The organism is Undibacterium sp., from assembly GCF_030683615.1.
Taxonomy (GTDB): domain Bacteria; phylum Pseudomonadota; class Gammaproteobacteria; order Burkholderiales; family Burkholderiaceae_D; genus Undibacterium; species Undibacterium umbellatum.
Genome location: NZ_JAUXQE010000021.1, coordinates 288358 through 346028 on the forward strand (window position 1 = coordinate 288358; position 57671 = coordinate 346028).

At 48.3% G+C, this 57671-nt stretch carries 56 protein-coding genes (2 of these 56 only partly in view); 29 read left to right on the forward strand and 27 right to left on the reverse strand.

What is annotated here, in order from left to right:
* From Q8K39_RS10845 to Q8K39_RS10875, 7 genes are all read left to right on the forward strand, one after another.
* Positions 1 to 463, forward strand: partial view of a glutathione binding-like protein gene (locus tag Q8K39_RS10845; RefSeq protein WP_305260075.1) — the 3' portion only. Its footprint begins 230 nt before the window's first position; the window shows 463 of its 693 coding nt (coding positions 231-693); its start codon lies off the left edge, out of view; it ends in the stop codon at positions 461 to 463.
* A 67-nt stretch (positions 464 to 530) separates the two neighbouring features.
* Positions 531 to 1757 carry a DUF2863 family protein gene (locus Q8K39_RS10850; RefSeq protein ID WP_305260076.1) on the forward strand — a complete coding sequence of 409 codons (1227 nt, stop codon included), beginning with the start codon at positions 531 to 533 and terminating at the stop codon, positions 1755 to 1757.
* A 32-nt stretch (positions 1758 to 1789) separates the two neighbouring features.
* A complete protein-coding gene (locus tag Q8K39_RS10855; RefSeq protein ID WP_305260077.1) occupies positions 1790 to 2320 on the forward strand; it encodes a GNAT family N-acetyltransferase in 531 nt (176 codons plus the stop codon).
* Positions 2321 to 2454: 134 nt separating this feature from the next.
* A complete protein-coding gene (locus Q8K39_RS10860; RefSeq protein WP_186951330.1) occupies positions 2455 to 3645 on the forward strand; it encodes an acyl-CoA dehydrogenase family protein in 1191 nt (396 codons plus the stop codon).
* Between the two features lie 10 nt (positions 3646 to 3655).
* Positions 3656 to 4795, forward strand: a complete 1140-nt coding sequence (locus tag Q8K39_RS10865; protein WP_305260079.1) for an acyl-CoA dehydrogenase family protein — start codon at positions 3656 to 3658, stop codon at positions 4793 to 4795.
* Between the two features lie 77 nt (positions 4796 to 4872).
* Positions 4873 to 5334: a MaoC family dehydratase gene (locus tag Q8K39_RS10870; RefSeq protein ID WP_305260080.1), complete on the forward strand. Its 462-nt coding sequence runs from the start codon at positions 4873 to 4875 to the stop codon at positions 5332 to 5334.
* Between the two features lie 16 nt (positions 5335 to 5350).
* Positions 5351 to 5803: a MaoC family dehydratase gene (locus Q8K39_RS10875; RefSeq protein ID WP_305260082.1), complete on the forward strand. Its 453-nt coding sequence runs from the start codon at positions 5351 to 5353 to the stop codon at positions 5801 to 5803.
* 136 nt (positions 5804 to 5939) lie between these two features.
* Here Q8K39_RS10875 and Q8K39_RS10880 read toward each other — a convergent pair whose 3' ends face one another.
* From Q8K39_RS10880 to Q8K39_RS10895, 4 genes are all read right to left on the reverse strand, one after another.
* Positions 5940 to 6500: an HNH endonuclease gene (locus Q8K39_RS10880; protein ID WP_186951326.1), complete on the reverse strand. Its 561-nt coding sequence runs from the start codon at positions 6498 to 6500 to the stop codon at positions 5940 to 5942.
* Between the two features lie 180 nt (positions 6501 to 6680).
* The gene (locus tag Q8K39_RS10885; protein ID WP_305260084.1) at positions 6681 to 6914 is read right to left on the reverse strand and encodes a hypothetical protein; all 234 of its coding nucleotides are present in this window, start codon (positions 6912 to 6914) and stop codon (positions 6681 to 6683) included.
* Positions 6915 to 7371: 457 nt separating this feature from the next.
* On the reverse strand, positions 7372 to 7635 hold the full coding sequence (locus Q8K39_RS10890) for a hypothetical protein (protein WP_305260086.1): 264 nt from the start codon (positions 7633 to 7635) through the stop codon (positions 7372 to 7374).
* A gap of 142 nt (positions 7636 to 7777) precedes the next feature.
* The gene (locus Q8K39_RS10895; RefSeq protein WP_305260088.1) at positions 7778 to 8731 is read right to left on the reverse strand and encodes a YafY family protein; all 954 of its coding nucleotides are present in this window, start codon (positions 8729 to 8731) and stop codon (positions 7778 to 7780) included.
* A 99-nt stretch (positions 8732 to 8830) separates the two neighbouring features.
* Here Q8K39_RS10895 and Q8K39_RS10900 point away from each other — a divergent pair, with 99 nt between their 5' ends.
* The 5 genes from Q8K39_RS10900 (at position 8831) to Q8K39_RS10920 (ending at position 12914) form a co-directional block, all read left to right on the forward strand.
* A complete protein-coding gene (locus tag Q8K39_RS10900; protein WP_186951322.1) occupies positions 8831 to 9328 on the forward strand; it encodes a DUF1579 domain-containing protein in 498 nt (165 codons plus the stop codon).
* A gap of 440 nt (positions 9329 to 9768) precedes the next feature.
* Positions 9769 to 10095 (forward strand): FeoA family protein, encoded by a 327-nt coding sequence (locus Q8K39_RS10905; RefSeq protein WP_305260091.1) that lies wholly within the window; start codon positions 9769 to 9771, stop codon positions 10093 to 10095.
* Positions 10095 to 11984 (forward strand): ferrous iron transporter B, encoded by a 1890-nt coding sequence (locus tag Q8K39_RS10910; protein WP_305260093.1) that lies wholly within the window; start codon positions 10095 to 10097, stop codon positions 11982 to 11984. The genes Q8K39_RS10905 and Q8K39_RS10910 overlap by 1 nt, the downstream gene beginning before the upstream one ends.
* 3 nt (positions 11985 to 11987) lie before the next feature.
* Positions 11988 to 12257 (forward strand): hypothetical protein, encoded by a 270-nt coding sequence (locus tag Q8K39_RS10915; RefSeq protein ID WP_305260094.1) that lies wholly within the window; start codon positions 11988 to 11990, stop codon positions 12255 to 12257.
* A gap of 111 nt (positions 12258 to 12368) precedes the next feature.
* Positions 12369 to 12914: a hypothetical protein gene (locus Q8K39_RS10920; RefSeq protein ID WP_305260095.1), complete on the forward strand. Its 546-nt coding sequence runs from the start codon at positions 12369 to 12371 to the stop codon at positions 12912 to 12914.
* 125 nt (positions 12915 to 13039) lie between these two features.
* Here the strand turns inward: Q8K39_RS10920 and Q8K39_RS10925 are convergent, their stop codons facing one another.
* The 14 genes from Q8K39_RS10925 to mltG all read right to left on the reverse strand — a co-directional run bounded on the left by Q8K39_RS10925 (position 13040) and on the right by mltG (position 28862).
* Complete coding sequence (locus tag Q8K39_RS10925; RefSeq protein WP_305260097.1) at positions 13040 to 14641, reverse strand: ABC-F family ATPase; 1602 nt, start codon at positions 14639 to 14641, stop codon at positions 13040 to 13042.
* A gap of 227 nt (positions 14642 to 14868) precedes the next feature.
* Complete coding sequence (locus Q8K39_RS10930) at positions 14869 to 16947, reverse strand: 3-hydroxyacyl-CoA dehydrogenase NAD-binding domain-containing protein (RefSeq protein ID WP_305260099.1); 2079 nt, start codon at positions 16945 to 16947, stop codon at positions 14869 to 14871.
* A 241-nt stretch (positions 16948 to 17188) separates the two neighbouring features.
* Complete coding sequence (locus Q8K39_RS10935; RefSeq protein ID WP_186951316.1) at positions 17189 to 17899, reverse strand: ABC transporter ATP-binding protein; 711 nt, start codon at positions 17897 to 17899, stop codon at positions 17189 to 17191.
* Positions 17896 to 18660, reverse strand: a complete 765-nt coding sequence (locus Q8K39_RS10940; RefSeq protein ID WP_305260101.1) for an ABC transporter ATP-binding protein — start codon at positions 18658 to 18660, stop codon at positions 17896 to 17898. The genes Q8K39_RS10935 and Q8K39_RS10940 overlap by 4 nt, the downstream gene beginning before the upstream one ends.
* Positions 18657 to 19943, reverse strand: coding sequence for a branched-chain amino acid ABC transporter permease (locus Q8K39_RS10945; RefSeq protein WP_305260103.1), 1287 nt, complete (start codon positions 19941 to 19943; stop codon positions 18657 to 18659). The genes Q8K39_RS10940 and Q8K39_RS10945 overlap by 4 nt, the downstream gene beginning before the upstream one ends.
* A gap of 4 nt (positions 19944 to 19947) precedes the next feature.
* Entirely contained in the window at positions 19948 to 20895 is a 948-nt protein-coding gene (locus tag Q8K39_RS10950; RefSeq protein ID WP_186951313.1) for a branched-chain amino acid ABC transporter permease, read from the reverse strand.
* A 92-nt stretch (positions 20896 to 20987) separates the two neighbouring features.
* A complete protein-coding gene (locus tag Q8K39_RS10955; protein ID WP_370868591.1) occupies positions 20988 to 22160 on the reverse strand; it encodes a branched-chain amino acid ABC transporter substrate-binding protein in 1173 nt (390 codons plus the stop codon).
* A 169-nt stretch (positions 22161 to 22329) separates the two neighbouring features.
* Positions 22330 to 23982 carry a 3-(methylthio)propionyl-CoA ligase gene (locus Q8K39_RS10960; RefSeq protein WP_305260107.1) on the reverse strand — a complete coding sequence of 551 codons (1653 nt, stop codon included), beginning with the start codon at positions 23980 to 23982 and terminating at the stop codon, positions 22330 to 22332.
* Positions 23983 to 24247: 265 nt separating this feature from the next.
* Positions 24248 to 25153, reverse strand: coding sequence for a 23S rRNA (adenine(2030)-N(6))-methyltransferase RlmJ (locus tag Q8K39_RS10965; protein WP_186951311.1), 906 nt, complete (start codon positions 25151 to 25153; stop codon positions 24248 to 24250).
* Between the two features lie 86 nt (positions 25154 to 25239).
* A complete protein-coding gene (locus tag Q8K39_RS10970) occupies positions 25240 to 25743 on the reverse strand; it encodes a GNAT family N-acetyltransferase (RefSeq protein ID WP_305260326.1) in 504 nt (167 codons plus the stop codon).
* Between the two features lie 5 nt (positions 25744 to 25748).
* Positions 25749 to 26099, reverse strand: coding sequence for a PilZ domain-containing protein (locus Q8K39_RS10975; protein WP_370868592.1), 351 nt, complete (start codon positions 26097 to 26099; stop codon positions 25749 to 25751).
* A gap of 59 nt (positions 26100 to 26158) precedes the next feature.
* Complete coding sequence (gene holB, locus Q8K39_RS10980) at positions 26159 to 27193, reverse strand: DNA polymerase III subunit delta' (protein ID WP_305260110.1); 1035 nt, start codon at positions 27191 to 27193, stop codon at positions 26159 to 26161.
* Positions 27190 to 27837: a dTMP kinase gene (gene tmk / locus Q8K39_RS10985; RefSeq protein WP_305260112.1), complete on the reverse strand. Its 648-nt coding sequence runs from the start codon at positions 27835 to 27837 to the stop codon at positions 27190 to 27192. Before tmk ends, holB begins: the two co-directional genes overlap by 4 nt.
* A gap of 38 nt (positions 27838 to 27875) precedes the next feature.
* Positions 27876 to 28862, reverse strand: coding sequence for an endolytic transglycosylase MltG (gene mltG / locus Q8K39_RS10990; RefSeq protein ID WP_186951306.1), 987 nt, complete (start codon positions 28860 to 28862; stop codon positions 27876 to 27878).
* A 140-nt stretch (positions 28863 to 29002) separates the two neighbouring features.
* Between mltG and Q8K39_RS10995 the strand changes: the two genes are divergently transcribed.
* The 3 genes from Q8K39_RS10995 to Q8K39_RS11005 are packed head-to-tail and all read left to right on the forward strand — an operon-like array spanning position 29003 to position 31086.
* Positions 29003 to 30043, forward strand: a complete 1041-nt coding sequence (locus Q8K39_RS10995) for a folate-binding protein YgfZ (protein WP_305260115.1) — start codon at positions 29003 to 29005, stop codon at positions 30041 to 30043.
* An 18-nt stretch (positions 30044 to 30061) separates the two neighbouring features.
* Positions 30062 to 30349: a DUF4936 family protein gene (locus Q8K39_RS11000; RefSeq protein ID WP_186951304.1), complete on the forward strand. Its 288-nt coding sequence runs from the start codon at positions 30062 to 30064 to the stop codon at positions 30347 to 30349.
* Positions 30340 to 31086 (forward strand): NRDE family protein, encoded by a 747-nt coding sequence (locus tag Q8K39_RS11005; RefSeq protein ID WP_186951303.1) that lies wholly within the window; start codon positions 30340 to 30342, stop codon positions 31084 to 31086. The genes Q8K39_RS11000 and Q8K39_RS11005 overlap by 10 nt, the downstream gene beginning before the upstream one ends.
* 34 nt (positions 31087 to 31120) lie before the next feature.
* Here the strand turns inward: Q8K39_RS11005 and Q8K39_RS11010 are convergent, their stop codons facing one another.
* The 3 genes from Q8K39_RS11010 to Q8K39_RS11020 form a co-directional block, all read right to left on the reverse strand.
* Positions 31121 to 32362: an MFS transporter gene (locus tag Q8K39_RS11010; RefSeq protein WP_186951302.1), complete on the reverse strand. Its 1242-nt coding sequence runs from the start codon at positions 32360 to 32362 to the stop codon at positions 31121 to 31123.
* 85 nt (positions 32363 to 32447) lie between these two features.
* On the reverse strand, positions 32448 to 33758 hold the full coding sequence (locus Q8K39_RS11015; protein ID WP_305260118.1) for a homoserine dehydrogenase: 1311 nt from the start codon (positions 33756 to 33758) through the stop codon (positions 32448 to 32450).
* Between the two features lie 28 nt (positions 33759 to 33786).
* Positions 33787 to 35016 (reverse strand): pyridoxal phosphate-dependent aminotransferase, encoded by a 1230-nt coding sequence (locus tag Q8K39_RS11020; RefSeq protein WP_305260120.1) that lies wholly within the window; start codon positions 35014 to 35016, stop codon positions 33787 to 33789.
* A 256-nt stretch (positions 35017 to 35272) separates the two neighbouring features.
* Here Q8K39_RS11020 and bla point away from each other — a divergent pair, with 256 nt between their 5' ends.
* The 11 genes from bla to Q8K39_RS11075 all read left to right on the forward strand — a co-directional run bounded on the left by bla (position 35273) and on the right by Q8K39_RS11075 (position 46215).
* The gene (bla, locus tag Q8K39_RS11025) at positions 35273 to 36172 is read left to right on the forward strand and encodes a class A beta-lactamase (protein WP_305260122.1); all 900 of its coding nucleotides are present in this window, start codon (positions 35273 to 35275) and stop codon (positions 36170 to 36172) included.
* 84 nt (positions 36173 to 36256) lie between these two features.
* Complete coding sequence (locus Q8K39_RS11030; protein ID WP_186951298.1) at positions 36257 to 36634, forward strand: Mth938-like domain-containing protein; 378 nt, start codon at positions 36257 to 36259, stop codon at positions 36632 to 36634.
* Positions 36631 to 38322 carry a glycosyltransferase family 39 protein gene (locus Q8K39_RS11035; RefSeq protein WP_305260123.1) on the forward strand — a complete coding sequence of 564 codons (1692 nt, stop codon included), beginning with the start codon at positions 36631 to 36633 and terminating at the stop codon, positions 38320 to 38322. Before Q8K39_RS11030 ends, Q8K39_RS11035 begins: the two co-directional genes overlap by 4 nt.
* Positions 38323 to 38328: 6 nt before the next feature.
* Complete coding sequence (locus tag Q8K39_RS11040) at positions 38329 to 38700, forward strand: EamA family transporter (RefSeq protein ID WP_186951296.1); 372 nt, start codon at positions 38329 to 38331, stop codon at positions 38698 to 38700.
* A gap of 65 nt (positions 38701 to 38765) precedes the next feature.
* On the forward strand, positions 38766 to 39893 hold the full coding sequence (locus Q8K39_RS11045; RefSeq protein ID WP_186951295.1) for a DegT/DnrJ/EryC1/StrS aminotransferase family protein: 1128 nt from the start codon (positions 38766 to 38768) through the stop codon (positions 39891 to 39893).
* 19 nt (positions 39894 to 39912) lie between these two features.
* Positions 39913 to 40878 (forward strand): glycosyltransferase, encoded by a 966-nt coding sequence (locus Q8K39_RS11050; RefSeq protein ID WP_186951294.1) that lies wholly within the window; start codon positions 39913 to 39915, stop codon positions 40876 to 40878.
* A gap of 10 nt (positions 40879 to 40888) precedes the next feature.
* Positions 40889 to 41815: a formyltransferase gene (locus Q8K39_RS11055; RefSeq protein ID WP_305260125.1), complete on the forward strand. Its 927-nt coding sequence runs from the start codon at positions 40889 to 40891 to the stop codon at positions 41813 to 41815.
* A gap of 61 nt (positions 41816 to 41876) precedes the next feature.
* Entirely contained in the window at positions 41877 to 42917 is a 1041-nt protein-coding gene (locus Q8K39_RS11060) for a bifunctional UDP-4-keto-pentose/UDP-xylose synthase (RefSeq protein WP_186951292.1), read from the forward strand.
* Between the two features lie 11 nt (positions 42918 to 42928).
* Positions 42929 to 43864 carry a polysaccharide deacetylase family protein gene (locus Q8K39_RS11065; RefSeq protein WP_186951291.1) on the forward strand — a complete coding sequence of 312 codons (936 nt, stop codon included), beginning with the start codon at positions 42929 to 42931 and terminating at the stop codon, positions 43862 to 43864.
* A gap of 36 nt (positions 43865 to 43900) precedes the next feature.
* The gene (locus tag Q8K39_RS11070; protein WP_305260128.1) at positions 43901 to 44383 is read left to right on the forward strand and encodes a peroxiredoxin; all 483 of its coding nucleotides are present in this window, start codon (positions 43901 to 43903) and stop codon (positions 44381 to 44383) included.
* Positions 44384 to 44499: 116 nt separating this feature from the next.
* Complete coding sequence (locus Q8K39_RS11075) at positions 44500 to 46215, forward strand: PhoH family protein (protein ID WP_186951289.1); 1716 nt, start codon at positions 44500 to 44502, stop codon at positions 46213 to 46215.
* 117 nt (positions 46216 to 46332) lie between these two features.
* Here the strand turns inward: Q8K39_RS11075 and Q8K39_RS11080 are convergent, their stop codons facing one another.
* The 5 genes from Q8K39_RS11080 to Q8K39_RS11100 all read right to left on the reverse strand — a co-directional run bounded on the left by Q8K39_RS11080 (position 46333) and on the right by Q8K39_RS11100 (position 52383).
* Complete coding sequence (locus Q8K39_RS11080; protein ID WP_305260131.1) at positions 46333 to 48219, reverse strand: MFS transporter; 1887 nt, start codon at positions 48217 to 48219, stop codon at positions 46333 to 46335.
* An 89-nt stretch (positions 48220 to 48308) separates the two neighbouring features.
* Positions 48309 to 48998, reverse strand: a complete 690-nt coding sequence (locus Q8K39_RS11085) for a polysaccharide deacetylase family protein (protein WP_305260133.1) — start codon at positions 48996 to 48998, stop codon at positions 48309 to 48311.
* Between the two features lie 44 nt (positions 48999 to 49042).
* The gene (locus Q8K39_RS11090) at positions 49043 to 50383 is read right to left on the reverse strand and encodes a hypothetical protein (protein WP_305260134.1); all 1341 of its coding nucleotides are present in this window, start codon (positions 50381 to 50383) and stop codon (positions 49043 to 49045) included.
* 37 nt (positions 50384 to 50420) lie between these two features.
* Positions 50421 to 51134, reverse strand: coding sequence for a lipoprotein-releasing ABC transporter ATP-binding protein LolD (lolD, locus tag Q8K39_RS11095; protein WP_305260135.1), 714 nt, complete (start codon positions 51132 to 51134; stop codon positions 50421 to 50423).
* Positions 51127 to 52383 carry a lipoprotein-releasing ABC transporter permease subunit gene (locus Q8K39_RS11100; protein ID WP_305260136.1) on the reverse strand — a complete coding sequence of 419 codons (1257 nt, stop codon included), beginning with the start codon at positions 52381 to 52383 and terminating at the stop codon, positions 51127 to 51129. Before Q8K39_RS11100 ends, lolD begins: the two co-directional genes overlap by 8 nt.
* A gap of 65 nt (positions 52384 to 52448) precedes the next feature.
* Between Q8K39_RS11100 and Q8K39_RS11105 the strand changes: the two genes are divergently transcribed.
* Together Q8K39_RS11105 and recJ are read left to right on the forward strand one after the other, a co-directional pair.
* Positions 52449 to 53444 (forward strand): hypothetical protein, encoded by a 996-nt coding sequence (locus Q8K39_RS11105; RefSeq protein ID WP_305260138.1) that lies wholly within the window; start codon positions 52449 to 52451, stop codon positions 53442 to 53444.
* On the forward strand, positions 53441 to 55129 hold the full coding sequence (recJ, locus tag Q8K39_RS11110) for a single-stranded-DNA-specific exonuclease RecJ (protein ID WP_305260140.1): 1689 nt from the start codon (positions 53441 to 53443) through the stop codon (positions 55127 to 55129). The genes Q8K39_RS11105 and recJ overlap by 4 nt, the downstream gene beginning before the upstream one ends.
* Here recJ and Q8K39_RS11115 read toward each other — a convergent pair.
* On the reverse strand, positions 55126 to 55854 hold the full coding sequence (locus tag Q8K39_RS11115; RefSeq protein WP_305260142.1) for an alpha/beta family hydrolase: 729 nt from the start codon (positions 55852 to 55854) through the stop codon (positions 55126 to 55128). The genes recJ and Q8K39_RS11115 overlap by 4 nt on opposite strands.
* A gap of 338 nt (positions 55855 to 56192) precedes the next feature.
* Between Q8K39_RS11115 and Q8K39_RS11120 the strand changes: the two genes are divergently transcribed.
* Positions 56193 to 57671: the 5' portion of an ABC transporter substrate-binding protein gene (locus Q8K39_RS11120; protein WP_305260144.1), read on the forward strand. 141 nt of this gene lie beyond the right edge of the window; only the first 1479 of its 1620 coding nucleotides appear in the window; the start codon lies at positions 56193 to 56195; the stop codon falls past the right edge of the window.

Genomic DNA, 57671 nt, shown 5'->3' on the forward strand with positions numbered 1-57671 from the left:
TCTTGCAGGCAAAACTGGCTTATTTCTTGGAAAAACCGACAGGGAAAAATATGAAGCACTGCAATGGCTGATGTTCCAGATGGGCAGTGTTGGCCCTATGCTGGGTCAGGCCCATCATTTCCGCATGTATGCTCCCGAAAAGATTGAATATGCCGTTGACCGCTATACCAACGAAACGAAACGCATCTACGGTGTTATTGATAAACAGTTGGAAAAAACCACTTATCTGGCAGGTGAGGAATATGGTATCGCTGACATCGCCACTTTCCCGTGGACACGCTCATTTACAAATCAAGGTGTAGACTGGGTAGAATTCCCTAACGCCAAGCGCTGGTTTGATGCCATCAGCCAACGTCCTGCTGTACAACGTGGCGTGCAAGTATTGGCAGACTTGCGCAAACCTCTCGACAATGACAAGGCAAGAGAAGTTTTGTTTGGAAAAACACAGTACGCAAAGAAATAAACTCATTCACCGGGGGTAAAGCCAATTACCGTTACAATGGGCTTCACCCCCTCAACACTATTTCAGTATGCGTCGCCCTATAAAAAGAAATCGCCTCAAACTCGCCGCTGAAAGCCAGCGCGTCGCTAATCTTGCGCTTGCTGTTGCACAATCGGCCAGCCGTGTGGAAGACCTGGACTGGCAAGCCAAACTGGACGCACTGGTAACGAAGAGCCTAAGACAACACCATCAGGATATGCTGGAGTCAGCAACTGAGCATCTGTTCCAGACGCATCCAAATGGCTATGAAGTACTGACCGAAACACTGGAGTCAGTCAGTACCTGCACCCAGTTTGAACATGATGGACAGTCTTATACCAGCTTGCTGATTGCTGCCCCCATACTGGCTTGGACGCGTTTTGAAATTGCCTCGGGCAGTGTACCTGCCGAAGCACTGAGTACATTGCACACGCAATTGAATGCCCATTTGCTGGCGGATGAAGCAAGGCTGCGCTTACTGCCGGGTTTGTACTCGATAGATCAATTACCGCGCAGCCATGTAGAAACCTATGCCTTGCTTGAACGTCATAGTCTGGCTTTGTTAAAAAATGCGCCCGCACCAACAGAAGCCGAGCGCGCACCTACTATTCCTTTTTTGGCTGATATACGTTATGTACTCGGAGTTCTGGTAGTCAAAAAAGATGCCCCACTCTTCCAGTGGCAAACCATAGATGCGCCCTACGATTGCGCACAAGCCAAAAGTGATGCCTTGTTGCAATGGCAGTTACAGACAGACGCGACCATTAAACGTTTGTTACCTGGATGTGGCATAGAAATTTTATTACCAGAAGCCTATTACACGGCCTGCCGTGAAGCAGATATCAAGATACGCCCTGCAACCATACGCTCTGCCATGTTCTATCTGGCCCAGACATTGGGCAAAGAAGCCGACCAGTTCACTGTCATCATTGCGTCTTTTGGCGAGCAGGAAAATCCAGGGCAAATCGACGAATACCGCATCAGCTTTTGCCTGCGCGACGCGCCTGAAGTTATCTATGGTGTAGTCTGGCCGCTGTACCAGGCAGAGGACCAGATCATAGCGGTCAATCTGGATGAAAACGAGCAGCTTGCAGGCGAAATCCCAGGCATTTTGCAAGAATGCGGTGTCACGGACATTATTCAACTGGAAGAAATTTTTGCCATGGAATTCTGCGATGACTGCGGCACACCACTATTTGCAGACAGGGATAGCGACCTGGTTCATACCGAAATGCCAGATGATGCGCCGACACCGGGTGCAACTCACTTTCACTAAGCGTCGAAATTTGTTTGGTTTGGTGGTGATAGATGACGACAACAGGCAGCCGAGCACATAACAGCGAACAAACCATCTCTGAAACAGACTCTGATTTTCACTTCAGAGATGGTTTGACTACTGACGCACTAGCCATTAGCCAATTGATCTCCCAGTTTGCTCCGGATTTTTGGGTCAATCCAGATGGGAGCGGTGCAGATTTATTTCTGCAATCAGTATCAGAATCTGCAGAATTTTCTTATCTCACTGATTCACGCTATCATTTCATTCTTGCATGGCACGGTGAAACGCTGGCTGGGTTCATCGCTATGCGCGACCTTCGTCATCTGTTTCACCTGTTCGTCAATCCATCATTTCAGAGGCAAAAACTGGCAAGCACCCTATGGCAGCACGCCCGTCAATATGCTGCCGCACAAGGGCATGCAGGCAGTTTCACTGTCAATTCTTCCTTGAATGCTATCCCTGTATATGAGCGCTTTGGTTTTCAGGCTAAAGACGAAGTAGTAGAAATGCATGGCATTGCCTTCTTGTCCATGCAAACGCCCATAGCCCATCATCTGTAACAAGTTTTTACTACTCAAACGCCACCTGCCAATTTTGCTTGGCACAATTGCGAAAATCCGTTGTACAATTGGTTTTGAACGGTCGTGCTTTTTTCTTTATTTGCCTGCTGCGACCATTATAAACAGGAGACAACATGGATTTGAACTATACGGCAGAAGACCTTGCCTTCCGGGACGAGGTACGCACCTACCTGGAAGCCAATCTTCCACAAGACCTGCAGCAAAAAGTATTGAATCATAAACGCCTGTCCAGAGAAGACTTTGTTCGCTGGCACAAGATATTGGCCAAACAGGGTTGGGTAGCCACAGGCTGGCCAGCAGAATATGGTGGCACAGGCTGGACAGCAACCCAGCGCCATATCTTTGAAGAAGAATGTGCCCGGGCTGGCACACCCGCAATCCTGCCCTTTGGCGTGAATATGGTGGCCCCCGTCATCATGGCCTTTGGCAACCAGACACAAAAAGACTATTACCTGCCGCGCATATTGAGCTGCGAAGACTGGTGGTGCCAGGGTTACTCAGAACCAGGTTCAGGCTCTGACCTTGCATCCCTGAAGACCCGCGCCGAGCGCGAAGGCGACCACTACATCGTCAACGGTCAGAAAACCTGGACCACCCTCGCCCAGCATGCAGACATGATTTTCTGTCTGGTGCGTACCGACACTGGTGTGCGCAAGCAAGAAGGCATTTCCTTCCTGCTGATAGACATGAAAACGCCGGGCATTACCGTACGCCCCATCATCATGCTGGATGAAGATCATGAAGTGAATGAAGTATTCTTCGACAATGTCAAAGTCCCAGTAGAGAATTTGATAGGTGAAGAAAACAAGGGCTGGACTTATGCCAAATACTTGCTTGGCCATGAGCGTACGAATATCGCTGCCGTTGGACGTGCCAAACGCGAATTGCAATTCCTTAAACGCATAGCTGCCAAACATCAAAAGAATGGCCTGCCACTGATTGACGATGCCGTTTATGCCAGCAAGGTTGCCAGTCTGGAAGTGGAATTGATGGCACTGGAAATCACTGTACTGCGCGTCATTTCGCAAGACAGTGGCCGTCCTGGCCCAGAAGCATCCCTGCTCAAGATCAAGGGGACAGAAATCCAGCAAAGGCTTACGGAGTTGATGGTGGAAGCAGTCGGCCCCTATGGACTGCCGTTTGATCCTGCCTTCCTCGAAGGTGAGACTGAACATAGCATAGTCGGCGACGATGATGCTGCACCGCTGGCACCGTATTACTTCAATTTCCGCAAGACTTCCATTTATGGTGGCTCTAACGAAATTCAGAAAAATATCATCACCCAGATGATCCTGGGTCTGTGAGGAGAGCAAAATGGATTTTAACTTAACACAAGAACAAACACAGTTTGCTGATGCCTTGCGTCGCTGGGTAGAAAAAGACTACGGCTTTGAACAGCGTAAGCAGATCATAGAATCGGCCGAAGGTGTATCTGCAAAAGCGTGGGCTGGCCTGACAGATCTGGGGGCACTAGCCCTACCCATTCCTGAAGAACAGGGTGGCTTTAATGGTTCGGCCATCGACATGCTGGTCATCATGCAGGAACTGGGCCGCGGTATTGTTATCGAACCCTACTTTGCCACTGTCATGGGTGCAGAGTTTTTGAAAAAATCCGGCAAACACGTGGATGTACTTGAGCAAATCGCTGGTGGCGAAGCCAAGCTGGCAAATGCACTGGGCGAAAGACAATCACGCTATGACCTGTTTGACATTGCCACCACTTCCAGTAAAACTGCCGACGGTTTTGCCATCAATGGCAGCAAGACTGTGGTGCTGCACGGTGCCCAGGCAGATAAACTGATCGTCTCAACACGTAGCAGTGGAGCGCAGCGCGATACAAATGGCATCAGCCTGTTTATCGTCGATGCCAATGCAGAAGGTATCAGCCGTCACGATTACCGTACCATCGATGGTTATCGTGCTGCTGATATTACGTTCAGCAATGTGCAAGTCAGCCAGGATGCACTGCTAAGTACAGTGGATGGCGGCTGGGAATTGCTGGATGCGGTGGCCGACTATGGCGTTACCCTGCTGTGCGCAGAATCCATAGGCATAATGGAAGCAATTACGGCAGCCACCCTTGATTATCTGAAAACCCGTCAGCAATTTGGCGTGCCTATCGGCAAGTTCCAGGTCTTGCAACATCGCATGGCAGAAATGTTCATGGAAATGGAACAAGCCCGTTCGATGGCGACACTGGCTGCAGTCAAGATAGCCTCTGATGATGTAGAAGAACGCCGCCGTACAGTATCTGCCGCCAAGGCCAGGGTAGGCCAGGCCGCCAAATACATAGGCCAGCAAGCCGTGCAATTGCATGGTGGCATGGGTGTCACCAATGAACTGCCGGTGGCGCACATGTTCAAGCGACTGACCACGATAGAGCTGACACTGGGTGACACCGATCATCACCTGGCCAGATTTGTGGCACAACCCGGCTTTAAAAGCGCAGCCTGATTGCTGTAGAAAAATCCCGACTGTGTTCGGGATTTTTTTTGCCTTTTAAAACAATAAGTAAACAACGAGGAAACACTATGAGCATCAAAACAGATCGCTGGTATTTCGAAGACTTTGTTCCCGGCACAGTCATAGAACTGGGACAGCGTATAGTAACGGAAGAAGAAATCATCAGCTTTGCAAAGCAATTCGACCCGCAATCTTTTCATGTCGATAAAGAAGTAGCAAGTCACTCCATCTTTGGCGGCGTGATCGCCAGCGGCTGGCATACCTGCGGCATGATCATGCGCATGGTGGTAGATGGATTCCTGGCCAATTCAAGCAGCATGGGCTCACCTGGCGTTGATGAGATTCGCTGGATACTGCCAGTGCGCCCTGGTGATATTCTGAGTGTTACAGCCGAGACCACGGGTAGCAAACCCTCGGCCTCAAAACCAGACCGGGGTGTCATCAATACCCTGTGGAAAGCTTATAACCAGGAAGGCAAGCTGGTTTGCACGATTGCTGGCATGGGAATGTTTGGCCGCCGTCCAGGTTAAAAAACGAGGAGACAAAATGAGAGAATTCAATAGCCTTGCAGAATTAAAAGACTTGATAGGTAAGGAAGTTGCCCACTCTGAATGGGTAGAAATCAGTCAAGAAAGGGTGAACACTTTTGCTGATGCCACAGGTGATCACCAGTGGATACATATTGATGTAGAAAGAGCCAAACTTGAATCCCCATTTGGCGGGCCGATTGCGCATGGTTTTTTGACTTTATCCTTGTTACCCATGCTGGTTGCTAATGCCATCAAACTCACTTACGTCAAAATGGGCGTGAACTATGGTCTCAACAAGGTTCGCTTCCCCTCCCCTGTTCCTGTTGGTAGCAAGCTGCGCGCAGGTTTGAAATTACTGGAAATCGAAGATATCAAGGATGGCGCCCAATTCACCTGGGAGGTCACGATAGAACGTGAGGGCCAAGATAAGCCAGTCTGTGTGGCAGAATCCATTTCACGTTGCTACTAAGCCTGGTCAAGCAAAGACTTGGGCAGGCAGTTACCACGAAATACATAAGTTGAAAGAATGCAGTCAAACTGCATTCTTCGAATTTAGACATGGAAGACATGAATCCATCAATACGGCAAGATCCATGCTTGGCTCACTACAGCAAGCGACTATGTCTGGGTAATTTTGCAGACAGATACTCTAACTGGTCAGCAATCACATTCCTGCCACTTAAAATGAAGTGCTCGAAACGGCAAGGTGCATAAGGTACATAGATCAAAGGCTTGAAGTCATGCACGAATTTGTCGCCTTTTGCATGATTACAATCTTTGCAGGCAGTCACACAATTTTCCCAGACATCTTTTCCACCGCGTGAGGTTGGCAAAATATGATCACGTGAGAGCTCCTGATAAGGGAAGGTCTCACCGCAATATGCACAGATATGCCTGTCCCTGGCATACAGCAGCCTGTTACCATCGCCCAAAGGGATGTGGTGACGGCTGTTTTTTGACATGCGTTCACTATTACGTATAGAGATAATAGGTTTGATGAAAATCCTGGATTGTTCACCATCCTTGTTATAGCCACCGCGCAGCATGAAGACCTGATCACCAATATCCCATGCCACTTTTTTAGCAGCGTAATGAGTCGCAGCGTCGTTCTGACTTATCCAGTCATACGGCACTCCAGCTATATCCAAAACCAATATTTGTTGCATACATCACCTGTTTGTATGGGATGTTTTTCCAATTTGGGAAGACGGACTGATAAAACTCGCTGCACATGACATCGACATGCGACTAAAAACTACGGCAATCTACTCTTCATTGTAGACAGGAATTGCTGATGCTGTAAGGCATGATTGTTTTAATTTTCACGACTAAACGTCTATCGCCGTTTAACGACGTTTTTTCCATGAATATTCAGGCCCAGCATCAGCAACACCTGCATGGCCGACTGAATCCGGGTTTTCACAAGACATGGTGATATGGCGAATAGCTGCACCCTGACGCTGCTCTGCACGCAAAGATTCGGTGAACTGCAATGCATCCACCATGCGGTCATTGGCAAACTCTCTGGCGCATGCCTGCTCTTGTCCATCATTTGAGATGGACCAATAAATCATAAACATAATTTTCTATTTTTCTTGTTTTTATAGGATGACAAATTACATACTTCGACCTGCCATGGATATTTTTCTCGATTAATGAGTTATCCATGTTCGAAAGTATAGGCCTCATCGCAAAATGAAGCGCACCAGCATGTTAAAAATGACCTGATCTCAAGTCATTTTTAACATGTTGCAAATATCACAAAATATTCACAGTATATCCCTTGCCGCGACATGCTACGAACATGCCTTGGCAAGGCCTATCAATACATCTTCCCGAACTGTTAAAGAATCCCGTGTTATCCGGCGTTTTCCGGCACGACCGCCAATCGGCGGGTTTTACTACTGGGTTTTTAAAAAGCACCTGTCAAAGCAGGAATTTTAAAAACCATAAAAGGCAAAAAGCCCGGAGCTTTAATGGCATCCGGGCTTTTCAGCTCTCGATTCAGTAAGCAGCTTCTTGTCTGCTTTTCTGATTTCAAGGGTTAGCACCCCGAATGTCCATCATGATCGTCATGTGAAATGCCAGCTCCCAGCCGCCATTCTGGTCGCAAAAGTCTGGAGCGACCTTACTGTTCATCAAGGGCGCAGAAATAGTCTCGGCAAAAAAACTATCCGCGGCGGCATCAGTCAGATCATCTACTTCATTTGTCTCCATCCCCTTGCCCAGCAAACGCCCTGCCTGCGCCGCGAGGCTAAAGCTTGTTTGATTCAGCGAATGATAAGTGTTCCGAGTATTCATATATTTGTTACTTTGAAATTTTTTTATTTTTCACCATGCTATGGTGGCATAGCTTTCTGCAAATAACAAGTCTTTATAAGAATAATTTCTTCATTTAAAGAGGAAATTATATTGTGCGTAGCGTTCATACTAGATTTTTTGACTAACAGCAAGTTAATAAATGATTCGCCAATTTCCTGATCTCTTCCTGCAATTGCGCAGGCTTTCGAATTTCGAAATCAAAAGGCAAGGAAGCCAGCTGTCTTGCAAACCAGCTTAAATCTTCTGACTGGTTGTATAGCAATACTCCTTCAACAGCATGCTCCAGCACTGCAATGGCATCAGACAGATGCTTGCGCGCGCTATTCATATCTGTTTTCAACAAAACTTCCACACTATAGGTTCGTGGAATCGTCGCGACAGCACTACGCAAATAACTGAGCACGCTGAAATTGGCAGGAGTACCAAAATGGCGGCTCAGCAATTCGATATGCAGTAGTCTGTCCAGCCTGAAGCTACGTATATCTCGTCGTAAATGGCAAAAGCCGACGAAATACCAGAATGCGGCATGAAAGGCCAGACCGTAAACATCGACCGATCTTTCGCTTTCCACTTCATTTGCACCGCGATATCGAACATGGATGGATTGCTTATGTACGACAGCATGACTCAGCCTCGCTAATACCTCCCTGTTCGCTGGGGTTGTTGCTGACTGAAGATTGAGCTCTACCGCTGCATCTGAAGTCGCCAGTCTTTGCCTGATTTGCTCAGGCAAGATTCTTTGCAGTTTTGCCCTTGCACTCTCTATTGATGAAGCGACATCCAACAGCTTCATCTGGCGAGCGGCCGATAGTGCAATGGAGATAGCAAATCCCTCTTCTTCATTAAACATCATGGGAGGTAATTTAAAACCCGGCATGATGGAATAACCGCCGTGACGCCCCCTCAGAGTCATGATGGGTATGCCCATTTCTTCTAGTGTGACGATGTAGCGACGCAGACTGCGCCGGTCGATATCCAGCATCTGCGCTAGGTCGCCGCCACTAACTTGCCCATGGTTTTGCAAGAGCTCCAGCAAAGCCAGTACACGTGTGGTTGGATGATAGCTTTGAGGCATAGGCCAAGTTTACTCATTTAATAGGATATATTATGCCCTATATATTCATTATCCTTAGAGTCATTGGCTCAACCGGAGCATATCTACCAAGGAGAAAACATGAATTCAACAAACAAGTCCACCCAGGTTTCTGGCATCGGCGATTTTGATTTTTTTATCGGTAACTGGCAGGTGAAGCATCGTCGCTTAAAGGAGCGACTCGCCAATTGCCATGAATGGCTGGAGTTTAGAGGCAATACCTCGGTCGTCAAAATCCTGGGCGGCGCGGGCAATATGGATGACAACCTCCTTGACATGCCAGATGGAGCCTACCGTGCTGCCACTGTGCGTGCATTTGACGCTGATAAAGGTATATGGTCTATATGGTGGCTAGATGGCCGCTATCCTACGCATCTGGATGTGCCTATGCAGGGTCGGTTTACGAATTGTATTGGTGAGTTTTATGCTGACGATACATTTGCTGGTCACACAATACGAGTGCGTTTTTTATGGAGTATTCCAAGCGCAGATCAACCGCGCTGGGAGCAGGCTTTCTCAGTTGATGGTGGCGTCACATGGGAAACCAATTGGGTCATGGATTTTACAAGGGAATCATAGGCAGGCAAACACAACATCACCGCCTTATTCAATACGAATGCTCGGCGATAGCGGTAGTGGAAGTGGGCGGGAGATTCCTTACTCTATGCCCCCATTACCTGCAAGTCAGTTCTTCAGTCAAAGCAAGCATGCGTCCTCATACAAACGTCGTGCAACGTCCTCTCCTGCAAACATCCACAATTGAATTCTACTGAATTGCTGCTCATCTCAAAGGGTAATTGGCTCGTTAAGCAAGCGCCTCCCTATACTAGCACCATGCAATTTGTCGTCAAAAATGTAATAGAAGAATAAATTTTCACCTAAAGTAATTCAATTTAAATATGAGCAAGCGCAAGGCAGACCGTCCCAGCAGCTTATTGCGATTGAAACATAATCGGTATTGATATATATTCTCATTATCATTTAGAGTTACATGTTTTTCTTGCCACGGGAATTTAACAATGAGCAGTTTGCCATTACAGCAAGCAACTTCTACCACATTGAATCTGATGAAAGTCGGTGACTCTGGTGTCATTGAAGATGTGCAAGAACAAGGTGATACGAAGGACGACAGCCTATTCAATATTACCCGTCGTTTGAAAGAACTAGGCTTTGTCAAAGGCGAATCGGTGAAGATATTGCATAAAGGTTATTTTGGTGGTGAACCACTGGCAGTCCGGATTGGACAGTCGACCTTTGCATTGCGAAATTTTGAGGCAGCCCTGATAGGGGTTGCTGTCGGCGTTGCACCCTTTAGTATTACTCACTCAGAAAAAATAGGAACATAGTGAAAGAATTGTTTTCTCCGCTCATTGCTCTTGTCGGTAACCCTAACTGCGGAAAAACTGCACTCTTCAATCGATTGACAGGTGCGCGGCAAAAAGTAGCAAATTATGCAGGTGTCACGATTGAACGAAAAGAAGGCAAGTTTCGTTCAGATACAGGGCGCCAATGGCAAGTGCTGGATTTGCCAGGAACCTACAGCCTGCATGCCATCACTCCCGATGAGAAAATTACCCAAGAAGTCGTCACTGGTCAGCGCACAAATGAAAGCATGCCTGATGCCGTGGTTTGCGTGGTCGATGCCACCAATTTAAAACGCGGTCTGCGGGTAGTATTTGAATTATTGGCGCTGGGCCAGCCGTTGATTCTGGCAGTGAACATGATGGATATTGCTAAAAAGCGCAATATCCATATCGACATTGCTGCACTGAGCGGTGCCCTGAGTATCCCAGTCGTCGAGACAATAGCTGTTGATCCCAAAGGGGTCGATGCGCTCTTGACTGAACTGGAAGTATTGGCACAGAGGCTGCAACCAAATGGCAATCTCACAGTTCACGCGCTTTCCCAACAGAGTCCCGAGAGTTTACAACAACAAGCCAACGCCGTACTCGAAGCCTGTGTTACCCAGCATCCTGATGCAGCAAGCAACCACGCTGCCAGTTTGAGCTATCGCTTGGATAGCTGGATTTTACATCCAGCTATCGGCCCGATTATCTTCACTTCCCTGATGTTCCTGGTGTTCCAGGCGGTGTTTGCCTGGGCACAAGCCCCGATGGACTTGATCAAGTCTACGATTGAAGCTACCGGTGCCTTGGTGGAATCATCAATGTCGCCAGGAATTTTACAAGGACTGCTGGTGAGCGGCGTGATTGGTGGCGCGGGTAGTGTGCTGGTGTTTTTGCCGCAAATCGTGATCTTGTTCTTCTTCATCCTTGTCATGGAGGATTCGGGTTATTTGCCTCGCGCCGCTTTTTTGCTGGACAGAGTCATGGGTAAAGTCGGGCTTTCTGGCCGCGCATTTATCCCATTGCTGTCGAGTTTTGCCTGCGCCATTCCAGGAATCATGGCAACCAGAACCATACAAAACCCGCGCGACCGCCTGGTGACGATCATGATTGCACCCTTGATGACCTGCTCCGCGCGCTTGCCAGTGTACGCGCTCATCATTGCTGCGTTTATACCCGATCAAACCGTATTTGGCATACTGAATTTGCAGGGACTGGTCTTGTTCCTGCTGTATCTGGGCGGCATAGTATCAGCCATGCTGGTAGCTTATTTCTTCAAAAAGAAATGGGGAAGCGAAGTACATCAACAGGCTTTAATGCTGGAGCTGCCCGACTACCGCTGGCCAAATATACGTAACCTGCTTTTGGGCTTGTGGGAAAGAATCAAGATTTTCATCAGTCGAGTGGGCACCATTATTCTGGCTCTGATGATACTACTGTGGTTCCTGAGCAGTTTTCCTGGTGCGCCTGAAAATGCAACTCAACCGCCGATTTATTACAGCCTCGCTGGTTACATGGGCCGCATGCTGGAAGTGGTATTTGCCCCCATAGGTTTTAACTGGCAGATCTGCATTGCCCTGGTACCTGGGTTAGCCGCACGCGAAGTTGCAGTCGCAGCTCTTGGAACAGTATACGCGCTATCACAAACAGGTGATGAACTGAATACCGCATTGGAGCCGCTGATTGCTCATTCCTGGAGCATACCAACCGCCCTGTCATTATTGGCATGGTATGTTTTTGCACCACAATGTGTAGCGACCTTAAGCGTCGTCAAACGCGAGACCAATACATGGCGCTACCCAGTCATTATGGCTGTCTATTTATTTGCTCTGGCCTATTGCGCTTCTTTCCTGACATACCATATTTCCAGCTATTTTCTGGGGAGATAAGACATGCAAAACCTGATCGCAGTTCTGCTGCTGACCTTGGCATCAGCTTATCTATTATTGAAATGGATGCCTGCTGCAACCAAGGAAAAAATCAGGAAATTCAGCGCCGGCCGCGTCCCTGCACTTGCCCCCTTGCTTACCAAAGCAAGCGGGCAGACGGCAGGATGTGGCGGTGGCTGCAGCAACTGCTCATCGTCGTCAAATGACACCTGCTCTACATCTTCCGAATTAAAGCCTGTAAAACTCATCCGCAACGCGTCCAGGCAAGGATAAAAACAGGCTTGCGCCCGCATTTCGTTGGCAGTCAGGCTGAATTGATGTATCCTCAAAAGAATGCAGAAACAATTTCTGACATATTGAGACAAGCAAAGGCCGTAGCTGGATATGAATGCAAGCGTCTACGACAAAACCGAAAAAGGTCGAGAAGAAATTACTACCAGAAAGTATCAACTGGCATCCAGATTGCGTACTTTACTGGTCATGATAGACGGCAAACAAGCTGCCGCTGAGATCATGAAAAAAGTGACAGCCCTGGGTTTGACAGAGCAAAATCTGCAAGAACTTCTGGAGCAGGAATTCATCATTGAAATCAGGATCCAAACTGACGCAACCCCCGACACACCAGGGGCGCAAACGCCTGTGAGCATTGCTGAAAACACCGCAATTGCTGCAGTAACACCAGAACCTGCAACACCGACAATGACGGATGCAGAACGCTTTCAGGCGCTGTACAACTTCTACAATGAAACTATCAAGAGTGCCATAGGCTTGCGTGGTTATGGACTACAACTCAAAGTGGAACGTGCAGGAAATATTGATGATTTTCGCGCTCTTCGGCAAGCCTACGTTGAAGCCGTGCAAAAAGCCAAGGGGCCAGAAATGGCACGCAGCCTGAGTGACAGACTTGATTTATTACTTGGCAAAACTTAGTCGAGTAAAGCCTGACTGGGCAACTGTATACACCTAGCAAACAACCAACAAATTTATTTGCAGGTTCTTTGCACATGCAAAGAAAAAGCCAGGTCACCCTGGCTTTTTCTTTAACCGACAGTATTTTATTCAATACCCTGGCTACTCAGGTATTCTTCATAGGTACCCTGGAAATCAATGATTTTATTTTCCTTGATTTCCAATACACGTGTCGCCAAGGACGAAACAAATTCACGGTCATGTGAAACAAAAATCAGGGTGCCTGCATATTTTTCCAGTGCGATATTCAGCGACTCAATGGATTCCATATCCATATGATTGGTTGGCTCATCCATCAACAAGACATTATGGCGACCCAGCATCAGCTTGCCATACATCATGCGGCCTTTTTCACCGCCAGACAAAACCTTGACTGATTTTTTGACGTCATCACCACCAAACAGCAAGCGACCGAGAATGGAGCGCACAGCCTGGTCATCATCACCCTCTTGCGTCCACTGACCTATCCAGTCAGTCAAGTTTTTATCAGATGCAAATTCTTCAGTAGGATCTTGCGGCATGTAGCCTACATTGGCATTTTCTGCCCATTTGACCGTGCCATAATCTGCATGCATCCCTGCGATATCATCGCCACCTATGCAGCGCAACAAAGTGGTTTTACCGATACCATTCGCGCCAATAATCGCGATTCTTTCGCCGGCTTCGACCATCAGATCGACATTCTTGAACAATGGCTTGTCGTAAGCTTTGCTCAGAGATTGGACTTCTACAGCCAAACGATGCAATTTCTTTTCGCCATCGAAACGCACGAAAGGATTTTGACGGCTGGATGGTTTGAAATCTTCGATCTTGATTTTATCAATCTGCTTGGCACGTGAAGTTGCCTGACGCGCCTTGGATTTATTGGCAGAGAAGCGGCGAACAAAGTCTTGCAACTCAGCGACTTTCTCCTTGGCTTTGGCATTGTTCGCCATTTGCTGCGCACGTGCCTGTGACGATGCAAGCATGTAGTCATCGTAATTACCTGGATACACTTTCAGCGTGCCATAATCCATATCGGCCATGTGAGTACATACCTGATTCAAGAAATGCCGATCATGGGAAATGATGATCATGGTGGAATTGCGCTCGTTGAGAATATCTTCCAGCCAGCGGATGGTATTGATGTCCAGGTTATTCGTCGGCTCATCGAGCAACAAAATATCTGGGTTGGAGAACAAGGCCTGCGCCAGCAAGACGCGCAGTTTCCAGCCTGGCGCAACCGCGCTCATGACACCTTGGTGTTGATCCGTTGGTATGCCAACACCCAGCAATAATTCACCGGCACGTGCCTCGGCAGTGTAGCCATCATATTCAGCAAACTTGGCTTCCAGGTCTGCAGCTTTCATGTAGTCGTCATCAGTCGCTTCAGGATTAGCATAAATCGCATCCCGTTCTGACATGGCTGCCCACATTTCCAGGTGGCCCATCATGACCACGTCCAGCACGCGCATGTCTTCAAAAGCAAACTGATCCTGGCGCAATTTACCCAAGCGTTCATTCTGATCCAGCATGACCGTGCCTGAAGATTGCTCAAGGTCGCCGCCAAGAATCTTCATGAAGGTGGATTTGCCGCAGCCATTGGCACCAATCAGGCCATAGCGGTTACCTTCGCCAAATTTGACAGAGATATTTTCAAACAGCGGCTTGGGGCCGAACTGCATGGTGATATTTGCGGTAGAAAGCACAGAAAACCTTTTGCAATAAAGATGGGAATTAACCGCGTATTATAGCATTGTGCGTATGGAGACTTGCGGACAAGCCCATGATTTATAGAGAAATTATGGGATTTGTGAGGCGTATGCTTACGACTTGGCAGTTTTTTCTGGCGAGATTACTTCTTTACCAGTAGCGAATGACTTGCCTGAAAATTAACACCTCAGACAAGCCACCTATCAATTTCAATTAAGCATATTTAATTGAAAGTTTTTCCTTCTGCGGCCAGTTTTGCCAACAAAGGTGCTGGCTTCCAGGCATCGCCATGACGGCCTTTGGCATATTTCTCCATGGCCATGACCACATTTGGCAATCCCACGGTATCTGCATAGAACATAGGGCCACCAGTGTGCAATGGGAAGCCATAACCTGTCAGATATACCATATCGATATCAGACGCACGTGTTGCTATACCCTCTTCAAGAATATAGGCTGCCTCATTGACCAATGAAAAAATCAGGCGCTCGACGATTTCCTGATCAGAAATCTTGCGACGCTCCACACCGAGGTCAGCTGAGTGTTTGATGATCATGTCATTCACCATAGATGAAGGATAAGCTTTGCGGTCGCCAGGCTTATAGTCGTACCAACCCGCACCGGTTTTTTGCCCAAAACGCCCCAACTCACACAGCAAATCTGCTGTTTTGGAATAGGTAATTTGTGGCTTTTCGACGTAACGGCGCTTGCGGATATACCAGCCGATATCATTGCCAGCCAGGTCGCCCATACGGAAAGGTCCCATGGCAAAACCCATCTTCTCTACCGCTTTATCAACCTGTTCAGGTGTACAGCCCTCTTCCAGCAAGAAACCTGCCTGACGGCTGTATTGTTCTATCATGCGATTACCAATGAAACCATCGCAGACGCCAGATACCACACCAGTTTTTTTGATCTTTTTGGATAAGCCCAAAACAGTGGCCAGCACGTCTTTGGCAGTTTTTTTACCTCGAACTATTTCCAGCAATTTCATGACATTTGCCGGGCTGAAAAAATGGGTGCCAATAACGTCTTCAGGGCGTTTGGTGAAGTCAGCAATTTTGTCGACATCCAGTGTGGATGTATTCGATGCCAAAATGGCTCCCTTCTTCATGACCTCATCAAGTTTTTTGAAGACTTGCTCCTTGACGCCCATGTCTTCAAACACGGCTTCAATGACGATATCTGCCTGGGCAATCTCTTCATATGACAAAGTGCCTGTAATCAGACCTACCCGCTGATCAAATTTCTCTTGCGTCAGTTTGCCTTTTTTAAGCGTGTTTTCATAATTCTTGCGTATCGTCGCCAAGCCTTTGTCCAGTGCCTCCTGTTTCATTTCCAGAATTTGTACAGGGATGCCAGCATTGGCAAAATTCATCGCAATACCGCCGCCCATGGTACCCGCTCCGATAACGGCAACCGACTTGATAGGACGAGTTGGCGTATCTTCAGGCACATCCGGCAATTTGCTGGCCGCACGCTCACCAAAGAAGGCGTGACGCAAGGCTTTGGATTCTGTGGTTTGTACCAGGTCAACAAACAATTCACGTTCGAACTTGATGCCATCATCAAATTTTTTGGTGACTGCAGCCGCCACTGCTTCCACGCATTTCAATGGTGCAGGGAAAGGGCCAGCCATGGCACGCACAGTATTACGGGAGAATTGCAGATATGCTTCATAGTTCGGGTAATCGATCTTGATATCGCGCACTCTAGGCAAAGGACGGACATCAGCAACTTTAGCTGCAAATGCGAGTGCAGCTTCCAATACATCACCTTCTACCACTTCATTGAAGATCGCTGTCTTGGCCAGTTTTTCTGACGGCACCGCTGTACCGGAAACAACCATGTTCAAAGCCATTTCCAAACCCAACACGCGCGGCAAACGTTGCGTACCGCCAGCACCTGGTAAGATGCCTAATTTAACTTCTGGCAGGGCAATTTGTGCTCCTTTGGATGCGACGCGATAATTACAGCCCAGAGCCAGTTCCAAGCCACCGCCCATACATACCGTATGAATTGCGGCAATGACAGGTTTATCAGAACTCTCAACCACATTAATGACAGTATGCAGACTAGGTTCTGCAGATGCCTTGGGAGAGTTGAATTCCTTAATGTCAGCACCGCCGGAGAATGCTTTACCGGCACCAGTGATGACGATAGCTTTCACTGCATCATCATTCAATGCCTGTTTCATGCCATTTACCACCGCAGTACGGGTAGCATGACCCAGACCATTAACAGGCGGATTGTTCAGGGTAATAACGGCGACATTGCCGTTAACTTGGTATTCTGCGCTCATGTCTCTTCCTATAATAGAAATGCTGTATGAATTCCCAGTTTAGTATTTGTAAAGCAGGGTGTAAAAGCGAAGCTCCACTTACTATACCTCAAAATAGAACGGTCGTATTATTTTAATTTAAAATTTTTTCTTTTCTTTATTCAATTCAAAATACCAGTCGATGGCACCAGAGATGCGTAGTCATAAAAATGGCCAGCCCCAAAAACTTCTGGAGCTGTCTCAATGCTTCAATTACATGCTTTTACACTTCCAGCCATTCCTTGCGGATGTTTTCATTTACCCGCAATTCTGCGGGCGTACCTTCAAACACGATGCTGCCATGACCCATAACATACACTCTTTGCGAAATTTCAAGCGCAATTGCCAATTTTTGCTCTACCAGCAAAACCGATATGCCGCGATTTTTTAGCTCTTTGAGATACTCGGCCACCAGCTCGACGATCTTTGGCGCCAGGCCTTCCGTCGGCTCGTCAATCATGATCAGGTCAGGATCGCCCATCAAGGTACGGCACAGTGTCAGCATTTGCTGCTCACCACCTGACATCACCCCCGCCTGGGTATTTCTGCGTTCACGCAGGCGCGGGAACATCTGGTACATATCCTCCATGCTCCAGCGTGGCTTATCGCCCGTCGTGCGACCAGACTTCTGACCAAGCATCAAGTTCTGTTCAACAGTCAAAGTTGGAAAAATATCGCGGTTTTCAGGTACATAACCCAAACCTTTATGCGCAATCTGAAAGGCCTTAAGTCCAATGATTTCCTCGCCTTTGAAGAGGATAGAACCTGTTGCATCCACTTGCCCCATAGTCGCCTTGACCGTCGTAGAACGACCAACACCATTGCGTCCCAGCAGGCTGACAATTTCGCCAGCATTGACCTGCATGTCCACTCCATGCAATACATGGCTCTTGCCATAGTAGGCATTGAGATTCTTAATCGTAAGCAAACTCATTCAACCTCCACCGGTGCATGACCGCCAAGATAAGCGTCTTTGACTTTTTGATTGTTGCGGATATTGGCTGGAGTATCACAAGCAATCACTTCGCCATACACGACAACTGCAATTTTATCGGCCAAACCGAAGACCACACTCATATCATGCTCAACCATCAACAATGATTTACCGACTGTGACTTTACGTATCAATTCTACTGCTGCATCAGACTCAGAGCGACTCATGCCAGCAGTCGGTTCATCCAACAGGATCACATCGGCACCACCCGCGATAGTGATACCAATTTCCAATGCCCTTTGCTCGGCATAGGTCAACAAGCCAGCCGTAATGTTGCGCCTGCGCTTGAGTCCAATTTGCTCCAGAACAGCTTCTGCCCTCTCATGCGCGTCTTTCAAGCCATTCAACCTGTCCCAAAATGAATATTTGTATCCTAGCGACCAAAGCACTGCACAGCGCAAGTTTTCATACACAGACAGGCGATGAAAAATATTCGTAATCTGAAAGCTGCGCGACAAGCCGCGCCGATTGATTTCATAGGGCTTCAGCGTAGTGATGCTCTCACCATTCAGCAAGATATCTCCGGATGTAATCGGGAAACGGCCAGAAATCAAATTGAATAAAGTAGATTTCCCGGCTCCATTGGGGCCAATGATGGCGAAGCGCTCGCCTTTTGGCACCTGCAAACTTGCTCCCCGGATGATTTCTGCACTACCAAATGATTTACGTACATCTTTTAATTCAAGCGAAAAGCCTGTCATGCTTGCGCCCTCCGCATTTGTTCTTCGATTTCAGTATTGACGTCACCCCAGTGTTGCGCAAAACCTCCTTTGAGTTTGGCGCAGGCAAAAATACCCAGGGCAATAACGATGATCGTCATTAGCCACCAGCTACTACTGGCCGTATCTATGGAAACACCAAACATCTCTATGACTGCGCTTTGAGTCGCTTCCAAAGTGCGTTGATACAGCATCTCCACTGCCAATATGACGCCAACGGTCGTCACTGTTGCTGCGAGTACAAGCTTCCACATACTGGGCCAGACACGTTTAAACATGCCAAACTTGGCAACGCGCAAATTCATCATGATGATGCTGGCTATGCCACCAGGTGCATACATGACGATGAGGATGAAGAAAACGCCTAAATATAATTGCCAGGCCTTGGTCAGGTCAGACAACATCACGGTCAAAAACACGCCCAGGATTGCCCCTATCATGGGGCCAAAGAAAAAGCCTACACCACCAATAAAGGTGAATAGCAAGACTGCACCTGAACGTATAGCACTGACATTTTCTGCGGTCACAATTTCAAAATTTATGGCCGATAAACCACCGGCAATACCTGCAAAAAAAGCAGACAAGATCAACGTCAGGTAACGCACCCATTGCGTATCGTAGCCGATGAACTCAACCCGCTCAGGATTATCACGTACAGCATTGACGATGCGCCCCAATGGAGTTTGCGTAAATGCATACATACCGATGGTGCTGATGAATAGCCAGAAAGCGATCAGGTAGTACACCTGGATTTGTGGTCCATATGTGATGCCGAGAAAGGATGACCCTATCACGCGATTGGTAGAAATACCGCCTTCCCCGCCGAAAAAACTCGGGAACATCAGCGAACAGGCAAACACCAGCTCCACCATACCAAGGGTGATCATGGAGAAAGTCGTACCTGATTTTTTAGTCGTGACATACCCAAACAAGACGCCAAAAAACATACCGGCAATACCGCCGATCAAAGGGATCATGCTGACTGGGAAAATCATGCTGCCAGCAGTCATCAGATTCATCGCATGAATCGAGAAAAAAGCTCCCAGGCCGGAATAAACCGCATGTCCAAAGGACAGCATCCCTCCTTGCCCCAATAACATATTGTAGGAAAGTCCGAAGATCATCAGCGTCCCCATTTGGGAGAGCAGGGACAATGATCCACCAGTGTTAAATATCATCGGTGCCAGGATCAGCAGGATGGCAAAACTGCTCCAGATGATCCAGCGCGCCAAGTTGATGGGTTTGAATACTAAAGGTTTGCTCATCTATTTATCCTTCGCGTGTACCGAGTAAACCTCTGGGCCTGAAAATCAGGATGAGGACTAATAAAAGATAGGGCAAGATAGGTGCAACCTGAGCAATTGTCAGACTTAACAAAGAATAGCCCGGCGCATTCGCGGTAATGGCCATGCCCAATTTGGCAAACATTGTGACGAAGGAATAATCCAGTGCCACGGCAAATGTTTGCAAAACGCCAATCAACAGCGATGCCACAAATGCCCCCGCCAAGGAGCCCATGCCACCCACTACCACCACCACGAAAATAATACTACCCAAGGTGGAAGCCATACCAGGCTCAGTCACAAAGGCATTACCACCGACGACACCAGCAAGCCCAGCTAGTGCGCAGCCGCCGCCAAACACCAGCATGAAAACTCTGGGAACATTGTGCCCTAATGCCTCTACAGTATCGGGGTGTGTGAGGGCCGCTTGTATCACCAGGCCTATGCGGGTACGAGTCAGCAATAGATAAATCGATACCAACATCACTAATGCAACCAGCATCATGAAGCCGCGATAGATAGGAAAGGTTGTTGTGTACAAGGTAAACAAAGGGCCATCCAGAGATGCGGGGATGGGATAAGGCACTGTAGAGCGTCCCCAGATCAATTGCACCAATTCCACAATCACGTAGGAAAGTCCAAAGGTGAACAATAATTCAGGTATATGTCCATATTTATGCACCGAACGCAGACCATAACGCTCGACCATAGCACCCAGCAAACCAACCAACAGAGGTGCAAAAACCAAAGCTGGCCAAAAGCCTATTTTGATACTGATGGCATAAGCAAAATAAGCCCCCAACATATAGAAACTGGCGTGAGCGAAATTGAGTACGCCCATCATGCTGAAAATCAATGTCAGTCCGGATGAAAGCATGAACAACAGCAATCCGTAACTGACGCCATTCAGCAAAGTGATCAGTGTGAATTCCACAGCAAAGATCCTTTTCAGAAAATTCTTGAACGATCGTACTATTTATAGGAAAAAAAAGAGAGTACGCATGGAGCGACTCTCTTTTTTAGAGATTAACCTGGTCGTTTCATCTGACAAGAAGATGGTTGAGATGCAACAAATGCATCGATTTTTTGATTGGTTTTCCAGCCCATACCAGTATTTTCCTGATCAAATTTAACATCCTTGCCGTTGGTTTTTACCCAGGTAGCGATATACAGGGGTTGCTGAATTTGATGGTCAACTTTACGCATACTGGCTTCACCATTCAGACTTTTGAAATTCAATCCTTCAAGTGCTATAGCCACTTTGGCAGGTTCAATAGACTTGGCCTGTTTGACAGCTTGTCCCATAGCTGCCAAAACAGAGTACGTCGCCATGGAATAATAGTCATCCTTGTATTTGGCCTTAAATCCTTCAATGATGTCTTTACCGGCAAAAGTTTCGTTGTTCGCATTCCAGTAGCCCACATACTTGACACGATCTATACCTGAGGCGCCCATTGCCGTTGGCACACCAGTTGTAGAGCCATAGTAAGTATAGAAATTGGCTTTCAAATCCGCATCTTTAGCAGATTTAATCAGCAAAGCCAAGTCAGCCCCCCAGTTACCGGTTATCACAGTATCCGCGCCAGAAGCCTTGATTTTCGCAACATAAGGCGAGAAATCTTTAACTTGACCAATTGGATGGAGATCGTCACCGACAATTTGTATATCCGGACGTTTGCGTGCCAGATACTCTTTGGCGGCACGAGTTACCTGATGACCGAATGAGTAATTCTGGCCTATGATGTAAACCTTCTGGATATTTTTATCAGCCGCCATGAAGGTCGTCAGCGCTTCCATTTTCATGTCAGAATTTGAATCAAAACGGAAATGCCAGAAGCTGCATTTGCTGTTGGTCATATCAGGATCAACAGCAGCGTGGTTCAGGTAAACAATTTCCTTGCCAGGATTGCGCTCATTGTGCTTGTTGACAGCATCCAGCAAAGCCAGGCCTACGCCAGAGCCATTGCCTTGTGTTATGTAGCGAAAGCCTTTGTCGATGACGGTCTTCAGGACATTCAAGGACTCTTGTGGACTACCTTTATTATCAAAACCGACAACTTCGAATTTATGTTCACCACCCCATTTCTCAGCGTTGGCTTTATCAGCAATGTACTGATAGGAATTCAGAATGTTTTGCCCCACTGGTGCAAAAGGACCCGACAGTGGATCAATATAGGCGATCTTGATGGTATCTGCCATCACTGTGGGTACGGCGAAAGTTAAAGCGACTGCAGCAAGGCTGGCACGTAAAGTAAATTTCATTTGTCTCTCTCCGGTATTCTCATTGTCAGGAATCTAGATTTTTTCGTTTTATCGCTACTTCCAGAACCTGGACTACCAGCACTGCTTAGCCCAAGTCCTGCATTACTTATGCAGTTGGTAGTTTATGTTCCTTGAATTGCTCCCTCAGTTTATTCTTCAAAATTTTCCCTGTCGCCCCTAAAGGCAGACTTTCTACGAAAACAACGTCGTCAGGCAACCACCATTTTGCAACCTTGCCATCAAAAAATTGCAACAACTCCTCCCTGGTGACTTCTGCACCCGGCTTTTTCACCGCCAACAACAATGGGCGCTCATCCCACTTTGGATGGAATACACCAATGCAGGCGGCTTGCAAAATTGCGGGATGAGAGACAGCTACATTTTCCAGATCTATCGTGCCTATCCACTCTCCACCGGACTTGACCACATCTTTACTTCGGTCAGTGATCTGCATATAGCCATCAGTATCTATGGTGGCTACGTCACCGGTAGGAAACCAGCCGTCTTCAAGAACATCGCCACCTTCATTCTTGTAATAACTATGGATAATCCAGGGCCCCTTGACCAGTAGATTGCCATAGGTCTTACCATCCCAGGGTAACTCCTGGCCTGCGTCGTCAACGATTTTCATCTCGACGCCATACAAAACATGCCCTTGTTTCTGGAGTATGGCTTGCTTCTCATCTTCAGTCAGATCAGCGTGCTTGGCCATCAAAGTACCTGCCGTACCCAAAGGCGACATCTCCGTCATACCCCAGGCATGTACTACTTCAACACCATAGGTGTGACGTAGGGTTTTCATCATGGCAGGTGGGCAGGCAGAACCACCAATCACCGTACGTTTGAAAGTCGAGAATTTCAAATTATTCTGCGCTACATAGGTCAGCAGCCCAAGCCAGACAGTTGGCACACCAGCCGAGAAAGTAACTTTCTCTTGCTCAAATAATTCATAAAGTGATTTCCCATCCAGGTGCGGACCAGGAAAAACCAGTTTGGCACCATTCAATGGAGCAGAGTAAGGCAGGCCCCAGGCATTTACATGGAACATGGGCACTACGGGCAATACTGAATCACGTGCTGACACATTCAAGCCGTCTGGCAAAGACGAAGCATATGAATGCAAGATGGTGGAGCGGTGGGAATACAAGGCACCTTTAGGATTGCCTGTCGTGCCGGAAGTGTAGCAAAGGCTGGAGGCTGAGTTTTCATCAAAGACCGGCCAGACAAAATCATCGCGATTGGCTTCAATTAAATCTTCATAAGCCATCAAATTGGGGATTTTGCCATCGATTGGCAATTTATCCCTGTCACACATCATGATATAACCTTTGATTCCTGGGCAATGTGCAGCTATTGCCTGCACTATGGGCAGAAAAGTCATATCAAACAGCAGGTACTGGTCTTCAGCATGATTGGCGATGTAGGCAATCTGTTCTGGATGCAGTCTGGGATTAATGGTGTGCAGGACAGCGCCAGAACCTGATACCGCATAATATGCTTCCAGATGTCGATAACCATTCCAGGCCAGCGTGGCGATACGGTCACCAATTTTTACGCCCAGTTTTGCGAAAGCATTCGCGAGTTTTTTGGAGCGTCTATGGCATTCGCTATAGTTATAGCGATGAATATCCCCTTCAACCCTGCGAGAAACAATTTCATTTTTCCCAAAATAACGGTCGGCATGTTCAATGAGGCTGGAAATAAGCATAGGCTTATTCATCATTTGCCCCATCAAAGGACTCATAGCGTAAGACGACATTTGTTCTCCTGAAATGTGCTGCATTATCGATTGCTTCGGAATACAGCTATTTTGCTGAATATTATTCTTCGTCGATTTTTGTACGACCGTACTAATCCGTCAATCAGTATTTTTTTTGCAATGCACAAAGGATATCTTGATCACGCTTATTATTTTTGGTTTTTCACAAACAAAAATGCGGAAGAGAAGCTCTTCCGCATTGCAACATTCAACAATCTTACTTTGTGTCGAAAAAAGAGCGTTGCTACTTCTGACGACCAACTTCTTAACGTTTAGCGCTAGCTCCCGCTTCACCCGACTCAAGTACAAAACCGGCAGCTGAATCTTTACCCAATACTTTGACCAGGTAAGGCATCACTTCTTTTAAGGTGTCCAGCAAAGTCCAGGGCGGATTAAGGATGAACATGCCACTGCTATGCAAGCCAAAACCATCGGGTGAAGGGCCACTAATGGATAGGGTGACATTCAGCCAGCTATTTGCCTGCAATCGCTTGAGTTTTTCTGGCAGGGAACGGGATTCCTGACGTTGCAATACCGGATACCAGACAGCAAAGGTGCCGGTAGGGAAACGCTTCAGTCCGTCCTCCAAACATACCTTGACGCGCCTGTAATCATCCTTGACTTCATACGGTGGGTCTATCAGTACCATGCCACGACGGGATGGTGGCGGTAATAAAGCCTTCAGGCTTTCAAAACCATCGCCAGCAGAGATGATGACGCGCTTTCCCCTGACGGTCTGGCGCTTGCCCTGCTCAGCCGCATGGTTATCAAGCTTGCGGAAGTTTTCACTCAGTATCTTGATTTCGCTAGGGTGCAATTCAAACAGGCGCAGGCGGTCTTGCTCACGCATGACGATATTGGCGCAGTACGGAGAGCCTGGGTAGTAACGCATTTTGCCACTGGGATTGAGGCCCTTGATCAAATCCATGTAGGCTGCGAAAGCTGGAGGTATATCTTTCCTGTCCCACAAAGGGGCTATACCGGTCTCAAATTCGGCATTTTTGCTTGCGTAACCACTGTCAAGTGCATACAAACCCGCACCTGCATGTGTATCGATATAGGTATAAGCAGTGTCTTTTTGGCCCAGATATTCCAATAGTTGAATCAAGACAAAATGTTTCAAAACGTCGGCGTGATTACCGGCATGAAAGCCGTGGCGGTAGCTCAGCATAATAAAATCTTTCAAAAATGAATAGGCGACCTGCCATCGGCAAGTCGCCCGGAAATGGTAGCAAACGGGAATTGGAGCTAGCTTACCTAGCCTACCCTTTTGCCAAGTATGATCAAATCGCGCTCTATGCCGTCCAGCGTTGCCACCCGTGGCATGTTTGCCCAGGTCGCAAAGTCAAATGCAGCAAATAACTTCAAACTTGGTACATTATGACCAAAAATGAAGCCCAGCAAAGTGTGAACCCTGATTTCAGGGGCATGTGCAATGGCCTGCGTCAGGAAATAACGCCCCAACCCTTGGCCACGTGCTACTTCATGCAAGTAAATGGATAATTCAGCTGTCCCAGCATAAGCTGGCCTGCCGTAAAAATTCGAAAATGATAACCAGCCTATGATTTGCCCATTCTGCTCACAGACCCAAAGTGGACGCGATTCAGGCCGATGCTCATCAAACCATGCATGGCGTGATTCTACCGTAATTGGTTCAGTATCTGCAGTCACTACGCGTGAGGCAACAGTGGAGTTATAAATTGCGACAATTTGCGGCAAATCCTCAAACTGCGCCAGTCTATGCGTAAATTCTGCAGCCATCATCATTAAATTGTATGGGTAGCCCTGGAAGAACGTACGGCTGCACCAAGCAATTCCTCTACGCGCAAGCGGATGCGAGTACCACTTTCATCTTCCGGAAAATGCACGCCTATACCTTGCGACTTGTTATTCCCTGCACCAGCAGGTGTAATCCAGGCAACCTTGCCAGCGATAGGATACTTATTCGGGTCATCCAGCAAAGTCAGGATCAGATAAATCTCTTCACCCAGACGGTAAGTCTTATTGGTAGGCACGAAAATACCGCCATTTTTTAAAAATGGCATATAAGCTGCAAACAAGGCAGCTTTCTCTTTAATTGCCAGCGATAGTACCGAAGGACGATTCGGTGAAGGCATATTAAGCGGAGCACTAAGGTCTGCTGGTAAATCTGACATGTTCTGGCTTTCGCAATTCTTTAATCAAATAGTGCGGAATATTCAAGCAGCATATCTTCCAAAAATAATTTGGCCGATAAAGGGTGACTGGCAATCGCCTGTCTTTCATTGCAATTCTTGATGAATTGCTGCAAAGCTGACTCATCAACCTGCATGGACAATGCCTTCAACTCCCTCCCATAGCGAGGATGATACCGGATTCTGCCACTTTGTTTGTAGGAAAATATATCGTAGAGCCAACGTTGTAGCCAGCCGACGACGACCGGCATTTCCATTTTCTGCATTTTATCGGCAGTTTTGAGGCTGAGTTCGGTGCCTGGTTTACTTAATAACCGTATAAATTCATCCAAATCCGCACGCAAGTCCGAATGCGCCATTTCGAATGCAGCCAAAGGCGCGCCACCCTGTTGAGCCAGCCAGACATCCGCATCCTTGATGCCATGCGCGTGCAACCATTCCAGCGCGACGCCTGCATCAGGCAGGCCCAAGCCAAATTTATGGCAACGCGACAAGATAGTTGGCAACAATCTGTCTATGCTATTCGACACCAGAATGAATACCGTATTCGCATTTGGTTCTTCCAGAGATTTCAACAAGGCATTTGCTGCTGGCACATTTAGCGCCTCCGCGGGGTACAAGACAATGATGCGTCTGCCACTACGATGGGTAGAAATATTCATGAAATCCGACAGTGCTCGGATTTGGTTGATGACGATTTCCTTGGAAGGTGCTTTACTGGCCTTGCTGGTTTTGCTGCTGGTTTCGGCTTCATCACCAACGGGCGCATCTTCTTCGTCCAGCAATTCAGGCCGGACGCGACGATAATCAGGGTGACTATACTGTGAAAACCAGCCACAGGAACCACATTGCCGACAGGCATGCCCACCCTGCCCCGGGCTTTCACAAAGCAGGGATTGCGCCAGATGTTCGGCAAACACAGTTTTACCTATGCCTTGCGGCCCATGCAATAAAAAGGCATGAGGTAAACGCTGCCCTAAAGCCTGTATCTGTTGCCAGGCATCTTCTTGCCAGCTATATAATGGATGCTGCGTCATCTTGCTTGCTGAGCAGAGCTCAATAAATCATCAATCAATACATCGAGCTGCAAACGAATTGCGTCTATGCTTAGTGTCGAATCAATAATCCTGAAACGTTGAGGGAATTCCCCGGCACGGCGCAGGTATTCATTGCGCGTGGCAGCAAAAAAATCTGCCTTTTCCTGTTCAAACTTATCCAGGTCACGCGTAGCATCCAGGCGTGCGCGAGCCACTTCCAGCGGTACATCGAACAACAGAGTCAGGTCTGGCTGCAAATTTGGATGCACCCATTGTTCCAGTGCATTGAGTTTATCCAGTGATAAATGCCGGCCACCACCCTGATAAGCAAAGCTGGCATCAGTAAACCGGTCAGAGATGACCCAGTCGCCGCGTGCCAATGCTGGCTCTATAACCTGAGCAATGTGCTCGCGCCTGACGGCAAACATCAGCAAGGCTTCTGTCTCCAAATGCATTTTTTGCTTTAATAGCACTTCACGCAAGGTTTCACCCAGGGGCGTGCCACCAGGCTCACGGCTACAAATGACCTTTACATTCTGGGCCTGCAGCGTGTTTTGCAAACGCTCTGCGACGTAGGCGATATGCGTGGACTTACCGGCACCGTCTATGCCTTCAAAGCTGATAAATTTTCCTGTGTGCTTCATTATTCAATTCTATATTCTATTAATGCACCGTGACGCTATCAACGCTGGTACTTGTTCACAGCGCGATTATGGTCATTCAAACTATCAGAAAACTGACTGGTCCCATTTCCACGCGCGACGAAGTATAAAGCATCACTATGCGCCGGATCCAAGGCAGCGGAAATCGATTCCATGCCAGGCAAGGCAATCGGTGTCGGAGGCAAGCCTGCCCGCGTATAGGTGTTATAAGGCGTATCTGTCAACAAGTCACGCTTGTAGATCTTGCCCTGGTAGCGGTCACCCATACCATAAATGACGGTAGGATCAGTTTGCAGCAACATGCCCAAGCGCAGGCGGTTGACAAAAACGGATGCGATCATCGGACGCTCTGATTTTTGCCCGGTCTCTTTTTCTATGATGGAAGCCATGGTCAGGGCTTCATAGCGATTCTTGTATGGTAGGCCATCTACCCGTTTTTTCCAGGCTTCGTCGAGTTTTTTCAACAATTGGTTATGGGCTTGTTCATAAAGCTGTAGATCAGAACTGCCTTTGGCGAAGCGATAGGTATCAGGAAAGAACAAACCTTCCGCTTGCGGAAAGTCTGGCGTAATCTTGCGCATCAACTCTGCTTCGCTCATGCCCTGAGTTTCATGCTTGACGGCAGGATGTGAATCTACCACTTTGCGCATTTGCTGAAAGGTCCAACCCTCGATCACCACAAGACTGGCCATGGAAAAATCACCATTGACGATCTTGTTCAGCAATTCGACTGGTGTCTTACCAGCCTCTATCTCGAAAGAGCCGGCTTTCAAGCGATTTTCTTTCCCCATCAAACGTGCCAGTGCTTCAAACATCAGCGGTTGAACTGGTACTCCTGCTTCAAAAACCTGACGGGCAGATGCGCGCACGCCGCTACCTGGTTTAATAGTGAATTCTTTGACTGCACCTTCCACAAAAATGGCTTGTTGCATCCAATAATAGAAACCGCCACCTGTGGCCAGCGCAAGTAAAATTAGTAATACAAATAATTTTTTTATGAAACCCATGTAGGCAGCTTAATCAAAATTGAGGGAGTTCTGACGAGATTTTGCATACGCTACTATAATTCGCCTGAACAGGTGCAGGCGGTATTGTAAAGCCAGCGCGCACATTAAGCGAATCAGTAAAGAAGAGTGAGTATAACAAGATGACGTGGGAAGACTTTTTATCCAGCCAGGGCGCAACGGTGGAAAACCTGAATACCAACGGTTTTACTCCTCATTGGCAGTCAGATGCCCTGCAAACAGGGTTTGTTGCCCCTTTGACTGATCTGGGCCTAATAAGAGTTGCAGGCGAAGATGCCCCGTCTTTTTTGCATAATCAATTGAGCAATGATGTGGAGCATTTGGGTGCAACAGAGCTGCGCCGTGCGGCTTATTGCACCCCTAAAGGACGCATGTTGGCCAGCTTTGTGTATTGGAAAGATGGCCAGGATATTATCTTGCAGCTATCAAAAACAATACAAGCCTCTGTGCAAAAACGTTTGCAAATGTTTGTTTTAAGGGCGAAAGCCAAATTACACGATATCAATGCAGAATACGTTGTTCTGGGGTTAGGTGGCAGTGCTGCACCTGCAGCACTGCAAGAATGGTTTCCAGAGCTGCCAGCTAAAGTCGACCAACAACTGAGCAACGAATATGGCAGCCTGCTGCGCGTCGCAGACGCCAACAGTTTTCCACGCTATCAATGGATAGCACCTTTGGAAATTGCACAGCTAGCCTGGCCAAAATTAAACGCCCAACTGCGCGCAGTAAACACCAGCGCCTGGCGTGTGACTGAAATTCAGGCTGGCATTGCCACCGTCATCGCCAGCACTCAAGAGAAGTTTGTCCCGCAAATGATCAATTTCGAACTTATCGGTGGTGTGAACTTTAAAAAGGGCTGCTACCCAGGACAGGAAATAGTCGCGCGCAGTCAATACTTGGGCAAACTCAAGCGCCGCATGGCAATAGCACTGGTCCATGCGAAAGATGTAGCTGCAGGAACGGAAGTATTTCATAGTGATGATGTCAGCCAGCCTTGCGGCATGATCGTTAACGCTGAACAACATCAGGAAGACAGCTCTCTGGTGTTGATAGAAATGAAGCTGACTGATCAGGAAAGCGGTCAACTCACACTGGGTTCAGCCAGTGGCGCAGCGATAGAACTGCAACCGCTACCGTATGCAATAACAGATATTACGCAATAAAGAATCAAAAGCAGGCATATGAATTGCTATATCTATTTCAAAGCCAGCGCTAATAAAGAAGCTGAAGTGCTGCAGCAAGAGCGGTTGTTGCAAAAACTTATGCTTCAGGCTGATCAGCAAAGTCCAGGTCTGCAGAGACGTCCGGCAGAACAGGATGGCATGCATACCTGGATGGAGATTTATTATCAGGTTTCGTCAGATTTTGAACAGAGGCTAGAGCTGGCTTACGCGCAAACTGGATTAAAACAATTACAGTCTGGTGAGCGACATATGGAATATTTTGTGGATGTAGACTTATGTGCCTGATCGTCTTTGCCTGGAAACTTATACCCTGCACACCTATCGTGTTTGCAGGTAACCGTGATGAGTTTTATGACCGGCCTGCGGCTGCCGCTGATTGGTGGCAAGACAACCCCAACATATACGCCGGACGCGACCTGCAATCGGGCGGTACCTGGCTGGGCATGACTACGCTGAACGGTGCAGATAGTCTGACAAGCAAATTTGCCGCCATTACGAATATCCGCGCGCCTTCCGAGAAGCGTGAAGACGCGCCTACGCGTGGAGAACTGGTTGCCAATTACCTCAATAGCAACTTGAGCGCACAAGAGTACATCGCCAGCATTCGAGATACTGTTGCCGACTATAACGGTTTCAATTTGCTGATAGGTGATCAGGAAGACCTGATCTGGTTTTCCAATCGCAACCAGGATGATGTACGCAACGGCCAGCCACTACCTCCAGGTATCTATGGCATTTCCAACGCATCACTGGATACGCCCTGGCCCAAAGTCGTCAGAACCAAAGCTGAATTTGCCAGCATGATATGTCAGCGCGCCCCAGTGGATGCCTATTTTGAAGTGCTGGCCAATACCACCCCTGCTCCAGATTGCCGCTTACCCGATACCGGCATTTCATTTGAGATGGAGAGGCTACTTTCGTCGCCTTGCATCGTTTCACCGAGTTATGGCACCCGGGTTTCTACGGTAGTTAAAATCCATAAAGACTATCCGGCGGAATTTCATGAAAAGCTGTTGCGCTAAATAAATTTGGCTATTCGGCCAGCACTTTATACTGCTATACTTTTTCCAATCTGGATTTCCAAAGCAATGCGGCAGCCAGCAACTTTAATATGCAAGGTAAAGCTGCGTAAGCCAGTGTTAACGCTTGCAGACCATTATCGCTCGTCGCACCTGGCACATAACCCAGGTATTCCAGGGCTGGCAAGGCCAATCCGGCAGCGACGGCCAGATTCATCTTGCTGGCCCAGTTCCAGACGCCAAAATAACTGGCTTCGTTTTTTTCGCTATGCCCTGCTGCATGAATAACTCCTGCCAGCAAAGCTGGCGGTAAAGCGAGGTCGGCTCCAAGGCTCATGCCAGAAAAAATGCAAATCAGCGAAAAAGCCCAGGCATCGCCAACACCCAATGCAAGTACGCCGACAAAACTAAACACGGACAAGAGCATGGCAAACAGCCATGCATTGACCTCACCTTTTCTCTGCGCAAGACGCGTCCATAAAGGCATGGATAAAGCAGCCGCGAGAAAATATAGCAACAACAAAACGCCGGACAAATGCGCAAGATGTAAACGGTCTTTGGTAAAAAAAAGGAACAAGGTCGCCGGTATTGCAGCGGCGATACCATTGACAACAAATACCAGGAACAAAGCTCTGAAACTGCGGTTAGCGAATAAATCACGCAAGGACAGCGGCACGTGAGCGCCCATAGTCGCGCCTGATCTGCGTGGCGTATGGCGTATCAAAAACCAAGCTGTAATAAGTAGACTGAGACTCAGCATGCCAGATAAGATCGTGACATTGCCAAACTGAATGATGATGGCGGTGGCGATCACACCAACGAGACCACATGCCTCACGCACACTGGTCAATCTTACCCTTTGCCCTGGCTCCTGTGTCAATGCAGCACCCCAACTCTGAAAAGAGATACTGGCCAGGCTGAATCCGGCATATACAACTACTAGTGCAGACAAGAACCAGAGAAAGGCCAGATTACCGGATAAGTGTGGCGGATGAAACAGGCCCGTGAAACCGGCAATCAATAATGGCAACGCAAGAACTATATAAGGTGCATAACTACGGCTTTGTGGTCTACGATCTATCAATGCCCCTATAAAGGGATCAAGGAAGGCATCCATGATACGAGTCAGCAATAATGCCGTACCTATGGCCGATAAAGACATACCCAGGCGATCAGCATAGAACTGTGGCACATAGACATAAATCGGTAAGGCTACCATCGCCAAAGGAAAACCAAACATAGCATAGGCAAGTAACTGCTTTAGAGAGAGGCGCGGCATATCTTCGTATTTATCCTGTCTTCAGAAAATAAAAAAGCGTGGTCATTATTCCATGACCACGCTTTTTCGTTTGAAGCCCGATGAATTAGCTCAATTCTTCCAGGCGCAACTTCGTCACCGCACCAAATACTGAATCGAGTTTCTCGATTTTCTCTATCGCAGCAACGATATTTTTTTCTTTGGTCTGATGCGTCAGAATGATGATGTCCGTTTGTGTTTCACCTTCCGCAGGTTCTTTTTGCAGCATGGCATCAATGGAGATCGTCAAATCTGCCAGGATGCGTGTGACATCAGCCAGGACACCAGGCTTGTCTGCCACGTGCATGCGCAGATAGTAACTGGTGACGATTTCTGACATAGGCAACACTGGTAAATCACTCAGTGAATTAGACTGGAAGGCCAGGTAAGGCACACGATGCTCAGGGTCAGCAGTCGCTAAACGAGTGATATCGACCAGATCCGCAATCACTGCAGAAGCCGTAGGCTCTGAACCAGCACCCTTGCCATAGTACAGGGTCGCGCCGACTGCATCGCCATGTACCAGCACGGCATTCATGGCGCCTTCTACATTGGCAATCAGGCGCTTTTCCGGGATCAGGGTCGGATGCACGCGCAATTCTATGCCGGCTTCAGTACGCTTACTGATACCCAGCAGTTTGATACGGTAACCCAGTTCTTCTGCATAACGAATATCGCTGGCTTGCAGCTTGGTGATACCTTCCACATGGGCTTTATCAAACTGCATGGGGATACCATAAGCGATTGCGGCCATGATGGTGGCTTTATGCGCAGCATCCACACCCTCAATATCGAAGGTAGGATCAGCTTCTGCATAGCCCAGCTCTTGCGCCTGCTTCAGCACGGTGGCAAAGTCCAGGCCCTTATCACGCATTTCAGACAAGATAAAATTGGTCGTGCCATTGATGATGCCTGCGATCCACTGTATACGATTGGCAGTCAGGCCTTCACGCAAGGCTTTGATGATGGGGATGCCACCAGCAACTGCTGCCTCAAATGCGACCATCACACCTTTTTCTTCTGCTGCCTTGAAGATTTCATTACCGTGCGTTGCCAACAAAGCCTTATTGGCAGTGACAACATGCTTGCCATTGGCGATGGCTTTCATGACCAGGTCTTTGGCGATGCCATAGCCACCGATCAATTCGATGACGATATCGATATCAGGATTGCTGACCACCAGATTTGCATCATTGACGACTTCACATTCCCCGTTGGTCAACTCTCGTGCCCGCTCAACATTAAGGTCTGCCACCATGGCAATCTCAATCGAGCGACCTGCGCGACGCGTAATCTCTAACTGATTGCGCTTCAAAACGTTGAAAGTGCCGGAGCCGACGGTGCCTATGCCTAACAGGCCTACTTTGATGGGTTTCATAAGTTTTCTAAACAGTAAATTAAATTAATTAATTGGTGCCGTGACGCTTTCGGTATGACTCTAAAAAACTGGCAATACGTCCGAAAGCATCTGTCAAATCATCCGTATTGGGCAAGAACACCACACGGAAATGGTCGGGATTGATCCAGTTAAATCCCGTTCCCTGTACCAGCAACACGCGCTGCTCGGTCAGCAGTTCGTGGATAAACTCCTGGTCATCCTTGATGGGATACATCACGGGGTCCAATTTGGGAAACATATACAGCGCAGCCTTTGGTTTGACGCAAGTCACACCAGGAATTGCCGTCAACAGCTTGTGCGCCAGATCGCGTTGCTTGAGCAAACGTCCACCCGGCCCTACCAGATCATTGATACTCTGGTAGCCGCCAAGCGCAGTCTGAATAGCAAACTGACCTGGTGCATTTGCGCACAAACGCATGGAGGCTAACATATTCAAGCCTTCAATATAATCCTTGGCATGACGTTTTTCACCGGATACGACCATCCAGCCAGCACGATAGCCACAAGAACGATAGTTTTTCGAAAGACCATTCAGCGTCAGGAACAGTACATCATCGGCCAGAGATGCAATGGAGGTATGCACTTCGCCATCATACAAAGTCTTGTCGTAAATTTCATCCGCAAAAACGATGAGTTGATGTTGGCGTGCTACTTCGACTATTTGCTGCAAGACCTCAACCGGGTATAAGGCACCAGTCGGGTTATTCGGATTGATGACGACAATGGCCTTGGTATTAGGCGTAATCTTGCTCTTGATATCGTCGATATCCGGCATCCAGTCTGCACTTTCGTCACAGACATAATGCACAGGTTTGCCGCCAGACAGGCTGACAGCTGCCGTCCACAAAGGATAGTCAGGCGCAGGCACCAATACTTCATCACCGCTATTGAGCAGAGCATTCATGCCCATGACGATCAATTCTGAAGCGCCATTGCCTATATAAATATCTTCTATGGTCACACCACGGATATGTTTTTCCTGGGTGTAATGCATAATCGCTTTACGAGGTGCAAACATGCCTTTAGAGTCGGTATAGCCGGCTGCATTTTGCATATTGCGTATCATATCCTGCACGATTTCGTCCGGCGGATCAAAATTGAAGACCGCCAGATTGCCGATGTTCAGCTTGATGATTTTGTGCCCTTCATCCTCCATCTGCTTGGCTTTTTCCATGACGGGGCCACGGATGTCATAACAAACGTCTGCTAGTTTTAATGATTTTTGTATGGGTCGCACCGCTGCAATCCTTGATAATATTCATGAGTTGGCTAAATCCACATATTCGAACCAGGCAGAAATGAGATGAAAGCGCATGTTAAGCTGCAATGCAAAAATGCTGCACTGCCGAACTTTCCATTCTGCACAAAGCGCCGAATTTTATCAATCAGAACTTGGCAAAAGCTGGACTCGCGAGCAAATTTGCGCGAATAGAGTCGCAACAGGTATCGTAAACGAAGGTTTTGCAACCTAATATCTTAGAGAGGTGCAATCAATGAGAAAATTATTTCTGTTCCTGGCGCTCTCTCTGGCCAGCCTGTGCACTGCTTATTCACAGAATGTGCTGGAATCCATTGCCATAGACAGCGGAGGCAGACTAAGTGCCAGCCTGCTAGTCCTGGAAACCGGACAAAGCCTATGGATATTGCCTGATGCTCCATGTCCCATGCAAGGGGTTTACAGGCTGCCCATAGTGATGGCTGCACTGGCGAAAGTCGATCAAAACAAACTCAAGCTGGAACAAAAAATTGCCATCAGCAAAGAGGATTTCATCAGTGACGTGCAATCCAGCCCTTTAAGAGATGAACATCCAGATGACAATTTCAAAATCAGCGTCAAAGAATTGATGCATCACGCCATTGCCAATGACGATGGCACTGCAAGTGACGTCCTGTTACGCTTGCTCGGCGGCCCGCCTTTCGTCATGCAATATCTGGCGCAATTAGGGATACAGGATATCAAGGTGCTCGATACTGAAAAGGAAATGGGTAAGTCACGGGATAGGCAGTACCGCAATACGGCTACGCCAAAGGCCATGATCAAGCTACTACAAGCCCTTCAGGAAACCAGAGCGCTCAGTCCCCAAAGTCGTGATTTGCTGCTGAAATGGATGAGTGACGCTGAAACCACCCCAAACTCTGCTTCCAGCCCCAATCCTGCCCGTATCAAAGCTTTGCTACCAGCCAGCGCACCCGTCGCTCACAAAATCGGCAGTTCAACCAACCGAAATAGCATGACTGCAGCACACAATGATGTGGGTATTATTACTTTACCCAATGGCCACCATATGGCTGTTGCTGTCTTTTTGACTGACAGTAAGGCACCGCATACCTCCCGCGATTTGACAATAGCCAAAATTACCAAGGTCGGTTGGGATGCATGGGCAAAAAAGTAAGCTTGAGACAAGCGGGAACCTATGAATACTGATAAAAAACGTTACAATGCGCCTCTCTCCAGTCCTAACCCTTGAGTTACATCGATGAAGTTGCACTCTACCCCTACGCAGCAATACCAGACCATCACTGCTTATGAAAAAGACAGTGTAGAAATTAATGCAATTACTTATGCTTACAGCTTGATTGTATTGCCAGAAACCAAGCCGCAGCAATGGTCGGCCACCAGTTTTGAACAATTAAGTGATGCCGATTTTGCACAAATCGAGGCCACAGCGCCCGATGTCGTTATTTTGGGTACGGGCAATAAGCAGCGCTTCGTTCACCCCAGGCTAACCGCCACACTGGCAAGCAAACGCATAGGCGTGGAATGCATGGACAACCAGGCCGCCTGTCGCACCTATAATATTCTTATGGCTGAAGGCCGTAAGGTTGCACTTGCACTGATAATGGAAACTGCATGAACAAGACATCTCCTTACGATTCACCACGTACATTATGGGCGTTGACTATCGCCTTTTTGCTGATCTGGTTTTATATGCTGGGCGCAAGAACTCTGGTGCCGACTGATGAAGGCCGTTATGCACAAATGGGGCGCGAAATGCTGGCCTCAGGTGACTGGATTACCTTGCGTTTGAATGGCATCAAGTATTTTGAAAAGCCCCCCCTACAAAACTGGATGAATGCCCTGACCTTTGCCGTCTTCGGCCTGGGTGATTGGCAAGCACGTTTATGGACGGGCTTGAATGGATTACTTGGCGTTGCTGCTGTTGCCTATACAGGCAACAAGATATTTAACCGTCGGACCGGGATCATCGCTGCACTAGTGTTGGGTTCAAGTTTCTGGTGGGCGGGCATGGGTCATGTCAATTCTTTGGACATGGGTTTGTCTGGCATGATGACTCTGGCCTTGTGCGGCTTGCTGGTCGCCCAAATGGCAGGTGTCAACAGCAAGACTGAACGCAATGCCATGCTGGTGTGTTGGGCAGGCATGGCATTAGCAACGATGTCAAAAGGCTTAATAGGTTTTGTACTGCCTGGTGCTGTATTGGTCATTTATACCATAGTGACACGCGACTGGGGTTTGTGGAAACGTCTGCATATGGGCAAGGGTTTGATCCTGTTTTTTGCCATTACTGCTCCATGGTTTATCTTGATAGCAATAAAAAACCCTGAGCATCCGCATTTTTTCTTTATTCATGAGCATTTCGATCGTTTCACCAGTACCGTACACAAACGCGGCGGCCCCTGGCATTATTTCATCCCCTTGCTCATCGTCGGCATCGTTCCCTGGATAGGTGTCTTGCTGCAAGGGCTCTGGTCTGGTGTCAAAGATAACACCCCAGGCTTTCAACCCAGGAAGATGCTGTTCATCTGGGCTGCTTTCCTGTTTTTCTTTTTCAGTATTTCAGGTTCGAAATTGCCGGGCTATATCCTGCCTATATTCCCTGCACTGGCACTCTTGATTGCCTGCCATCTGGAACAAAATGATAGCCGTCCGGTAAAAGTGGCCGGCATTCTGTTCATCTTAGTCGGCGCAGCCGGTGCAATTGGCCTGGCCGTATATCTGAGCAAACTGGATAGCGCCGACACATTTGACCGCACACTGGCTATAGGTTACACACCATGGATAGTTGGCATTATTGCCTTGGCGATGGTTGGCGGCTTACTCACCTGGTTGCTGGCACGCAAAGGCACAATTGGTAAAGATTGGGCCATCATTTGTCTGGCTGCCAGTGGCTACCTGGTTGGGCAAGTTGCCTTTCTGGGACATAATCCCTGGGGCAAATATATTGCAGGTAGCGAATATCTACCAGCAATCAAGGCTGAACTAACTTCACCAACTACGCCTTTTTACGCTGTAGGCCGCTATGAACAAGCGTTGCCGTTCTATCTGGAAAGGACTGTAACCCTGGTTGAGTTTCCTGATGAAATGCAGTTTGGCCTGCATCAGCAGCCAGAATTATGGATACCCAAGCGCGAGGATTTCATTGCAAAATGGCAGGCACATCAGGACAAGGGCGAAACTGCAGTCGCCATCTTGCGTAATGATATTTATGAAGACCTGAAAAAAACCGACTTCCCTATGCGACTCATTGCCAAGGACCCTCGCCGTGTCATCGTTGCCAACCTGGTCAATAAGAACAAATAGAACCGTATGAACATCAATACCTTTGGCTTCATCTTCACCGGCATCATGCTTAATGCTGTCGCCCAGCTTTTGCTCAAAACTGGAACCAATGCAGTGGGGGCAATTCATCTGACCGCAGAGAATTGGTTTTCAGTCGGGCTCAAGCTGGCAACCCAACTCCCTATCATCGGTGGCCTGACCTGCTACGTCATTTCTGTCGTCGTCTGGATCATAGGTTTGTCGCGTGTCGATGTCAGCATTGCTTATCCGTTACTTTCCTTAGGCTATATCGTCAACGCCATAGGTGCCTGGTATTTTCTGGGTGAAGTCATGTCCCTGCAAAGAATGCTGGCAATCGGTGTGATCATCATTGGTGTTGCCTTGCTGGTAAAAAGCTGAATTGCTCCTTTTTGCACACATCTCATACTCCACAAGAGTAGCTCTGTTTTATTGAAAGGTTCACCATGAGTGACGCATCCAAATTTTTGCCATTTACCAAGCCGACTATTGATGAAGAAACTATTGCCTCCGTCACGGAAGTCTTGCGTTCTGGCTGGCTGACCAGCGGTCCTAAAGTGCAGGCACTGGAAGCACAACTGTCTGAATATTTTGGTGGCCGGCCTGTACGCACTTTCAATTCAGGCACCTGCACAATGGAAATTGCCTTGCGTATTGCTGGCATAGGCACAGGGGATGAAGTCATCACCACGCCAAATTCATGGGTAGCAACCGCCAATGTCATCATAGAGACAGGCGCAACCCCTGTGTTTGCCGACATTGATCCCAAAACACATAATATTGATCTGGACAAAGTCGAAGCAGCGATCACGCCACGTACCAAGGCAATTATTCCCGTGCACATGTGCGGCCTGCCTTGCGATATGGACAAGCTGTATGCGATAGCTGACAAGTACAAGTTGCGTGTCATTGAAGATGCCGCGCAAGCCATAGGTTCTAGCTGGAAAGGCAAGCGTATAGGCTCTTTCGGTGATTTCGCTTCATTCAGTTTCCAGGTCAACAAAAACATCATGACAGGCGAAGGTGGTTGTCTGGTGTTGAACAATGCAGAAGAAGTACGCCTGGCTGAAAAATACAGGTTGCAAGGCGTGACGCGTAGCGGCCTCGATGGCATAGACGTTGATGTGCTGGGTGGCAAATACAATATGACGGACATTGCCGCAGCCATAGGTCTGGGGCAAATGAAGCACCTGACTGAATTCAATACCAAGCGTGCGACTTTGGCAAAGCATTACTTCGACAGCTTTGGCACTGACTTTGAACAAAAGACAGGGGCAGAATTGCCTGTCGCCGACTTTGAAAACAGTAACTGGCACATGTTCCACCTGGTCTTGCCAGAAAGCGCCAACCGCGCCGCATTCATGCAGCAAATGCTGGATCAGCAAATTGGCCTGGGTTATCACTACCGCGCCATCCATCTGTTCAGTATGTACCGTGATCGCGGCTTTACCGACGGCATGTTCCCGATTGCAGAACGCATAGGCAAGCAGATTGTTACTTTGCCATTATTTCCAGCAATGAATACAGAAGATGTCGAAAGAGTCGTGTCTGCGGTAAAATCCTGCCTTCTCTGAAATCGGCAGAACAATATTAATGAAACCCGAACTCTCTGTTGTCATACCTGTATATAACGAAGAAGCTGGCCTGGCCAAGCTGTTTGAGCGTCTGTACCCAGCGCTTGATACGCTGGCCGCACGCGGAGTCAGCTACGAAGTTGTTTTTGTTAACGATGGTAGCCGCGATAACACGCCTGCCTTGCTGGCAGACCAGTATCGCTTGCGTCCAGACGTCACGCGAGTTGTTCTGTTCAACGGCAATTACGGCCAGCATATGGCTATTCTGGCTGGCTTTGAAGCCACGCGAGGAGAGATCATCGTCACTTTGGATGCGGATTTGCAAAATCCGCCTGAAGAAATCGGTGCCCTCGTCGACAAAATGCGCGAAGGCTATGATTATGTAGGCTCCATACGCCGCAAACGTCAGGATTCTGCCTGGCGCACTTATGCGTCCAAGGCCATGAACCGCTTCCGCGAGAAAATTACTCGCATCAAGATCACGGATCAGGGCAATATGTTGCGTGCTTATGGTCGCAATGTGATTAATCTTATTAATCAATGCAGTGAAGTAAATACCTTCGTCCCTGCACTGGCTTATACCTTTGCGCGCAAGCCAACAGAAATCACCGTCGAGCATGAAGAGCGTTCTGCTGGTGAATCAAAATATTCGCTTTATAGCTTGATACGCCTGAATTTTGACTTGATGACGGGCTTCTCCATCATGCCTTTGCAATGGTTTTCCATGCTGGGTATGGTGCTCTCTGTCTTGTCTGGTGGCCTGGTGTTGCTCTTGCTAATACGTCGCTTTGCGCTGGGGGCAGAGGCTGAAGGTTTATTCACCCTGTTTGCCATCGCATTCTTCCTCATGGGTGTCATCTTGTTCGGCATAGGTTTGCTGGGTGAGTATGTGGGTCGCATTTATCAGCAAGTGCGTGGCCGTCCGCGTTATGTGGTGCAAACCATACTGGAACAATCCAATCCGGATTTGCCTGAAGTTAATTGAGAAAGCAGAGATGACTACATCAGCATCCCCTGCAACAGCAGTGGTTTTTGCCTATCACAGCGTAGGTGTACGTTGCATCAAGACTTTGCTGGCACGCGGCGTGGACATCAAACTGGTCGTCAGCCATACTGACAACCCGGCAGAAACCATCTGGTTTGAATCCGTTGCCGAACTTTGCCGTGAGCAGGGCATACCCTGTATAACGCCGGATGATCCAAAATCAGCCGAACTGAAAGAGCAGGTGGCGACAATTGCACCAGATTTCATTTTCAGCTTTTATTACCGTCATATGCTGCCGCTGGATGTATTGGCACTGGCAAAGCGCGGAGCTTACAACCTGCATGGTTCTTTACTGCCCAAATACCGCGGTCGTGTACCGGTCAACTGGGCAGTTTTGCACGGCGAAACCGAAACTGGTGCCACCTTGCATGAAATGGCTTTGAAGCCTGATGCAGGTGACATCCTTGCTCAAGTATCAGCGCCCATTTTGCCGGATGACACGGCTTATGAAGTGTTTGGCAAATTAACCGTTGCGGCAGAACAATGCCTGTGGAATGCATTGCCAGATTTGATTGCAGGTATAGCCAAGCGTTTGCCGAATGATTTATCTGCCGGCAGCTACTACGGGGGCCGCAAACCAGAAGATGGCCGCATCAACTGGCAACAGACTGCGCAACAGGTATATAACCTGCACAGAGCTGTGGCACCACCCTACCCAGGTGCATTTACCGACCAGGCTGGCCAGCGTTTTGTTATTGGAAAAGCACGTCTATTCAAAGCTGATGCTGCAAATTTGCCGACAGGCTTACATGTAGTGGATAATATCGTCCTTGGCGTGTGCGGTGATGGCCGTGCACTGCATATTATTGAATTGTTAATGAATGACAAAATCGTTGGCCCGCAAGAGTTGGCGGCCATATTGAAGCAGGCGGCATAATCGCTTGTTTATTTGTGCATTCTGAACTGGCAATCAACATTTATTTTAAAAAGAATTCATTATGAAAAAAGTCCTTATACTCGGCGTGAACGGTTTTATCGGTCACCATTTGTCCAAGCGCATTCTGGAAACCACAGACTGGGAAGTGTATGGCATGGACATGCAAACCGAGCGTCTGGGCGACATGATCAATCACCCGCGCATGCATTTCTTTGAAGGTGACATCACCATCAATAAAGAATGGGTTGAATACCATGTCAAGAAGTGTGATGTCATCCTGCCTCTGGTTGCGATCGCCACACCATCGACTTACGTAAAACAACCTTTGCGTGTGTTTGAGCTGGACTTCGAAGCCAACCTGCCTATCGTCCGCTCTGCAGCAAAGTACGGCAAGCACTTGGTATTTCCTTCCACGTCTGAAGTTTATGGCATGTGTCATGACGAAGAATTCGATCCGGAAGAATCTGAACTGATTTGTGGCCCTATCAATAAACCACGCTGGATTTATTCTTGCGCCAAGCAATTGATGGACCGCGTTATCTGGGGTTATGGTATGGAAGGCTTGAACTTCACCCTGTTCCGCCCATTCAACTGGATCGGTGCTGGCCTCGACAATATCCATACGCCCAAAGAAGGTAGCTCACGTGTAGTGACCCAATTCTTTGGTCATATTGTCCGTGGCGAAAACATTTCTCTTGTTGATGGTGGCGCGCAAAAACGTGCTTTCACTTATATCGACGACGGTATTGATGCACTGATGCGCATTATCGATAACAAAAACGGCGTAGCCAGCGGCAAGATCTACAACATCGGCAACCCAACCAATAATTTCTCCATCCGCGAACTGGCACACATGATGCTGGATCTGGCGGCTGAATATCCTGAGTACGCAGAAACAGCGAAAAAAGTAGAGCTGACAGAAACCACTTCTGCCGCCTACTATGGCAAAGGTTACCAGGACGTACAAAATCGCGTGCCAAAAATCACCAACACCTGTGAAGAACTGGGCTGGAAGCCAGTAACGACCATGCCAGACACCATGCGCAATATTTTCGATGCATACCGCAGCCAGGTAGCCGAAGCACGCTCCTTGATGGACTAATACTGGACTACATGCCTACCATCGTTCTCAAGATCGACGTCGATACCTATCGCGGCACTAAAGAAGGCGTACCAAACCTGGTGCGCATTCTTCAAAAGCACAATGCGGGCGCAACTTTCCTGTTTTCTTTGGGTAAGGACCACACAGGCTGGGCCTTACGCAGGGCTTTCCGCCCTGGCTTTTTCCAAAAAGTGTCTCGCACATCGGTCCTGGAACATTACGGATTCAAGACCCTGATGTATGGTGTGCTACTTCCCGCGCCAGATATAGGCAGTTGCACGACCGAAATGCAGGCTGTGCGTGATGCCGGTTTTGAGTGCGGCATACATACCTGGGACCACGTGGTCTGGCAAGACAATGTGCGGGTGCGTGACTTGGACTGGACCCGCAAGCAAATGCAGCAAGCTCACCAGCGCTTCCAGCAGATTTTTGGCGTAACACCAAAAACCCATGGCGCAGCTGGCTGGCAAATGAATGAGCATGCTTTCTCCCAGCTTGATCAGTTTGGCATGCAATACGCTTCAGATGGCCGCGCCATGCTGAATGAAGATGGCAGCCTGGCAAATGCTGATGCAGGCCCCTATCGCCTTCAAGTGGGCAATACGGCCATGTCATGCATACAAATGCCAACTACCCTGCCGACCCTGGATGAGTTGCTGGGGCGCGACATAGGCGGGAATGTCATTAGCGAGTCAAATATAGCTGCCAATATACTGAAACTGACAGCAAGCCCAAAAGATCATGTATTTACCTTACATGCAGAGCTTGAAGGACAAAAACTCGCCCCCATATTCGAGGAATTGCTGACAGGCTGGCACAAGCAAGGTTATCGTTGTATTTCCATGGCGGACTACTATGCGTCCATCAAGAATAGTGACTTACCGACGCGTCCATTATCATGGGCAAGCTTGCCAGGCCGTTCCGGAGAACTGGTCGCCCTGATCTAGTCAGTCAGCAACATTTCTCCACCCCTAACCAAGGAGATGAAAGTGGCTGAAACCCCTTCTGCATTACAATGCCAGGTACCTGAATTTTCTGCCGCCATGACTGGTGACAAAGCGTTTCAATTAAGTGATTACACTGGTAAAAATATCATCATTTATTTTTACCCAAAAGACAACACCCCCGGCTGCACTACGGAAAGTATTGCATTCCGTGACCTGCACCCACAATTCCAGCAAGCCAATGCTGTCGTGTTTGGCATCAGCCGTGACAGCTTGCGCTCTCACGAAGGCTTTAAAAGTAAATTGGACCTCCCTTTCGAGCTGATTTCTGACCCTGATGAAACTTTGTGCCTGTTGTTCAATGTCATGAAAATGAAGAACATGTATGGCAAACAAGTGCGCGGCATAGAGCGCAGCACATTTGTGATTGACGGCAATGGTAAATTAGTGAAAGAATGGCGTGGAGTTAAAGTAGCAGGACACGTAGATGAAGTACTCGAATTTGTGAGCGCCCAAACTTAATTGAACTCTCCAGAATTACTCTTGATAAAAGCCGCGAAAGACAGTGCCAGCAGTGATGCAGGTATGTCCTTAGCGGCTTTTAACTTTTCAGCTCTCACTTTTTGATTGAGGTTTTCATGCCATTGCCAAAAATGCCGACCAAGCCAGCAGCGCTGCTTTCGCCCAAGGATTATCCGAAGGCAGAAAAAGGCAAACCAGCCAAAACAATAAAATCAGCAACGCCAGAGAAAATCAAAGCCATTGATGTCGCCCCGGCACCACAAAGAAAGAAACTCGCAACTGTTCCGGCAGTTGTCAGCAAACCTGTTGCAGAAAAAGCGACACCAGCGGTTATCGCCAAAACTTTGCCTGTCGTTGCCGCAAGCAAGGCCAAAACCCATGACAGCCGCGTCAAATCCGGCACCAGTCGTGCCGCTGACAAATCTGGCACCACCAAGCTGTTTGTACTTGATACAAATGTCTTGATGCATGATCCTTCATCACTGTTCCGTTTTGAGGAGCATGATGTCTACCTGCCGATGATCACCCTGGAAGAACTGGATGATCACAAGAAAGGCATGTCCGAAGTTGCCCGTAACGCACGCCAGGTATCGCGCTCACTCGATGCGCTGGTAGGTGATATCGATCATCACGATATAGAAAAAGGTATCTTGCTGTCCAAACTGGGCAACAAGGATGCCAAGGGCCACCTGTACTTCCAGACCAAGCTGCAAAGCGCCGACTTGCCAGTTGGCCTGCCTAAAGGCAAGGCAGATAACCAGATACTTGGCGTCGTTCGTGCGCTGGAAACTGAAATGCCTGGCCGTCCTGTGGTACTGGTGTCGAAAGACATCAATATGCGCATCAAGGCGCGTGCCATGGGCTTGCCAGCAGAAGACTATTTCAATGATCACGTGCTGGAAGATTCTGATCTGCTGTATTCAGGCATCGTGCAATTGCCCGATGATTTCTGGAACAAACATGGCAAGGGCATAGAAACCTGGCAAGAAAACCGCAATGGTTTGAGCACGACTTTTTATCGCATTACCGGACCTGTCATCCCTTCCCTGCTGGTGAATCAGTTCGTGTATCTAGAACCCAAGAATGGTGAGGCCTCTTTCTATGGCCAGGTAAGGCAGATCAACGGCAAGACTGCAGTACTGCAAACCTTGCGTGACTATGGTCATATCAAGCATAGCGTCTGGGGTATCACTTCCCGCAACCGCGAACAGAACTTTGCATTAAACCTGCTAATGGATCCGGAATGCGATTTCGTTACACTGCTAGGTCAAGCCGGTACTGGCAAGACCTTGCTTGCTTTAGCGGCAGGTCTGGCGCAAGTGCTGGAAACCAAAACCTACAATGAAATCATCGTCACGCGCGTTACTGTGCCTGTCGGTGAAGACATCGGCTTCCTGCCAGGTACAGAAGAGGAGAAAATGTCGCCATGGATGGGTGCATTTGACGACAATCTGGAAGTGCTCAACAAATCAGACAATGATGCCGGTGACTGGGGACGCGCCGCCACTCAGGATTTGATACGCTCCAAGATCAAGATCAAATCGCTGAACTTCATGCGTGGCCGTACTTTCGTCAATAAATTCCTCATCATTGACGAAGCCCAGAATCTGACACCGAAACAAGTCAAAACTCTGGTGACACGTGCGGGTCCAGGTACCAAAATTATCTGCCTGGGTAATATCGCCCAGATCGATACGCCTTACCTGACTGAGGGTTCCAGCGGTCTGACTTATGTTGTAGACAGGTTCAAAGGTTGGGCGCACAGCGGACATGTCACACTGGCACGCGGTGAACGTTCACGCCTGGCAGATCATGCGAGCGAGATTTTATAATCCAGCTTGCAGTAAAAAATAGTAGCAAGTAAAAATGGCGCATTCAATATTGAATGCGCCATTTTCTTATCTAAAGAAAGCTTGAATCCACCTTAAAGTTAAGCTGAGAGTTGGATTTTATTTCCACTCGCCACGCAACTCACTGACTTTTTCCTGTAGAACCTGAGGTGACACATCTTGCGGCTGCATGACATCCCCCACCACCATTTCGAGTTTGGAAAATGGTCCGCGACGGAAAGCGCGTTCAAATGGATTGCTCTTGTCACGCGACAGTACGCTCCCCCACAATCCACGCAAAGCCAGTGGGTAAACAGGAACAGGACTGCGCTCCAGTATCTTCATGATACCGCCTTTGAATTCATTCAACTCGCCTGTCGTCGTCAATCTGCCTTCTGGAAAAATACAAACCAGCTCACCTTCATGCAAAGCCTGGGCAACATCGATAAAAGACTTTTCCATCAACCATGGATCTTCTTTGGCCGGTGCGATAGGAATAGCTTTTGCCGTGCGGAATACCCAAGACAAAAACGGTATTTTAAAGATCCTGTGATCCATGACAAAACGCACCGGCCTCGGGCTCGATGCCATGATGACGATGGCATCCATGTAGCTGACATGATTACAGACCAGTATGCCCGCGCCTTCATCTGGTATGCGGTCAGTGTTGATGGTTTTGACCTTATAGATGGTGTGTACCAGCAGCCAGGCAATAAACCGCATCAGGAATTCTGGCACCAGGCTGAATATGTAGATAGCCACGATGGCATTGAGTATGGCTGTCGCCATGAATATCTGCGGTATCGTGAAGCCTTGTTTCAGCATTGCTACAGCCGAGAGTGAGGCAACGACCATGAACAAAGCGTTCAGGATGTTCATGCCCGCTATCGTGCGTGACAAATGTTTCGGGTCACAACGTGTTTGTATCAAGGCAAACAAAGGCACAATATACAGTCCGCCAAAAACCCCGATCATTGTGATATCGAACAGAATATGCAAACTGCTTGCCTGTTTAACAAACTCCATTGCACCAACAGTCGCCACATTGGTATAGCTGAGGCTGGATAAATATAGATCAAACCCAAATACTGACAAGCCTATCGCACCAAATGGTACCAGTCCGATCTCTACTTTATGGCCAGACAGTTTTTCACAAAGCAAAGAACCAGCACCGATACCAAACGAGAAAATCGTCAGCAAGAGGACAAAGACACTGTGATCGCCATGCAGGTAATCCTTGGCATACAAAGGGAATTGCGCAAGAACGATGGCACCATAGAACCAGAACCAAGAGTTACCCAGCAGAGATAAAAATACCGGACGGTTTTGTTTGCTGAAGCTGATATTCCTGATGGTTTCTGTAGCCGGGTTCCAGTTGATTTTCAATTCTGGCACGGGAGCTGGTGAATCAGGGATACGCAGAGCAGTCACGTAGCCAATGACTGCGACAATTATTGCGCCACCAGCCACAAGTTCCGTTCCCCAAGGCTTGTGCACCACCAACATGGCGCCCAGTATTTCCCCGAGCAAAATACCGACAAATGTCCCCATTTCTATCAAGCCATTGCCACCAACCAGCTCATCTGTCTTGAGGTGCTGAGGCAAATACGCATACTTGACAGGGCCAAACAAAGTGGAATGTATGCCCATGCCAAAAACGGCGGCAATCAAAAGCCAGAGATTATGCGTTTGCCAGCCTACGGCAGCAATCAGCATGATGCCAATTTCGAGCAACTTGACCTTTCGGGCCATTCTGCCTTTTTCATATTTGTCAGCCAACTGCCCAGAAGTCGCAGAAAACAAGACGAAGGGCAAAATGAATAAGCCTGGTATCAGGTTATTGAGCAAACCGACATCCATATTTGTCCATGACAAAGCGTCATACGTCAGTATGGTCAACAAGGCTGTCTTGAACACATTATCATTGAATGCCCCGAGGAATTGCGTCCAGAAAAAGGGGGCAAATCGGCGCTGTGTCAGCAGGGTAAACTGGCTATGTTGGCTCATGGGTGTTGTCTGCTACCTGAAAATTAAGATTAAAACCGCAAGAATTGTAACTTACCCAAGTCTGAATTGAGTAAAAACCGTGTACACGATCAGGAAAGAAAAAAATCAATTGCTTTGTGAACTGGCAATATCTGACAACTTTCCTGTGTAGCCGTCCGCAAGGCGCTTTCCAGCAAAGCTGGTGTTGCACCCCATGGGCCAGGAGTTTCACTGACTTCGTGAGTATACAAAATCAACCAGCCGCCTACTGTGGCGGTATGCTTGATCAAGGCAGCAATCTCATCCACATTGTTGTTGGCCGAATATAGGGCTTGCGCGCGCAATGCAGACAGGTCGGCACGTCCAGTCTGTGTGCCTCCTCCTGTAATACGGTTATATGAAAATCGTTTGGCAGCCGCCAGCTTGCTACCCAGGTTGTAGGCACCAAAGGGAAAGGCAAAGCCGTGGTTAATGATGCCATGCTGCTTGAAAAAAGCCTGATTACGCTCCCAGTCCTCCGACAAAAAACTGGAAGTGACATTGGCGCAGTTGGTATGCGAATAGGTATGGCAGCCAATCTCATGCTCGTTTTCTAGCAGTCGCTGCAAATCCTCGACACTATGGCAAGGCTGGTTTTGCTCGACACCATCAGTCAAGCTACCACAAATATAGAAAGTGCCGCGTGCCTGGTATAACTCCAGTAGCAGGGCACCCTGGTGACAGGCACTGGCTGGTACATCATCAAAACTGAAACTGACCACTCCCCTGCCCTTGTTCAATGGCAGCCACCGATTTGCCATGTGCCTGGCAGCGAAACGGCTTAATCTTTGTGTTAGCCTCATGATCAGCGCAAACTATCCGAGGCACTTAAGGAATGTTGATAGCGCTTCATACCCATACGTGAGTTACTCCCAGGTAAATTTTCATAGGTATATTCCAAACCCAGTTTAATCACTGCCTGTTTCAAATTCACGCCATCAGACTCACGTTGCACTTTTTCATAAAAGCTATCCAGCACCAGACGAAAGCCGCGTTCAAATTCATATCCTCCACCCAAGCCTATACGCAGCAGTTTTTCCTTACGCGACGTGCCGTCAGCCAAGCTTGCCAGGCGAGGTACGAGTACATTATCGCTATTTTGCAAAAGCGTGGAGAAATTCATTTGCGATTTATCTGAATACTTCCATTGCGCGTCAAAGCGCATGGCCTTGCTGAGTACGTAGACCACAGTGCGGTCAACAATCGTAAAAGGCCTATCCCACAATTGCAAATCAAGGCGCAGCTTAGGGGAATAATGATAAGTGCCGCGCCACAGGATATTCGATAGATTGGTATTTCGCTCAGTTAGCACGTCGTACTGACGCTTGATGACACCAAGATGCGCGCTGGTCACTGATTTGCTGCTGTAGCGCCATTCAGCATCGATAAAAACCTCTGACTCTTTATAGGCTTTATCCAGATCCGCAATATCCTGCTCGTTCCGGTCCGGGAAACTGGTTTCCGACATGCGCGTACCGATTTCCACACTGGAACCAGTCGGTGAGTAATAGCGCCCACTCAGCTGCCTGCCACGTTCATCAAAGTTGTATAGCTGGTTCAGTGGCAGATCATAATTCAAACCCGCCCGGTCGACTCTGGCATTCAAAGACCATTCATCTGTGAGTTTAAAATTGACATTGGCGGCAGCACGCTTTTGGTGCGAGATATCTTTCTCTGTCAGACTGCCATTAATGTATTGAAACAATCTGTCTTCTTTGCCAGCAGTCACCTGTCCATTGACAATTTTGCCCGCGGCCCAGTCGAGAGTCGCATCGGCAGCTATCAGCTTGTGGTCAAGATCCTTATAATTTTTATAGTGCCGTTTGCCTAGTGAGCCCGTCAGTATCAAACGCGTACGATCAGACAAGATGGGGATAATGGCACCCGCCCTTATGTCAGTGCCAGTAATGCTGTCTCGATTGCGGAATTGCTTGTCTGGCGCAGGCTCAGGCCGATCCGGCTGGGCAGTTTGTTCGTAAAATCGAAAAGGATTACTATCACTGGTCAGCGAAGTTTCCAGTTGCAAAACCAGTTCCACTGTATCAGCCGCATGCACAGATGGAGTAATGACTGTCAACAAGCCAAGCACTAGCCAGCTACCTGATCTGGTAGAAAAACGAGATATGCCGGATGCTTTATTACGCATCCCGCAATTCATTTTGCTGGTTTTGTGCATGCCATTTCTATTGTAATTGCAGGCCACTATCAGTTAAACGGAAAACACGGTCGCAGCGCCCCGCCAATTCTGCGTCATGAGTAACAATAACAAAAGCAGTACCCAGCGTACGCGACAATTCCAGCATCAGGGCAAACACTTGCTGGGCCGTGCTGCCGTCCAGATTACCCGTAGGCTCATCTGCCAGCACACAGGCCGGCTGGGTTACCAGAGCGCGAGCCAAAGCCACGCGCTGCCTTTCGCCACCGGACAACTCGCCAGGTACATGCTTGAGTCTATGCCCGAGCCCGACTTTTTCCAAAATGGCTTGCGCAATCTTTTGCGCCTCGGTCCGTGCCATACGACGGATGATGAGTGGCATGGCGACATTATCCAGTGCTGAAAACTCAGGTAGCAAGTGGTGAAACTGGTAAACAAAACCCAACGCACGATTACGCAAAGTACCACGGGCAGTCTCACTCAAACTGGCAAAATCCTTGCCTTGCAAGGTCACGGTACCTTTGCTAGGCGTATCCAGGCCACCCAGCAAATGTAGTAGAGTAGACTTGCCGCAACCAGACGCACCAATGATGGCGACCCGCTCTCCCCAGAATATACTCAGGTTGATTTCCTTCAGAACATTGACAGATTCCAGCCCTTGCAAAAATGTCTTGCCAAGGTCACTGCAAGATAAAACTGCTGCTTCTTTATTATCGTTTTTACTCAAAACTTGATCACTCATAACGCAATGCCTCCGCAGGTTTAACGCGTGAAGCACGCCAGCTAGGATAAATGGTGGCCAGCATGGCCAGGATTAAGGCAACACTGCCGATAGTCAGTACATCGGATAATTGCACATCCGATGGCAACTTGCTGATGACATAGACTTCTTTGGAAAGCAACTGTATGCCCAGCAAGCTTTCTACGAAAGGCACGATGACATCAATATTAAGGGAAATTAACAAGCCCAGGCCCACACCTGACAATGTTCCCAGGCAACCAACTATCGTCCCCTGTATCACGAATATCTTCATGATGGATGAAGGTGCTGCACCCAGGGTACGCAAGATGGCAATGTCAGCCTGTTTGTCAGTCACCGTCATGACCAGAGTGGAAACCAGATTAAATGCGGCCACGGCGATGATCAACGTGAGGATGATAAACATCATGGTTTTTTCTGCTTTTACTGCAGCAAAATAAACTTTGTTTTGCTGTGACCAGTCCCGTATCAACAAATCACCAGACAGGTTGCGCGACAGCTCAAACGCCACCTGAGGAGCTTTAAACATTTCCTTGATACGCAAACGCAAGCCAGAAGGAGAGTTCAGGCGAAAGAATTTTTGCGCATCTTCTATATGCATGAAAGCCATGCCCGAATCATACTCATAATGACCGGCTTCAAATATCCCAACCACATTGAATGCTTTCAGACGGGGCACTACTCCCGCTGGCGTCATTTGCCCTTCAGGCGAAGCCAGGGTGATTTTCTCACCTATGCGCACCCGCAAGCTGCTTGCCAGTGCAGAACCCAGCACGATATTGAATTCACCCGGCTTGAGGTCAGCCCATTTACCATATTTGATCTTGCTGGCTACATCCGAGACCTTGGGTTCTTCTTCCGGCAAAATGCCCCGCAAGATGACGCCGCGCATAACATCTTCACGGATGATCATGGCCTGGCCATCAACATAGGGAGCAGTACCCGTGACTGCCGGATTTTTTTGCACTTCCAGCGCAGTCGAGCGCCAATCAGGCAGAGCACCACTGGCATCAAATACTTCAACGTGGGCCAGCACGGACAACATACGGTCCCGTACTTCTTTCTGGAAACCATTCATGACTGAAATAACAACAATCATGGCTGCCACACCCAGCCCTATGCCCGCCATGGAGATCAGCGAGATAAAAGAAATAAACCCATTACGACCACTACGCCGCCCGGCACGCGTATAACGCAAGCCGACCAGCCATTCAAAAGAGAGATTTTTCACTGCATTTACACTTGTTATGAAGGCAGCCAGCAGTTTGCCATACGTTTGCCCTACAATACAGCACTATGAGCCAATTAGAATTGATAATCCCCTTCGGGATTCCGCCAGCAAACATCGCCAAAGACCTGTTAAAAGAAATGCGCACACCTGGATTAGCCAGGTTAATCGCTTGCGCAGGCAGTACCCAGGCACGGGCAACAGACGATTTCTCACGCGCACTTGGTTATGAATACTGGCTTGCCGACCAGTTTCCTCCAAAGGAAAAAGCCAACAGCCCGGCCATAGCATGGAACCGGATGAAAGCTTGCGATCTGACACCTGAAGCTGGTCATTGGTTCATTCTGCAACCCGTTCATATTCATATTGCCCGTGATCACCTGGTACTGACAGATCAGCGACGCCTGAATATTAGCGAAGCCGAATCCCGCCCTTTGTTTGAACAAGCCAAGGCAAGCTGTGAAGAAATGGGCTTGCAACTCTTGTTTGGTGACGCGCAGACCTGGTTCTTGCGCGCTGACGACTGGGTAGACCTGCAAACAGCTACGGTAGATGCCGCTTGCGGCCACAATATTGATATCTGGATGCCGAAAGGCGAATTTGAGCGCCCCTGGCGCAAACTGCAAAATGAAATACAGATGCAGTGGTTCACCCATGAGATCAATGCTCAGCGTGAAATGCGCGGTGCCAAAGTCATTAATTCCGTCTGGATATCAGGTGGCGCACAGAGTCTGAATCCGGCGCTAAAGCAAGTTTGTATTACGACAGACTACACCCAATATCCGCATCAACCTGCCGTCGAGAACGGACGAGCACCTGTCTTGCTGGACAATCTGTGCGAAGCGGCGATCAATAGCGATTGGGCGCAATGGCTAGACAACATGCAGGAACTGGAAAAAAACTGGTTTTTTCCTCTGCTAGCAGGTCTACAGAATAAGCAAATCCACAGTCTGAAGCTGGTTTTCAGCGACGCCCACAAAATAGCCAGCTTTGACTTGACGCCCTGGTCCTTACGCAAATTCTGGGTCAAACCCTCATTACATCACTTATTTTCGATTTCATGACACGCATTACAGTACGCCCCTGCCCTTTCCGTGAATCAGAAATGCTGCGCCAGAGTGGCCTGCATCCTGTATTGGCACGCCTGTATGCTTCACGCGGCGCAACAGGAGAAAAAGAACTCAGCATCGAGTTGAATGCCATGTTGCCACCTGCCGGGCTTTTGCACATAGACCAGGCTGCAAAGTTTTTGGCGGATGCCATCGCGCAAAACAAAAAACTGGTCATCGTGGCCGACTATGACTGCGATGGTGCCACTGCCTGCGCAGTTGGTTTGCGCGGCTTGCGCATGCTGGGTGCCAATGTCGATTACATCGTCCCGAATCGCTTTGAATATGGCTACGGCCTGACGCCTGAAATCGTCGCATTGACGCAAAAAGAAAAGTCGCCCGACGTCATAGTCACCGTCGACAATGGCATTGCCAGCGTGGATGGGGTGGCAGCAGCCAATGCCCAAGGTATTGCTGTAGTCGTCACGGACCACCATTTGCCGGGCGATCATTTGCCGGACGCAGCCGTCATCGTCAACCCTAACCAGCCTGAATGCGGCTTCCCCAGCAAGAACCTGGCTGGAGTCGGTGTCATGTTCTACGTATTACTGGCTTTGCGGGCAGAATTGCGTCAACGTGGCGTGTTTGATCAGCAAAATCAACCCAAGCTGGATACTTTACTGGACCTGGTTGCACTAGGCACGGTGGCTGACGTAGTCAAACTGGATGCCAATAACCGCATTTTGGTAGCGCAAGGCTTGAAGCGCATGCGCGCTGGCCGCATGTGCGCCGGGATAGCTGCGTTATTCCGTGTGGCTGGCCGTGAACCAGGCAACGCCAGCCCTTTTGATCTTGGTTTTGCCCTTGGCCCCAGACTGAATGCTGCTGGCCGCCTGGCCGATATGGCATTGGGCATAGAATGCCTGACCACAGATGATGAAGGTCGCGCCTGGCAAATCGCGCAGGAACTGAACGGCATCAATGCAGACCGCAAAGACATAGAACGCGAAATGCAGGATGTCGCCCTGCTGCATCTTGATGATTTCCAACCACAAGATAGCAATACCATTACCGTGTTTGATGAAAGCTGGCATCAGGGCGTCATCGGCATCGTCGCATCTCGCCTGAAAGACAAGTTTTACCGTCCGACCATTACCTTCGCACCTGGCGGCGAAGGATTGATAAAGGGTTCGGGCCGCTCGATTCCAGGCTTTCATTTGCGCGACGCGCTTGATCTGGTCTCCAAACATGCACCCAGCCTGATACAAAAATTTGGTGGCCATGCGATGGCAGCTGGCCTGACTATACGCGCAGAAGACTTCCCTGCATTCCAGCAAGCTTTTGAATCTGTAGGAAAAAGCTGGCTACAGGTACACCAGCTTGAGCGCATCGTGGAGACAGATGGTCCGCTGGAAGATGCCTATTACACGACAGATTTTATCCGCCTGCTGGATACCCAGGTATGGGGGCAAGGTTTCCCGCCCCCTATATTTTGCGATGACTTTAAACTGATTTCACAAAGGGTCTTAAAAGAGCGTCATTTAAAACTGGTGCTGAAAAAAAACAAGCTCAGATATGATGCCATCTGGTTTGGTCATACCGACACCCTGCCTGAGAATGTACATGTCGCCTTCAGGCTGGATGCCAATGAATACAATGGTGTCACCAGGGTCCAATTAATGGTTGAGCATATAGATTAGCTGCACTTTGAATCTTCCTGCTCAAGCAAAAATTTCTCAATATGCTTGGTCAGCAATTGCATATTACGATCAAACTTGCTGGCCGCTGTCACCGCATCGGCACCAGGCATTTCCAGACTGTGATTACCGTCCAGTGCGACAATTTTGAATTTCTTCAGTGTGCTTGCCGCAAATTGATGCAGAATGGCCAGCTCACAATAGGGGTCTGCATTTCCGGCAAGCATGAGGATGGCCCTTTTCTCTTGCCCAGCATCTGGATAATTTTGTTCCACCATACTCGGCTCATCCCCTCCGGACTTATCGGCCACACATAGCGGTGTCAGCAAGACGCAGTTTTTCAACAATGCCTCCTCCCGAAAAACACGCCAGGCTACGATGGAACCAAAATACTTGCCGGCAACAGAGATTTGCTGTTGCTGTATGAGCTTATCATTTTTTGTCAGGCTTAACACCAAGCTAAAGTCTTGTAACTCTGCAGCCAAATCCTCACTCGGCTGACCATGCGCAGCATCAGCAATATAAAAAGCCCAGTTAAACCGGAATACAGCGAAGCACTGCGACAGTAAATGACTGGCAACTTGCGCAATGACTGGCCTATGCACGTCATAGCGCAAACCTGGTGCCAGTATCAGTAACGGGAAAGGTCCAGTTCCGGCAGGAAATTCTGCAAGAACCTCTAATGCTTTGCCATCAGGTCTGATAATTTTTTCGATATGTGAGTGCATGAAATGATGAAAATGATGATTTTTGTTACTGCTTATGTGTTGAACTCATATAGCAATATGACGGCATAACATATCTTTTGGTTCCATGGCCATGAGCGTATAGCTACTTCGCGGCAATGCATCATATTTGCAACAATGGGCAAATCTTGTTTGCAAGAGAATCCACTGAATAGAGCCATTCAGGTTTGTCAGTTTTATTTTCAAAATTTTCTTCGGGCGTGTAACAAAATAATACAAATCTTATCGAATTGCTGCACAATACAAAAATCTGTGCGGGTCGGCTATGGCACAATCGATTTGTCGTTTTTACTGGTACTTATTCACTGTGGAGAGTCTGGATGAAAAAAGGTAATTGGCTGTTGAAGACTGGCGCATTGCTTGTGATTGGCGCATTTGCAGGTTTGCACGCTGGCGCGGCGATGGCTGCAAAGACTTTGGTATATTGCTCTGAAGGTAGCCCAGAAGGTTTTAACCCACAATTCTTTACTACCGGCACAACGGCAGATGCGGGCTCTGTGCCCATGTATAACCGCCTGGTGGAAATGGAAACGGGTACGACCAATATCACCCCTGCCCTGGCCGAGTCCTGGGAAATTTCTGCGGATGGCCTGACTTATACCTTCAAACTGCGCAAGGGTGTCAAGTTCCATGGCAATGCCAAGTTCAAACCCAGCCGCAACCTGAACGCTGACGATATACTTTTCAGCTTCTATCGCATGGCGGATGAAAATCACCCCTTCCACAAAAATACGCCAGGGCAAACATATGCCTACTTCCAGGATCTGGGCATAGCCAAGATAGTCGACAAGCTTGAAAAAGTCGATGACCTGACCGTGCGTTTTAAACTCAAACGTCCGGAAGCGCCTTTCCTCGCCACGCTGACGATGGACTTCATGTCGGTTCATTCTGCTGAGTATGCGCAAAAAATGAAGGCTGCAGGAACACCTGAGCTGATCGATAAAGAAATCATAGGTACAGGTGCCTTCCAGTTCGTGTCCTACCAAAAAGATGCCATCATCCGTTACAAGGCACATGACGGCTATTGGGATGGTCGCCCTAAAATCGACAATCTGATTTATGCAGTGACACCAGATGCTTCTGTACGCTACGCAAAACTCAAGGCGGGTGAGTGTCATGTCATGGCCTTGCCAAAACCCGCAGATGTGGAGTTGATGAAGAGTGACCCAAATATCAAACTGCTGTCACAACAGGGTTTGAATATTGGCTACGTCGGCTTCAATGTAGAGAAAAAACCTTTCGATAACAAACTGGTTCGTCAGGCTTTGAATCTGGCTGTTGACCGTGCATCGATCTTGAAGTCCGTTTACGCCGGCACTGGGCAAGTCGCCAAGAATGTTATTCCGCCTACCATGTGGTCGTATAACGACAAGATCAAGGAATATCCTTACGATGTCGCCCAGGCCAAAGAATTGCTGGCCAAGGCCGGGTATGCCAATGGTCTGGAAATTGAACTGTGGTATCTGCCTGTTTCGCGTCCATACAATCCTGATGGCAAGCGCATGGCAGAATTGATACAGGCAGACTGGGCCAAGATCGGTGTCAAAACCAAGCTGACGACCTATGAATGGACTGAGTATAAAAAACGCAGCAAAACTGGTGAGCAACATTCCATGATGTTTGGCTGGTCAGGTGACAATGGTGACCCGGATAATTTCTTTGAACCGATTTTGGGCTGCGAAGCTGTCAAAGGTGGCGGCAATATCCCAAGGTGGTGCAATAAGGATTATGAAGACTTGATCCAAAAAGCCAAATTGACACCAAAGCAAGCTGAAAGAGCCAAGCTTTACGAAAAAGCA

What these genes read in the sequence shown, in the direction of transcription:
- Q8K39_RS11080 (WP_305260131.1), bottom strand. Translation starts at nt 48,219, where the DNA reads ATGAGCCAACATAGCCAGTTTACCCTGCTGACACAGCGCCGATTTGCC.
- Q8K39_RS10875 (WP_305260082.1), top strand. Translation starts at nt 5,351, where the DNA reads ATGAGAGAATTCAATAGCCTTGCAGAATTAAAAGACTTGATAGGTAAG.
- Q8K39_RS10945 (WP_305260103.1), bottom strand. Translation starts at nt 19,943, where the DNA reads ATGAGCAAACCTTTAGTATTCAAACCCATCAACTTGGCGCGCTGGATC.
- Q8K39_RS11060 (WP_186951292.1), top strand. Translation starts at nt 41,877, where the DNA reads ATGAAAAAAGTCCTTATACTCGGCGTGAACGGTTTTATCGGTCACCAT.
- tmk (WP_305260112.1), bottom strand. Translation starts at nt 27,837, where the DNA reads ATGAAGCACACAGGAAAATTTATCAGCTTTGAAGGCATAGACGGTGCC.
- Q8K39_RS10975 (WP_370868592.1), bottom strand. Translation starts at nt 26,099, where the DNA reads ATGCCTTCACCGAATCGTCCTTCGGTACTATCGCTGGCAATTAAAGAG.
- Q8K39_RS10995 (WP_305260115.1), top strand. Translation starts at nt 29,003, where the DNA reads ATGACGTGGGAAGACTTTTTATCCAGCCAGGGCGCAACGGTGGAAAAC.
- Q8K39_RS10915 (WP_305260094.1), top strand. Translation starts at nt 11,988, where the DNA reads ATGCAAAACCTGATCGCAGTTCTGCTGCTGACCTTGGCATCAGCTTAT.
- recJ (WP_305260140.1), top strand. Translation starts at nt 53,441, where the DNA reads ATGACACGCATTACAGTACGCCCCTGCCCTTTCCGTGAATCAGAAATG.
- Q8K39_RS10960 (WP_305260107.1), bottom strand. Translation starts at nt 23,982, where the DNA reads ATGTCGTCTTACGCTATGAGTCCTTTGATGGGGCAAATGATGAATAAG.
- Q8K39_RS11010 (WP_186951302.1), bottom strand. Translation starts at nt 32,362, where the DNA reads ATGCCGCGCCTCTCTCTAAAGCAGTTACTTGCCTATGCTATGTTTGGT.
- Q8K39_RS11045 (WP_186951295.1), top strand. Translation starts at nt 38,766, where the DNA reads ATGAGTGACGCATCCAAATTTTTGCCATTTACCAAGCCGACTATTGAT.
- Q8K39_RS11070 (WP_305260128.1), top strand. Translation starts at nt 43,901, where the DNA reads ATGAAAGTGGCTGAAACCCCTTCTGCATTACAATGCCAGGTACCTGAA.
- Q8K39_RS11055 (WP_305260125.1), top strand. Translation starts at nt 40,889, where the DNA reads ATGACTACATCAGCATCCCCTGCAACAGCAGTGGTTTTTGCCTATCAC.
- Q8K39_RS11065 (WP_186951291.1), top strand. Translation starts at nt 42,929, where the DNA reads ATGCCTACCATCGTTCTCAAGATCGACGTCGATACCTATCGCGGCACT.
- Q8K39_RS11035 (WP_305260123.1), top strand. Translation starts at nt 36,631, where the DNA reads ATGAACAAGACATCTCCTTACGATTCACCACGTACATTATGGGCGTTG.
- Q8K39_RS10965 (WP_186951311.1), bottom strand. Translation starts at nt 25,153, where the DNA reads ATGCTGAGCTACCGCCACGGCTTTCATGCCGGTAATCACGCCGACGTT.
- Q8K39_RS10885 (WP_305260084.1), bottom strand. Translation starts at nt 6,914, where the DNA reads ATGTTTATGATTTATTGGTCCATCTCAAATGATGGACAAGAGCAGGCA.
- Q8K39_RS10895 (WP_305260088.1), bottom strand. Translation starts at nt 8,731, where the DNA reads ATGCCTCAAAGCTATCATCCAACCACACGTGTACTGGCTTTGCTGGAG.
- Q8K39_RS11075 (WP_186951289.1), top strand. Translation starts at nt 44,500, where the DNA reads ATGCCATTGCCAAAAATGCCGACCAAGCCAGCAGCGCTGCTTTCGCCC.
- Q8K39_RS10935 (WP_186951316.1), bottom strand. Translation starts at nt 17,899, where the DNA reads ATGAGTTTGCTTACGATTAAGAATCTCAATGCCTACTATGGCAAGAGC.
- Q8K39_RS10870 (WP_305260080.1), top strand. Translation starts at nt 4,873, where the DNA reads ATGAGCATCAAAACAGATCGCTGGTATTTCGAAGACTTTGTTCCCGGC.
- Q8K39_RS11050 (WP_186951294.1), top strand. Translation starts at nt 39,913, where the DNA reads ATGAAACCCGAACTCTCTGTTGTCATACCTGTATATAACGAAGAAGCT.
- Q8K39_RS10890 (WP_305260086.1), bottom strand. Translation starts at nt 7,635, where the DNA reads ATGAATACTCGGAACACTTATCATTCGCTGAATCAAACAAGCTTTAGC.
- Q8K39_RS10905 (WP_305260091.1), top strand. Translation starts at nt 9,769, where the DNA reads ATGAGCAGTTTGCCATTACAGCAAGCAACTTCTACCACATTGAATCTG.
- Q8K39_RS10850 (WP_305260076.1), top strand. Translation starts at nt 531, where the DNA reads ATGCGTCGCCCTATAAAAAGAAATCGCCTCAAACTCGCCGCTGAAAGC.
- Q8K39_RS10920 (WP_305260095.1), top strand. Translation starts at nt 12,369, where the DNA reads ATGAATGCAAGCGTCTACGACAAAACCGAAAAAGGTCGAGAAGAAATT.
- bla (WP_305260122.1), top strand. Translation starts at nt 35,273, where the DNA reads ATGAGAAAATTATTTCTGTTCCTGGCGCTCTCTCTGGCCAGCCTGTGC.
- Q8K39_RS11115 (WP_305260142.1), bottom strand. Translation starts at nt 55,854, where the DNA reads ATGCACTCACATATCGAAAAAATTATCAGACCTGATGGCAAAGCATTA.
- Q8K39_RS10855 (WP_305260077.1), top strand. Translation starts at nt 1,790, where the DNA reads ATGACGACAACAGGCAGCCGAGCACATAACAGCGAACAAACCATCTCT.
- Q8K39_RS11005 (WP_186951303.1), top strand. Translation starts at nt 30,340, where the DNA reads ATGTGCCTGATCGTCTTTGCCTGGAAACTTATACCCTGCACACCTATC.
- Q8K39_RS10880 (WP_186951326.1), bottom strand. Translation starts at nt 6,500, where the DNA reads ATGCAACAAATATTGGTTTTGGATATAGCTGGAGTGCCGTATGACTGG.
- Q8K39_RS11040 (WP_186951296.1), top strand. Translation starts at nt 38,329, where the DNA reads ATGAACATCAATACCTTTGGCTTCATCTTCACCGGCATCATGCTTAAT.
- lolD (WP_305260135.1), bottom strand. Translation starts at nt 51,134, where the DNA reads ATGAGTGATCAAGTTTTGAGTAAAAACGATAATAAAGAAGCAGCAGTT.
- Q8K39_RS11030 (WP_186951298.1), top strand. Translation starts at nt 36,257, where the DNA reads ATGAAGTTGCACTCTACCCCTACGCAGCAATACCAGACCATCACTGCT.
- holB (WP_305260110.1), bottom strand. Translation starts at nt 27,193, where the DNA reads ATGACGCAGCATCCATTATATAGCTGGCAAGAAGATGCCTGGCAACAG.
- mltG (WP_186951306.1), bottom strand. Translation starts at nt 28,862, where the DNA reads ATGGGTTTCATAAAAAAATTATTTGTATTACTAATTTTACTTGCGCTG.
- Q8K39_RS11085 (WP_305260133.1), bottom strand. Translation starts at nt 48,998, where the DNA reads ATGGCAAATCGGTGGCTGCCATTGAACAAGGGCAGGGGAGTGGTCAGT.
- Q8K39_RS10930 (WP_305260099.1), bottom strand. Translation starts at nt 16,947, where the DNA reads ATGAGCGCAGAATACCAAGTTAACGGCAATGTCGCCGTTATTACCCTG.
- Q8K39_RS10955 (WP_370868591.1), bottom strand. Translation starts at nt 22,160, where the DNA reads ATGGCAGATACCATCAAGATCGCCTATATTGATCCACTGTCGGGTCCT.
- Q8K39_RS10865 (WP_305260079.1), top strand. Translation starts at nt 3,656, where the DNA reads ATGGATTTTAACTTAACACAAGAACAAACACAGTTTGCTGATGCCTTG.
- Q8K39_RS10900 (WP_186951322.1), top strand. Translation starts at nt 8,831, where the DNA reads ATGAATTCAACAAACAAGTCCACCCAGGTTTCTGGCATCGGCGATTTT.
- Q8K39_RS10970 (WP_305260326.1), bottom strand. Translation starts at nt 25,743, where the DNA reads ATGGCTGCAGAATTTACGCATAGACTGGCGCAGTTTGAGGATTTGCCG.
- Q8K39_RS11015 (WP_305260118.1), bottom strand. Translation starts at nt 33,758, where the DNA reads ATGAAACCCATCAAAGTAGGCCTGTTAGGCATAGGCACCGTCGGCTCC.
- Q8K39_RS11000 (WP_186951304.1), top strand. Translation starts at nt 30,062, where the DNA reads ATGAATTGCTATATCTATTTCAAAGCCAGCGCTAATAAAGAAGCTGAA.
- Q8K39_RS10940 (WP_305260101.1), bottom strand. Translation starts at nt 18,660, where the DNA reads ATGACAGGCTTTTCGCTTGAATTAAAAGATGTACGTAAATCATTTGGT.
- Q8K39_RS11105 (WP_305260138.1), top strand. Translation starts at nt 52,449, where the DNA reads ATGAGCCAATTAGAATTGATAATCCCCTTCGGGATTCCGCCAGCAAAC.
- Q8K39_RS10860 (WP_186951330.1), top strand. Translation starts at nt 2,455, where the DNA reads ATGGATTTGAACTATACGGCAGAAGACCTTGCCTTCCGGGACGAGGTA.
- Q8K39_RS11090 (WP_305260134.1), bottom strand. Translation starts at nt 50,383, where the DNA reads ATGCGTAATAAAGCATCCGGCATATCTCGTTTTTCTACCAGATCAGGT.